This window comes from Pedobacter steynii (genome assembly GCF_900103665.1).
GTDB classification, from domain to species: Bacteria; Bacteroidota; Bacteroidia; order Sphingobacteriales; family Sphingobacteriaceae; genus Pedobacter; species Pedobacter steynii.
Window position 1 is genome coordinate 403,699 of record NZ_FNGY01000007.1, and the last position, 57,671, is coordinate 461,369.

The 57,671-nt window shown below is 43.1% G+C and carries 43 protein-coding genes and 1 riboswitch (2 of these 44 only partly in view); of the genes, 26 read left to right on the forward strand and 17 right to left on the reverse strand.

Annotated features, from left to right (window positions below; translation table 11 throughout):
- Positions 1-134: the start of a TonB-dependent receptor gene (locus BLQ87_RS20870; RefSeq protein ID WP_074610595.1), read on the reverse strand. Its footprint begins 2,218 nt before the window's first position; 134 of the gene's 2,352 nt are visible here — the first part of the coding sequence; its start codon is at positions 132-134; its stop codon lies off the left edge, out of view.
- Positions 135-315: 181 nt separating this feature from the next.
- On the opposite strand from BLQ87_RS20870, the gene BLQ87_RS20875 reads away from it, so the two are divergent.
- Entirely contained in the window at positions 316-714 is a 399-nt protein-coding gene (locus BLQ87_RS20875; RefSeq protein ID WP_074610597.1) for a YtxH domain-containing protein, read from the forward strand.
- 134 nt (positions 715-848) lie between these two features.
- Here the strand turns inward: BLQ87_RS20875 and BLQ87_RS20880 are convergent, their stop codons facing one another.
- Positions 849-2,003 (reverse strand): MFS transporter, encoded by a 1,155-nt coding sequence (locus BLQ87_RS20880; RefSeq protein WP_074610598.1) that lies wholly within the window; start codon positions 2,001-2,003, stop codon positions 849-851.
- 312 nt (positions 2,004-2,315) lie between these two features.
- On the opposite strand from BLQ87_RS20880, the gene BLQ87_RS20885 reads away from it, so the two are divergent.
- The 16 genes from BLQ87_RS20885 (at position 2,316) to BLQ87_RS20960 (ending at position 23,274) form a co-directional block, all read left to right on the forward strand.
- A complete protein-coding gene (locus BLQ87_RS20885) occupies positions 2,316-5,459 on the forward strand; it encodes a SusC/RagA family TonB-linked outer membrane protein (protein ID WP_083361979.1) in 3,144 nt (1,047 codons plus the stop codon).
- 10 nt (positions 5,460-5,469) lie between these two features.
- Complete coding sequence (locus BLQ87_RS20890) at positions 5,470-6,909, forward strand: RagB/SusD family nutrient uptake outer membrane protein (protein ID WP_074610600.1); 1,440 nt, start codon at positions 5,470-5,472, stop codon at positions 6,907-6,909.
- Between the two features lie 314 nt (positions 6,910-7,223).
- Positions 7,224-9,893 (forward strand): TonB-dependent receptor, encoded by a 2,670-nt coding sequence (locus BLQ87_RS20895; protein ID WP_074610602.1) that lies wholly within the window; start codon positions 7,224-7,226, stop codon positions 9,891-9,893.
- Positions 9,894-9,903: 10 nt separating this feature from the next.
- Entirely contained in the window at positions 9,904-11,235 is a 1,332-nt protein-coding gene (locus BLQ87_RS20900; protein ID WP_083361980.1) for a DUF4876 domain-containing protein, read from the forward strand.
- Positions 11,236-11,237: 2 nt separating this feature from the next.
- Positions 11,238-12,767 carry a DUF6850 family outer membrane beta-barrel protein gene (locus tag BLQ87_RS20905; protein ID WP_074610606.1) on the forward strand — a complete coding sequence of 510 codons (1,530 nt, stop codon included), beginning with the start codon at positions 11,238-11,240 and terminating at the stop codon, positions 12,765-12,767.
- Positions 12,768-12,770: 3 nt separating this feature from the next.
- Positions 12,771-13,910, forward strand: coding sequence for a cytochrome-c peroxidase (locus BLQ87_RS20910; protein ID WP_074610607.1), 1,140 nt, complete (start codon positions 12,771-12,773; stop codon positions 13,908-13,910).
- Between the two features lie 77 nt (positions 13,911-13,987).
- Complete coding sequence (locus BLQ87_RS20915; protein WP_074610609.1) at positions 13,988-14,650, forward strand: hypothetical protein; 663 nt, start codon at positions 13,988-13,990, stop codon at positions 14,648-14,650.
- A gap of 469 nt (positions 14,651-15,119) precedes the next feature.
- Positions 15,120-15,950, forward strand: a complete 831-nt coding sequence (locus tag BLQ87_RS20920) for a hypothetical protein (protein ID WP_074610611.1) — start codon at positions 15,120-15,122, stop codon at positions 15,948-15,950.
- 114 nt (positions 15,951-16,064) lie between these two features.
- Positions 16,065-16,152: riboswitch (TPP riboswitch) on the forward strand.
- Positions 16,153-16,214: 62 nt separating this feature from the next.
- On the forward strand, positions 16,215-16,418 hold the full coding sequence (thiS, locus tag BLQ87_RS20925) for a sulfur carrier protein ThiS (protein WP_074610613.1): 204 nt from the start codon (positions 16,215-16,217) through the stop codon (positions 16,416-16,418).
- Positions 16,419-16,477: 59 nt separating this feature from the next.
- Positions 16,478-18,361 (forward strand): phosphomethylpyrimidine synthase ThiC, encoded by a 1,884-nt coding sequence (gene thiC, locus BLQ87_RS20930; protein WP_074610615.1) that lies wholly within the window; start codon positions 16,478-16,480, stop codon positions 18,359-18,361.
- Positions 18,362-18,964 (forward strand): thiamine phosphate synthase, encoded by a 603-nt coding sequence (locus BLQ87_RS20935; protein WP_074610617.1) that lies wholly within the window; start codon positions 18,362-18,364, stop codon positions 18,962-18,964.
- Positions 18,940-19,695 (forward strand): hydroxymethylpyrimidine/phosphomethylpyrimidine kinase, encoded by a 756-nt coding sequence (locus BLQ87_RS20940; RefSeq protein WP_074610619.1) that lies wholly within the window; start codon positions 18,940-18,942, stop codon positions 19,693-19,695. The genes BLQ87_RS20935 and BLQ87_RS20940 overlap by 25 nt, the downstream gene beginning before the upstream one ends.
- Positions 19,692-20,345, forward strand: coding sequence for a thiamine phosphate synthase (locus tag BLQ87_RS20945; protein WP_074610621.1), 654 nt, complete (start codon positions 19,692-19,694; stop codon positions 20,343-20,345). The genes BLQ87_RS20940 and BLQ87_RS20945 overlap by 4 nt, the downstream gene beginning before the upstream one ends.
- Before the next feature lie 5 nt (positions 20,346-20,350).
- The gene (locus BLQ87_RS20950) at positions 20,351-21,121 is read left to right on the forward strand and encodes a thiazole synthase (protein WP_074610623.1); all 771 of its coding nucleotides are present in this window, start codon (positions 20,351-20,353) and stop codon (positions 21,119-21,121) included.
- Positions 21,111-22,223 carry a 2-iminoacetate synthase ThiH gene (thiH, locus tag BLQ87_RS20955; protein WP_074610624.1) on the forward strand — a complete coding sequence of 371 codons (1,113 nt, stop codon included), beginning with the start codon at positions 21,111-21,113 and terminating at the stop codon, positions 22,221-22,223. The genes BLQ87_RS20950 and thiH overlap by 11 nt, the downstream gene beginning before the upstream one ends.
- A 4-nt stretch (positions 22,224-22,227) precedes the next feature.
- Complete coding sequence (locus tag BLQ87_RS20960) at positions 22,228-23,274, forward strand: HesA/MoeB/ThiF family protein (protein WP_074610626.1); 1,047 nt, start codon at positions 22,228-22,230, stop codon at positions 23,272-23,274.
- 22 nt (positions 23,275-23,296) lie between these two features.
- Here BLQ87_RS20960 and BLQ87_RS20965 read toward each other — a convergent pair whose 3' ends face one another.
- Both BLQ87_RS20965 and BLQ87_RS20970 read right to left on the reverse strand, forming a co-directional pair.
- Positions 23,297-24,388 (reverse strand): hypothetical protein, encoded by a 1,092-nt coding sequence (locus tag BLQ87_RS20965; protein WP_074610628.1) that lies wholly within the window; start codon positions 24,386-24,388, stop codon positions 23,297-23,299.
- Positions 24,382-25,014, reverse strand: coding sequence for an ABC transporter ATP-binding protein (locus BLQ87_RS20970; RefSeq protein WP_172664920.1), 633 nt, complete (start codon positions 25,012-25,014; stop codon positions 24,382-24,384). Before BLQ87_RS20970 ends, BLQ87_RS20965 begins: the two co-directional genes overlap by 7 nt.
- Positions 25,015-25,098: 84 nt before the next feature.
- Between BLQ87_RS20970 and BLQ87_RS20975 the strand changes: the two genes are divergently transcribed.
- Positions 25,099-25,944 (forward strand): CvfB family protein, encoded by an 846-nt coding sequence (locus tag BLQ87_RS20975; protein WP_074610630.1) that lies wholly within the window; start codon positions 25,099-25,101, stop codon positions 25,942-25,944.
- A gap of 76 nt (positions 25,945-26,020) precedes the next feature.
- Here BLQ87_RS20975 and BLQ87_RS20980 read toward each other — a convergent pair whose 3' ends face one another.
- The 13 genes from BLQ87_RS20980 to BLQ87_RS21040 form a co-directional block, all read right to left on the reverse strand.
- The gene (locus BLQ87_RS20980) at positions 26,021-27,244 is read right to left on the reverse strand and encodes a PepSY-associated TM helix domain-containing protein (RefSeq protein ID WP_074610632.1); all 1,224 of its coding nucleotides are present in this window, start codon (positions 27,242-27,244) and stop codon (positions 26,021-26,023) included.
- The gene (locus BLQ87_RS20985) at positions 27,244-29,643 is read right to left on the reverse strand and encodes a TonB-dependent receptor (RefSeq protein WP_074610633.1); all 2,400 of its coding nucleotides are present in this window, start codon (positions 29,641-29,643) and stop codon (positions 27,244-27,246) included. Before BLQ87_RS20985 ends, BLQ87_RS20980 begins: the two co-directional genes overlap by 1 nt.
- A gap of 144 nt (positions 29,644-29,787) precedes the next feature.
- Positions 29,788-31,854, reverse strand: a complete 2,067-nt coding sequence (locus tag BLQ87_RS20990) for a glucosidase family protein (protein WP_143010510.1) — start codon at positions 31,852-31,854, stop codon at positions 29,788-29,790.
- A gap of 184 nt (positions 31,855-32,038) precedes the next feature.
- Complete coding sequence (locus tag BLQ87_RS20995; protein WP_074610635.1) at positions 32,039-33,217, reverse strand: glycoside hydrolase family 27 protein; 1,179 nt, start codon at positions 33,215-33,217, stop codon at positions 32,039-32,041.
- A 202-nt stretch (positions 33,218-33,419) separates the two neighbouring features.
- Positions 33,420-34,436 (reverse strand): GntR family transcriptional regulator, encoded by a 1,017-nt coding sequence (locus BLQ87_RS21000; protein WP_074610637.1) that lies wholly within the window; start codon positions 34,434-34,436, stop codon positions 33,420-33,422.
- Between the two features lie 134 nt (positions 34,437-34,570).
- Complete coding sequence (locus BLQ87_RS21005; protein ID WP_074610862.1) at positions 34,571-36,196, reverse strand: RagB/SusD family nutrient uptake outer membrane protein; 1,626 nt, start codon at positions 36,194-36,196, stop codon at positions 34,571-34,573.
- A 23-nt stretch (positions 36,197-36,219) separates the two neighbouring features.
- On the reverse strand, positions 36,220-39,288 hold the full coding sequence (locus BLQ87_RS21010) for a SusC/RagA family TonB-linked outer membrane protein (RefSeq protein WP_074610639.1): 3,069 nt from the start codon (positions 39,286-39,288) through the stop codon (positions 36,220-36,222).
- 375 nt (positions 39,289-39,663) lie between these two features.
- Complete coding sequence (locus BLQ87_RS21015; protein WP_074610641.1) at positions 39,664-40,332, reverse strand: superoxide dismutase; 669 nt, start codon at positions 40,330-40,332, stop codon at positions 39,664-39,666.
- A 72-nt stretch (positions 40,333-40,404) separates the two neighbouring features.
- Positions 40,405-43,017, reverse strand: coding sequence for a BamA/TamA family outer membrane protein (locus BLQ87_RS21020; protein ID WP_074610643.1), 2,613 nt, complete (start codon positions 43,015-43,017; stop codon positions 40,405-40,407).
- An 8-nt stretch (positions 43,018-43,025) separates the two neighbouring features.
- On the reverse strand, positions 43,026-45,386 hold the full coding sequence (locus BLQ87_RS21025; RefSeq protein ID WP_074610644.1) for a GAF domain-containing protein: 2,361 nt from the start codon (positions 45,384-45,386) through the stop codon (positions 43,026-43,028).
- Positions 45,387-45,411: 25 nt separating this feature from the next.
- Positions 45,412-46,290, reverse strand: a complete 879-nt coding sequence (locus tag BLQ87_RS21030; RefSeq protein ID WP_074610646.1) for an SdiA-regulated domain-containing protein — start codon at positions 46,288-46,290, stop codon at positions 45,412-45,414.
- Positions 46,291-46,302: 12 nt separating this feature from the next.
- Positions 46,303-48,303 carry a polyphosphate kinase 1 gene (gene ppk1, locus BLQ87_RS21035; protein ID WP_074610648.1) on the reverse strand — a complete coding sequence of 667 codons (2,001 nt, stop codon included), beginning with the start codon at positions 48,301-48,303 and terminating at the stop codon, positions 46,303-46,305.
- A gap of 1 nt (position 48,304) precedes the next feature.
- Entirely contained in the window at positions 48,305-49,516 is a 1,212-nt protein-coding gene (locus tag BLQ87_RS21040; protein ID WP_074610650.1) for a Pycsar system effector family protein, read from the reverse strand.
- A gap of 348 nt (positions 49,517-49,864) precedes the next feature.
- Between BLQ87_RS21040 and BLQ87_RS21045 the strand changes: the two genes are divergently transcribed.
- The 8 genes from BLQ87_RS21045 to BLQ87_RS21075 form a co-directional block, all read left to right on the forward strand.
- A complete protein-coding gene (locus tag BLQ87_RS21045) occupies positions 49,865-52,264 on the forward strand; it encodes a heavy metal translocating P-type ATPase (RefSeq protein ID WP_074610652.1) in 2,400 nt (799 codons plus the stop codon).
- The gene (gene ccoS, locus BLQ87_RS21050) at positions 52,261-52,446 is read left to right on the forward strand and encodes a cbb3-type cytochrome oxidase assembly protein CcoS (protein ID WP_074610653.1); all 186 of its coding nucleotides are present in this window, start codon (positions 52,261-52,263) and stop codon (positions 52,444-52,446) included. Before BLQ87_RS21045 ends, ccoS begins: the two co-directional genes overlap by 4 nt.
- Before the next feature lie 77 nt (positions 52,447-52,523).
- The gene (ccoN, locus tag BLQ87_RS21055) at positions 52,524-54,635 is read left to right on the forward strand and encodes a cytochrome-c oxidase, cbb3-type subunit I (protein ID WP_074610655.1); all 2,112 of its coding nucleotides are present in this window, start codon (positions 52,524-52,526) and stop codon (positions 54,633-54,635) included.
- An 18-nt stretch (positions 54,636-54,653) separates the two neighbouring features.
- Positions 54,654-54,818 carry a hypothetical protein gene (locus tag BLQ87_RS33855; protein ID WP_172664919.1) on the forward strand — a complete coding sequence of 55 codons (165 nt, stop codon included), beginning with the start codon at positions 54,654-54,656 and terminating at the stop codon, positions 54,816-54,818.
- On the forward strand, positions 54,818-55,612 hold the full coding sequence (locus BLQ87_RS21060; protein ID WP_074610657.1) for a cbb3-type cytochrome c oxidase N-terminal domain-containing protein: 795 nt from the start codon (positions 54,818-54,820) through the stop codon (positions 55,610-55,612). The genes BLQ87_RS33855 and BLQ87_RS21060 overlap by 1 nt, the downstream gene beginning before the upstream one ends.
- 1 nt (position 55,613) lies before the next feature.
- Positions 55,614-57,014 (forward strand): cytochrome c oxidase accessory protein CcoG, encoded by a 1,401-nt coding sequence (ccoG, locus tag BLQ87_RS21065; protein WP_074610658.1) that lies wholly within the window; start codon positions 55,614-55,616, stop codon positions 57,012-57,014.
- A gap of 4 nt (positions 57,015-57,018) precedes the next feature.
- Positions 57,019-57,450: a FixH family protein gene (locus BLQ87_RS21070; RefSeq protein WP_074610660.1), complete on the forward strand. Its 432-nt coding sequence runs from the start codon at positions 57,019-57,021 to the stop codon at positions 57,448-57,450.
- Positions 57,447-57,671: the 5' portion of a sulfite exporter TauE/SafE family protein gene (locus BLQ87_RS21075; protein ID WP_074610661.1), read on the forward strand. 462 nt of this gene lie beyond the right edge of the window; 225 of the gene's 687 nt are visible here — the first part of the coding sequence; the start codon lies at positions 57,447-57,449; its stop codon lies beyond the right edge, outside the window. The genes BLQ87_RS21070 and BLQ87_RS21075 overlap by 4 nt, the downstream gene beginning before the upstream one ends.

Consider the following 57,671-nt stretch of genomic DNA (forward strand, 5'->3'; position numbering starts at 1 on the left):
GAAAAAGGTAGGTTTTGATTTAATGAATCGGTTACTGTTCCTGTAATTGTTCCTTTGCCAGACTGGGCAAATAGATTCCAGGGTAAAAAGAACACAGAGAGCGCTGCAAATAAAAGTAAAGGTTTAAGCTTCATGTATGGAGGTTTTGAGCGGCAAAGATAGATTAATTTAGATTAATTACAAATAGAACAACACCTTGCTTTCTATCCTGTTCTTTGAGCTAATTCATTTTTTTTCAAACACTTTGAAAAATCAGGTGTTGCTATACCAAAGGGTAACATCCCCGTTATATGTGATCTACAAAAACATAATCCTATGAAATACAATAATTTTCGAAAAGCAATCTCTTCTTTAACGACTCAGAAATCAGATTCAACATTGCCTGTAGTGGCGCTTCTGACCGGACTCGCAGTAGGTGCTGTTATTGGTGTGCTGTTTGCGCCTGAAAGAGGAACTGATATCAGGACCAGGATTTCGGATAAGGCAAAAGGCCTCTCCGATACGGCGAAAGATAAATTGCAAACGGTAAAAAATAAACTCCGGACAAATGGCCAGGAATTATCTGACCTGAAAGAAGAAGTGGTTGATAAAGTAAAGTCTAAAGCGAAAGCAGCAGAAGACCTGAAAGACGAAGTGCTGGATGAGGCTAAGTCCAAAGCTAAAGACCTTGCGGCTGATGTGAAATCAGCAGCCAATGAAGTGAAAAACAGCTAATACCAATTATAAAAAATACCGTTTGGATTAGACACATCAAAAAGATAGGCATCAAATCCAAACGGTATTTTAATTCTGCATGCAGTTTATCGTCAATTCTCCCTACGAAGCCAGTCCATGGATTAATGCCTGCGCTAATCTTTCACCTGATCTGCCAGCTTTTGGTGGTTAAAAAACAACCTCGTGATCGGGATCAGCAACAATCCGCATAATGCAAAAATGATAAAAGAAACCCTCAGATTAAAAGCATGTGCGAGGTAACCGATCAATGGCGGGCCCAATAGCATCCCTGTAATAGAATAGGTAGCAATAATAGAGATCGCCATTCCCGGAGAATACTTTTTTGAGGCTCCTGCCAGTGCGTAAGACATAGGAATGATGGAAGCAGTACCAAAACCTACCAATGAAAAACCAGCCATGGCCGTCCAGAAGGTGGGGAAAATAATGGCGAGGCTAATTCCGGAGATGATAAATGCTGCGCTCATGATATAGGTTTTCGGCATCCCAAATCTGCCAATAATAAAGTCTGACAGAAACCTGGAAGCCGCCATAAAAGTCATAAAGACCAGGTAGCCATACGTAAAGATTTCTACTTTGATAATTTCCTGAAAATAGATTCCACTCCAGTCGAACATCCCTCCTTCGCAAATTGCACATAGAAAAACGACAATTCCAAGATAAAAAATATAGGGATCAGGTTTACTCAGAATCAGCTTGTTTCCTGTTTTTGAACGATCACCGCCAAGTAAAAACTGATAAGAATACACCGTTACCAATAGCATAATGGCCGCTACAATAGCAAAATGAAGATGAATAGATACATTTAAGCTTAACAATAAGGTAGAGAGCAAAATCCCCGCGATTCCGCCAATACTCCAATATCCATGAAAAGAACCAATGATCTTCTTTTCAAATTGCTTCTGCAGGGTTAATGCCTGCGTGTTTACGGAAATGTTAAATATCCGCGTGGTAAAAGCAAACAGGACGACGGCCACAACAAGGCTATAGACATTTTGTGCAAAGCCAATTAATGCCAGAGAAAAAGCATTCAACGCATATCCGCCAGCCAATGGCACTCTACTGTTAAACCTGGAAATCAACCATCCTGAAATGGGAAGGCCCAGCAACGACCCCACCGGCAGTGCCAGTAAGATACTCCCCAGCTCCGCCTCATTAAAGTCGAACGTCGTCTTTATCGTCGGAATTCTCGATGCCCAGGTAGCAAAGCTAAAACCTGAAATAAAAAAGAACAGACTTAAAAAGAAACGATGTTTTTGCTTGGAAATCATTGGGGTTATTTTTATCCTGCAAATTTAGCAATTCATTTCGGTCCCTCCCTTCAATCAGCCATAGAATATAGATTTCATTCGTTAAACACCGATCACGATGTAATCGTTTGGAGATAAATCGCTCCAGAATCCTAAAATCAAAATATATCTAAACAGAGAATCAATAACCTAATAAACTGGCTATCAGTTCAATTTACTCAAAAAATGGTTATTTATACCCGGAAACTGGCATTCTTACCTGAATAATATGCTTATGTATTAAAAAAGTAAAATTATTTTTATATTGCAATATTATTAACTAACCTTATTTTTATGAAAAAAATCTTACTAAGCTTGTTTGTTTTCATGCTAATCGCAGGAACTACGGTTGCACAAAACCGGACAATCACAGGTACAGTTACAGACCAATCAGATGGCAGACCACTGCCAGGAGTCAGCGTACGCGCTAAAGGAGCGGTGGGCGGATCTCAAACCAGTTCAGATGGAAAATACTCCTTAAGTGTTCCTCAGGGAGCCACTTCATTAGAGTTTTCTTACATAGGATACACCACTCAATCAAAGCCCATTTCTACTGGAAATGTAATTAATGTAGTACTTCAGGCCAATGCGACAGAACTCGGAGAAGTCATCGTTATTGCCTACGGTACGGCTACCAAGGAGTCTTTTACCGGTTCCGTGGGTGTAGTAAAAGCAGCAGACCTTAAAGACAGACCGGTAACGTCTGTAGATAAAGCCCTTCAGGGTACAGTTCCGGGACTAGTTGTTAAAAGTTCATCAGGACAGCCAGGATCTGTATCCCAAATCAGGCTGAGAGGGGTTGGTTCGATCAACTCTTCTGCTGAACCTTTATATGTTATTGATGGTGTTCCGATTACTGTTGGTGGTGACATTAGTATGTTAAGTGCTTCCAGCAATCAATCAACAAACATTTTATCGACCTTAAACTCGGAAGACATAGAGTCTATCTCGGTATTAAAAGATGCTGCTTCGGCAGCCCTATACGGCTCGAAAGCTGCAAACGGGGTACTTATCATCACTACAAAAAAAGGAAAAGCAGGTAAAACAAAAATCCAGGCAGGTGCTACCTTTGGTTATTCTGATCTTGCTGTAAAACAGCATGAATTATTAAATGCCTCGGAATATTTTGGTATTTACTGGGATGCCAATTACAAAAAAAATATTGATGCCGGACAGGCTCCTGCCCTGGCTACTACAAATGCCAATAAACAAACCATTAGTATCCTTGGCGCCAATCCCTACAATACACCAACTCCCTATTCAGCACAAGGTACTTTAAGCAACGGTGCTGCACTTCTTTATGATACCGACTGGAGAAAGGCAGTATTACGTACTGGTAAAAACAAAGATTACAATGTAAGCGCAAGCGGAGGATCAGAAACTACTAAATTCTACATATCCGGAGGATATTTTGATCAGGAAGGTATTGCTTTAGCTTCTTCATTCAAACGTTATTCTGCTAAACTGAATGTAGAAAATAAAGCTACTGATTTCCTAACCTTAGGAATGTATAGTACGCTTTCTTATACTGATCAGCAAGCACCTTCCGGAGGCACTAACGGGTCAAGCTTACTAGGCTTCACCAATAACGTATCAAATGTTTATTCTCTATATGCAAGAAATGCCGATGGATCAATTAAATATGATGTAAAAGGAGAGCCGGTTTATGCTTTCGATAACAAAATATTTAAAGATTATAACCCGGTTTTTTTAAGTAAAAATGATAAATTTTCTACCCAAACAGCCAGAGTCCTGACATCTGCATTTGCAGAAATCTCTTTCCTGAAGGATTTTAAATTCAAATCAATCTTTACGGTAGATTACGTTACCAACCGAGAGCTTTTATTTTACAACATGGAGCACGGCGACGGTGTTGCTGTTGGAGGAAGGGCATCCCGTTTCTCTGCCAGAAACCTTGGATTAAACATTACCAATACCCTGACTTACAATAAAAAAATCGGAGAACATGCATTTGATGTCCTTTTAGGTCAGGAAGCATCAAAAACGAATTATGACTTAATGAATGCTGCAGGAACAGGCTTTCCTTTTCCAGGAGTTTATGAGTTAAGATCTTCTTCTAAAGCAGCCACAGCTGATTCTTACCAAACAGACATCGCGCGCCCAGGTTATTTCTCCAGGGTTAACTATGCTTATAACAACAAATATTTTCTATCTGCCAGTGTTAGAAGAGATGCATCATCAGTTTTTGGAACAGAGTCCAAATGGGGTACTTTCTGGTCAGTTGGCGGTGCATGGAGATTGAAGCAGGAATCCTTCTTACAGGATGTAACCTGGTTGACTGAGTTAAAGTTAAGAGCTAACTATGGAACAGGTGGTAATGACAGGTTCATTTCTACAAATAATGAACTGTCTAATTATGCTGCTCTGGATTTATTTGAACTTGGATTCAACTATAATGGCCAGGGTGGAACTTCATACAGTCAGCTTGGAAATCCATTCCTGAGATGGGAGAAAAATGCCAATACCGATTTCGCCTTGGAGTTTCGCTTATTCAATCGCTTAAATGGAGAAGTTGTTTACTATAAAAGAGCTTCAGATGGACTTTTATTCGCCCAGCCATTATCCATGGTAACCGGATTTAAATCTGTCAATACCAATCTTGCCTCGATGAACAATCGTGGTATAGAGGTGAACCTTAACGCCGATGCGATCACCAGTGAGGATTTCAGCTGGAATGTTGGTTTAAACTTCGCAAGAAACACCAATAAAATCACCAAATTAAGTCAGCCTACAGTGATCAGCGGATCAAAAAGATTCAAAGTCGGAGGAGACCTTTACCGCTATTTCATTCAGGAGTATGCAGGTGTTGATCCTGCAACCGGAAGCGCACAGTGGTATAAAGATCAAACTGACGCAAATGGAGTAACCACCAAAGTGAAGACAAGTGTCTACACTGAAGCGACCAATTATGAACAAGGATCGGCTTTTCCAAAACTAACCGGAGGATTCAACAACAGATTTACCTATAAAGGTTTTGACCTTGGATTTATGGTTTATTTCAGCATTGGAGGAAAAATTATGGACAACAATTACCAAGCCTTATCAAGGGATGGTGCAAGCCCTGGAAGTCAGTTATCCAGAGATGCACTAAATGCCTGGAAAAATGTCGGAGACATCACCAATACACCAAAATTTGTCATATCCAACACCTCAAACAGTGCACAACGATCAACCCGCTATTTATTTGATGCTACTTATGCAAGGTTAAAAACAGTTTCTCTTGGCTACTCATTACCTAAAAACCTGGTGAGTAAGACTGGAATACTTCAAAATGCAAGAGTATATATTATGGGAGAAAACGTTTTGACCTGGGCAAAACACAAAGGAGTTGATCCAGAGTTTGATTTTGACGGAGTTGCCGGAAACGAAATTCCAAATGTAAAAACATTCTCTTTTGGTCTTAATATTGGATTTTAGTCTTACAAAAATGAAAAACAGATATATAACAATTTACATGTTCGGATTGCTGTTTGCTTCCGCTACATTATTTAACGGGTGTAAGAAAAGTGACCTGAGCCCTGCTCCAACCACAGCTATTGATGCAAATGATGCATTCACCAGTCCTGGAAAAGTTGATGCCGCGATGGTAGGTTTATACAACCTGTTTTCTTCCGGCAGATACATGAATGCCATGCTTTTACAGGCAGATGTTAAAGGAGAAGACATCTATATCAGACAATCAGGTAACTACAACAGATTTGATCAGGCTTATCGTTTCCTCGAAATCCCGACCAACACCCAGCAATTGTTCTGGGAAGCAGGCTATCAGCTGATCGCAAACTGTAATCTTGCCATTTCAAAGATTCCTGTGGCACCGCTAACCGATTCAGATAAAAAGAAATATCTTGCAGAAGCAAGGGCAATGAGAGCGGCTACTTATTTTAACCTGGTGAGATGCTATGGAAAACCATACTCATTGGACCCAGCTGCACTTGGCGTTCCCAAGTCAGATGTCCCCCTAAATCCAACTTCAGAATTACTTGCCAGAGCTACAGTTAAAGAGATTTATGACTTTATCCTTGAAGATCTGAATTATGCGGCAGAAAACCTGCCTGCTTCCCTTAATAAAATATCAAGACTTACTTTACCAGCAGTTCAAGGTCTTTTATCCAGGGTATATTTAAGCATGGGTAACAAATGGGCAGAAGCCAGTAACTTCGCTAAACTGGCAAGAACAGGTCACCCTCTAGATGAAAAATCCAACTTACTGAATGGTTTCTATAAAGCCTCTGGAGAATGGATCTGGGACCTGGAGTATACAGCAGATAACAATCCGGGATTTGTTGGTGCAGCTTCATTTCATGAGCCTTATGACGTTGGATACAGTACTTTCAGAGCTGATATTGATTTTCATGCGCTATTTGGTGCTAATGACATTCGTAAACAACAGTTTTTAATCTCCGATGCAGGCTATGGAGATCCCCTGCTTCGTGATTATGAGGTCGAAGATGCCGGCGGTTTCCTAATGAATAAGTTTTATTTTAAAGATGGATTTGATGGTTCTGTAGTATTAATGCGTTCTGCTGAAATGTTTTTAAATGAAGCGGAAGCAGAAGCGGAACTAGGAAACTGGGGGCCTGCTCAAACCGCTTTATTTGAAGTGCAAAAACGCGCCGTTACGGGAGCAGTTCAGTCGGTAAATACCGGTGATGCATTAAAAACTGAAATCCAGATAGAAAGAAGAAAAGAATTGTATGGTGAAGGCTTCAGAATCTTTGACATCCTTAGAAGAAAAGAGACTTTAAAAAGAACCAGTAGTTCTCATTGGTTTAAAGTAACTATGGCTCCTGGTGATAACAAATTCTTAATGCCTATTCCACAGGATGAAATTGATGCCAATTCAAAAATCGTACAAAATCCAAGATAAGGATTTAATAAGCGGCTAAATGTCGCAATCATCAATACACTTAACCGGCAATTTTCAAATTGAAAATTGCCGGTTTTTTGTTTTATAAAAACAGATTTTGTTCCCCCCTTTCTCTCTGAACATTTAAAGTCAGGGCCCCTACATCTCTAAATAACATCCCCGTTTATCTCATTTTCATTACAAACCTGATTATTAACTAGAATTATTCTAAATAACTTGCGTAACCAGTGTAAAATCTACACTTTTGCAGCTGGGATTAGAATCAGTCTAAATTGAAATCACTTTACAAACACCTACCAATCATAGCATTATGCATGCTAAGCCTGCATAGCTATGCGCAAAAAACATCGATAAACATACATGGTTCGGTTAGAGATGAACAGAACAAACCTTTGGATTTTGTAACCGTTAAGCTAAAGGAAGCGGATCGGGTTACCTATACCGACCAGGAGGGAAAATTTAATTTCAACCTCAACCCCGGCGATTTAAAAACACTCACTCTTACCATAGCAATGGTAGGAAAAGCAGGTAAAGACACTTCAATTGTGCTCGCCAATTTCCCAAGGGAGCTTAATATTGTTCTCAAAAACTTAACGCTAAAACTAGAAGAAGTTCAGATCAGCGAAGAAAGAAAAATCCTTTCTTCCAATTCTTCCATCCTATTCGGAAGACAGGCTATAGAACAGATCCAGGCCTTTAGTCTGGCAGACATCCTCAACAACCTGCCTGGTAAAACAATTACCCCTCCCAATCTTCAGAATCCACTGAATATCACTTTAAGGGGACAAGCTTCGGGCCTGCATAACCTGAACAACGCAATGGGTGTCGCCATTATCCTGGATGACATCCAGCAATCGAATAACGCCAACATGCAAAACCTAAATGTTGGAAAATATGGAATGCTGGGTTCAGGAATTAGCAGCAAAAATTACGGCGGCTTTGATGTCTCTTTTTCCGGCATAGACATCCGTGAAATTCCGGCCGATAATATTGAAAGTATTGAAGTCATATCCGGGATTGCCCCCGCAAAATACGGAGACTTAACTGATGGGGCAGTAATCATCAACCGTAAAGCAGGGAGAACAAACTTTCAGCTAACCTCCAGAATCAATGCTTCCACGACGAACTTTTCCTTATCAAAAGGTTTTCAGTTACCTGGAAAATCTGGTGCCTTAAACCTATCTCTTAACTACTTACTCAGCGAACAGGATCCCAGTGATCCCTTAAAATCTTATAAAAGAGTCAGTACCGGTTTAATGTGGAGTACAAGGTTGTCAAAAATGATCAAAAATACACTTTCAATTGATTACAATACCCGCCTTGATAATGTTAAAAAAGACCCTGATTTAGGACAGGAATACATGACTTACGCGAAAACAAGGAATTTGTCGATATCTAACAGAACCTCCATCCAAATTAATGGAGCCATCGTCAAATCTTTAGACTTCAGTGCTGGTTACAGTTCTGCCTTTCAGGAAAGCTATGATCAGGAATATCTAAATCGTGGGCCAAGGCCAATGGCAGACAAAGACACCATCGGCCTATATGAAGGATACTTTATTCCCGGAAATTATGTTGCTGTGGATCATGTGAAAGGTAACCCTAAAAACCTCAATGGCAATATCAGCTTAAATAATGAATTTACAACCGGCAACCTCATTCACCGGGTAAGTTTGGGAGCGAATGTTTATTATTCGGCAAACAACGGTGAAGGCATCATTATAGACCCCCGAACTCCCCGCTGGGCAAACCAATCCTACCAAAACGAAAGACCATATGACTATGAGTCCCTTCCTTCTGTATTCAATTATAGCCTTTATTTACAGGACGGCTTTAAGTTCGACTTTCTAAAGAGACAAATGAATGTAAATGCAGGACTCCGTTACGACATACAAAACAATATTGGAACCCTGCAACCAAGGCTAAACCTGAACTATGAGCTTGCCAAAAACTTCGGCATCAATGCGGCATTCGGCCTCTCTACTAAATCACCAGGTCTTTCCATCAGATACCCTGCCCCGGTTTATTTCGATCTTCCGGTACACACCTCTTTTACAGGATTCGATATTGAAAGTCTGTTCCTCGTTTATACGGATAAGATCGTTCCGGATAACAGCAAAGTAAAACCTGCCAGATCCAGTCAGCTTGAATTTGGATTAACCTATAAAGACAGCTTTATCAACAGCTCCCTTATCTCTTATTACAAACAAAACAAAGATGGTTTTAGCAACAGGAACAATTACAGAACCTATACAACCGACGAATACACCTACGTTTACAACCAGGGACAGCGTCCCGGCTACTTCCCAAATGGGAAGCAAAAAGACTGGATTGCCAATTATTACAGTTCTGCCAACGACCTCAGCAGCAACAATTTTGGAATTGAATGGATCATCAGCACTAAAAAGATCGCCGCAATCCAAACCAGTTTCAACCTCAGTAATTCTTTCGGCTATTCGAGTTCCAAATTAAACTCAGAATACATCCTAAAACCAGATCAGCAATATACAACGGACAGTTACAAAGGTTGGTTTGGCGTCTATAAAGGAAAAGAAACGGACGACTATACGGTCACCAGCAAACTGTCAACAACCACACACATTCCAAAATTAGGTTTCGTGGTAAACCTGCGGGCAGATATTTTCTGGCAGAAATACGAGAGAATATTGAACGATACCTACCTTCCGATCGCCTGGCTGGACAAAAACATGGTAAGGCACGAAATTCCGGTCTTCGACCCAAACAATACAGACTATAACCATCTGGCACTAAGCTCTAAAGCAAACGCCGCAGTAAAACAGCCGTTCGTTTATGCCAATCTAAGTATGTCTGTCGCCAAAGAAATAGGCAAGTACATCAGAATGTCCTTAAGTGCCAATAATGTGCTCAATATAAGAAACAGATATTACAACCCAAATACAAATAAGGTGGTCAACTATACTTACCCGGTAAGCATAGGCGCAGAACTTTCTATTAAATTTTAAAATCAATAAAATGAACAAAAAACGACTACTATCTACACTTTTCTTATCCATAGCGATGCTCACGGCATGCAAGAAAGACAATCCTGAAGCAGAAGCAATTTCTGTATCCTTCCAGGTAAAGTTTGATGAGCAAGCTGCCGCATTAGGATTATCTCCTGCAAATACGGAGGTAACGATTACCAATCAAACCAATGGTCTTTCCAATAAAGCAAAAACCGATGCGAGTGGAAATGTTAAATTCGAAAGTATTACTCCCGGTAACTATACTGTCGTATCCAGTTTAACCATCAGCGCCGCAGATTATAGCACCGCATCAGGCTCCCTTACCCAGGAAGATGTGGTATTTAATGCCAACCTGAACCAGTTCCTCAATAAAACTACAGGCAGCTTAGAGCTGATCCTAAAGACCGGCCGGCTTGGCGACTGGTTGTTAAAACAAATTTATTACGGCGGCTCGCACACCTTAAACGGTGCAGTGTTCAGGGATCAGTTTCTGGAAATCTATAACAACTCGAACGCGGTAATGTATGCAGACAGCCTGTACATCGGACTGGTAGTTGGCGTTCAGAACACCAATTCCGACGTCAGCAGATCCTGGTTTTTACCTTCAGGCCAATTCAACTGGACAGATGCTTTAAATATGAATAACGCGAAAGCCAATACAGATTATGTATACCTGACCACTGCATTAAGAATCCCGGGAAATGGAAAACAATATCCTGTACAACCCGGAGCCAGTTTCATTGTTGCACAAAATGCCATAAACCATAAGGTCCCTTATACCGACAATACCGGAAAAGCAATTAGCGTAAAAAATCCGGAGCTAACAATAGATTTAAGCAAGGCTGATTTTGAAGCCTATTATGGCGACCTGCCCGGCATCAGCCGTCTTGCTTCTGACATTGACAACCCCTTGGTTCCGAATTTAGATGTAGTGTATCGCGTTTCAGACAGAGATTTAATATTGGACAATAATGGAAGAGAAGCGATTGTGTTGTTTAAAACAACCGCTAACCTCAACAGCTTTCCTAAATTCCCAACGCCGGACGTAAAAACGATCACCAACACCACCTCACAATACATTCAGATGCCAACATCAATCCTGACCGATGGGGTAGAGATTGCTTATACTTTAGAAACCAAACGCGTTCCACACAGACTTCCGGCAACCATCGACGCAGGTTTCACTTTTACCATCGGCGGACCATACTCCTCTCAATCTGTAATCAGAAAAACGAGTAAAACTGTAAACGGCAGAAGAATCCTTAAAGATTCAAACAACTCTTCATTGGATTTTGAATCACTAACCATGGCCGACCCAAGCAAAACGGCTTTTAAATAATAATGAAAGTACAATTACTAGTTATACTATCCTTACTGTCGGCCGACTTATTTTCTCAGGAGAATAAGTCGGCGGATAGTGTGTTTTTCTATGATCAGCGCCAGCGACACCTGGAATTCAGCAAGCAAAACGCAACCCTCCTGCTAAAAAACACGGAAAATCAAATTGGAAAAGTTTCATTGATCTACGACTATGCCTCTGGAAACCTGAGAAATTCACAGATGCCTTTAAGTAGTTCCAACATTCAGTTCAGCTCGGACGGGATCAGAAAACTAGGCAGGTTAAAATTGTATGGAGATTTCACCTATTCCAGAATCAAAGACCATGGATTGGGGAACTCATTAAGAGGAGAAGAGATCGATGATCAGCCTTTCTATTACCTTGCTGAAAAAGAAAGCGATGTCCAGCGACAAAAGTACCATGCCAAAGGAATCATCAGCTACGAACTAATCAGGGATAAAATCTACCTTTCCTCCGGGTTCAACTATGTCTATTACCTTGCAGACCGATCGATTGATCCAAGAATGTCACTGAAATGGTTCGATTTTATCGTCAAACCTGAATTGACCTGGGTAAACAAACATTTCCATCTCGGACTAAGCGGACTATGGGGTTATGGAACAGAAAATACGACCATCAAATATAAAAACAAAGACTATTCCAACGGGAGCGCTTACCCTGACCGCATTACTTATCTCAACTACGGATATGGCTACACGAGGAAGGCATTCGATAATTTTTCACGCAGAAAACAGTATAAAGGATTCGGGATGCATCTGGCAACAACACTTGATTCCTGGAATACTTTGCTAAACCTGGACTATAAAGTATCTGAGGATGCCAATGGAAAATCTTTAGATGCGTCCCTAAAAGACGAAATTTTTAGTACTTACCAAAGCGATCAGCTGGAAGGACAGCTCTTGCTAACCAAACAAAAAGGTCATCGGATTCAACAAATTGAAGCAGCTTACAGTACCCTCATTGGTGAAGATTATTTCAATGCCCTTGCGGCGAAGAATTATACCGCCAAAAACCGAATGACCTATTTGTCCTATTCCAATTTGAAAACCAAAGGAAATCATTCCTTTGAATGGGGAGTCCATACCCGTTATTTATCTGCTTACAAAAAAGATGCGATCACCAGCCATTTATTCGAATACAGCTATGTACAACCAGGATTAAAAGCCGGATACTATCAGGCGAATCCCGGAAAATACAGGTTCTCTGCAATAGTTTCCCCATCTCTGGTCCTTCCTTTACAAACAACTTCCAATGTTGCAACCACTCAGGTAACGGAATTTACAACCACTGTCACTTATCCTGACTACGCCTTCCGGAAAATCACTTCAGGAAGGGTTGACCTTAAACTGCAATATGTAAGTCAAACATTCAGTAAGGATTTCAGAACCGGAGTCACCTTAAATGCTGGTATTAGCAAGGCACTGGACAAACCGAACATCGAATATCCCAGCAAATTTTTACCCGGAGATCAGCGTTTTTTTATGAATCTTTCCTTAAACCTTTATTTTTAGCTCATGAAGAAGGTCTTTTTTATCCTTAGCGGACTATTGTGTATTTTGTTATTTCTTTCCTTCAGGTCGTACGAATTTCTTCCTGATGATGAAATTCCAATAGACTCCCTGCGTAAGGTCTATTCTAAATCTCCGGATCAATGGCCAAAACCGAATGTAGATTCGGGAGTAAACTTTGTAGAACTGGGCGTACTCCCCCCTTCCCCGCTGGAAGGACAAAAAGGAAAACTGAAAGGCATCATTGCATTGGGGAAAACATTGTTCTTTGATCCACGCCTTTCCGGCTCCAATCAGATTTCCTGCTCCAGCTGTCACGCATCAGACTTAAACTGGACGGATGGCCGTGAGGTCGCGATTGGTCATGATCATGCCTCAGGGAAGCGGAATACGCCTACACTGGAAAATATATGGTCTTTCAAGAGGCTTTTCTGGGATGGCCGTTCGGAAGGACTGGAAGATCAGGCTGCAAATCCAATTACCAATCCAATAGAGATGCACCAGGATTTAAAAAAGCTACCCTCAAAATTGAAGCAGATTAAAGGTTATCAGCCCTTGTTTAGCGCCGCTTTTGGCGACAAAAAAGTAACGGAGGAGCGGATTCTTTCTGCCCTTGCCACTTATCAGAGAACAATCGTTAGCAGAAAATCAGATTTTGATTATTTTCTGGAAGGGAATAAAAAGCGAATGTCTGATCAGCAAATACTCGGCCTGCATTTGTTCCGCACAAAAGCACGTTGCGTCAATTGCCATAACGGACCTCTATTTACAGACGGTGAATTTCACAATGTAGGACTTACCTATTACGGTCGCAAGTATGAAGACCTTGGCTTGTACAATATCAGCAAAAAACCGGAGGATGTAGGAAAGTTCAGAACTCCTGGACTACGCAATGTGATGCGCACAGGCCCATGGTTTCACAATGGGCTGTTCGACAATATGGATGGCGTCATGAACATGTATAATGCAGGCATGCCACATCAAAAGCGCAGACCTGGGCAGGAAAATGATCCGTTGTATCCTAAAAATGATAAACTACTCCGTGGTTTGATGATGAGCAAAATGGAAAGAGATGCCGTTATTTCTTTTATGGAAGCCATTTCAGGAGCATCATGGAAAGAACGGTCACCGGAATTGCCCAAATAAGCGGCGCAATCCATAAATGATTTGCATAATTATAGCAGGAGATGTTATGTTTGTGGAAGGAAAAATAAAACCATCCGATGAAACACATATTTATCTGCCTGCTATTTTTTTGTTTAAAAGGATATGGACAGGAGCTTAAAGACTTCCGCCCACCTGCCGGTTTCAAACAAGTGGTGAAAGCAGAAGGAGATCTGGACAGGGATGGCATCAATGAATTCGTTTACATCTATAACACTACCCGCAAAAGCGGAGAAGATGGCTTCTACAGAGTCCTGTACATCTGTAAAAATCAAAACGGAAAGATCAAACTCTGGAAGGAGAATCACTCTGTGATCTGGGAATATCAACGCTATGGCCGCATCTTTGCAGAAGTTCCGGACCTGAACATGACCATCAAAAACAACACCCTGATCATCACTCAAACCTTCAATTCCAACTCGAGACACTCCCATAAATACAAAAACATCTTTCGCTATCAAAATGGAGACTTTTACCTGATCGGCTCCACTTACAATGATTTCGATACCTGCGACTGGGACTTTCAGTACGACATTAATTTCTCTACCAGAAAGGTAGATATCGCTTATACTTACGGAACCTGCGAGGACGACAAGACGCCGCCTGAAGACAAATACCTGAATTTCAGCTACCCATTTAAACAAATGCTAAAAATGGATGCCTTTACTCCCGGAAATACAGAAGTGAAAATCCCGGGAAATAAAAACTTCTTCTATTACTAAGCTGAATGCTAAATCGGTTCGGCATCTACACAGCAGTTTCCTTACCTAAACGAAAAGAAATAAGAAGCTTTGGGATCAAACTAAATCTATCCCTGGGAAGCCATAACAGCGAGCAGCATCGTCAGACCCAAGTCAAAAAAAAGCTAATTTAATTAATCAAAAGAATACTACCCCCAACAATTAGCACATTCATTTACTTAAAAAATCGCATCAGCTCACAAAAAAAAATCCTTCCGGAACCTCCCCTTTCCTATTCTAGAAAACACAGATAACTGTCCGTATTTAGGTCGGGATTGCCTCCTACTGAGTCCACAATTGGTCCACAGTGAGTCCAGACTGAGTCCACGTTTTTTCGAGAAAAGCTGGACTCAACATGTAGTTGCTATGGAGTAGTCCTGGATTCAGCCATAACTCAACTTGGACTACACCTTAATTATGATTAACTTCCACTTAAATTAATATAAACAACATGGCAACATTCAAAGGTAAATTTCTTATTGGTTCAATAGGAAACCTCACATTCAAAAAAAACAGAAAAGGTCAGGTCCTCCAGAGAAAACCTGGAAAGGGCAGCGTAAAGCAGACTACCGCTACAAAAAAGGCAGCACTTGTATTTGGCAAAGCGAGCCAATTCGCCTACTGTATCCGGAACGGATTTCGTCAGCTAACCGAAAGCAATTATGATGGTCAAATGATCAACCGTCTCAACAAAGAGAACTTCGCGATCCTCAAGCAATGCTATCAATCCGAGACAGAAAGTTACGAATTTAAATCAGATAGCTTCAAAAGGCTAAATCACTTTGATTTCAACAGTAGCTCTCCGTTAAAGGATAGCTTATGGGTCGTACCTTCCGTTCAGCTACAGCGTCAGGAGCTCCTGATTCGACTTCCCGAATTTGAAATTCCTGATGACTTCAAATTTCCAGCCTACAGCGACAGCTGTGACCTGAAACTACGCATCCATCTCCTTTCGATCAAAATGAGCGCACAGCAACACATCATTCTGGATACGCTGCAAATCTCCTATGACCAGAAAGTGGTCCCTGCCCGGGAATGGAAACTGGAAATCCCGGATGGCTGCATCTGCCTAACGGGCATGGCACTACATTACTACCGCAGTCAGGACAATCTGACGATTCAGATTAACCGTAAAGAATTTAATCCCGCTGTGATCTTAAATGCAACAGTCAGCAAAGGAGAGTTTAATTTACCGCTGAACCCCGACTGGCAGGATTCCGGACTTTCATTTCAACCGGAGATTAAAGAGGAAGATATCCTGGATGATCCTCCAAACCAGTAAATAAACCCAGCATAAGTTCATGATCGCTTCGTCATGAAGGAAAACCTGAAAATTTCCTGAAAAAGACCTCAAAGCCCAACGTTTCTTTTTTTCAAAAAAATAATCTAGTTTTACAAAAAACTTTAGGGGTGCCTTGCGCTGAGAAATACCCTTTGAACCTGATGCAGTTAGTACTGCCGAAGGGAAAAGTAGAAGCAACTTATGTTGCCGTCTTTTCATGCCTGTAAAAAGGTCATGCCTATAGTTTTTCCAATTTCTTAAAATATGGAAATAACTGTAAATCAAAAAAACTACCAGCTTAACGACACTTGTTCCGTAGAACAAATGCTAACAGAAGTCTTAAACATTCCTGTTCAGGGAATTGCTGTAGCCATCAACCAAACCATTATCCCAAAAACCGACTGGCCCGGACGGGAACTCCAATCCGGCGACCGCATCACGGTCATCAAAGCCACCCAGGGCGGATAAACTCATCGAAACATACCAATCCAACAAATAAATCTTCAGTAACCAAGAAATCATAAATTATGAAACACGAAAAGACGCCAGACGAACAAGTCATCAGCCGAACTCCTTTTCCGGCATCCAAAAAGATTTTTGTAAAAGGCCAGCTCCATGATATCCAGGTGGCAATGCGTGAAATAACATTGAGTGACACCAAAATCCACAATGGATTCGGCGCCACAGAACCCAACCCACCGGTAACGATTTACGATACCAGCGGCCCTTACACGGATCCGAATGCAGATATCGACGTGAAACGTGGCCTGCCAAAACTAAGGGCAAGCTGGATCACCGACAGGAAAGATGTGGAACAACTGGATCACATTTCTTCAGATTATGGTCAGGAGCGCCTGGCAGACCCCAAACTGAACGAACTCCGGTTCGCTTACGTCAACAAACCCTACAAAGCGACCCCGGGCAGCAATGTTTCTCAGATGCATTATGCTAAAAAAGGAATCATCACTGCCGAAATGGAATACATCGCCATCAGGGAAAATCAAAGAATTGATCTTTTGAATGAACAACTGGGCGCACAATATGGCGTAATGGCACATCAACATCAGGGACATAGCTTTGGTGCGAATACACCAAAAGGATACATCACTCCGGAATTTGTCAGAGCGGAAGTGGCATCGGGAAGGGCAGTCATCCCTTGCAACATCAACCACCCGGAACTGGAACCAATGATCATCGGGCGGAACTTCCTGGTAAAAATCAATGCCAACATCGGAAACTCTGCAGTCACCTCTTCGATCGAAGAAGAAGTAGAAAAAGCAGTATGGGCCTGCAGATGGGGCGCAGATACGATCATGGATTTATCGACAGGTAAGAATATTCATGAAACGAGAGAATGGATCATCCGTAACTCCCCTGTTCCGATTGGGACGGTTCCGATTTACCAGGCTTTGGAAAAAGTAAACGGCAAGGCCGAAGATTTAACATGGGAATTGTTCAGGGACACCCTGATCGAGCAGGCAGAGCAAGGAGTGGATTATTTCACCATCCATGCAGGTGTACGCCTTCGTTACATCCCTATGACCGCAAAAAGGGTAACGGGCATTGTATCCCGCGGCGGATCCATCATGGCAAAATGGTGCCTTGCACATCATAAAGAAAGTTTCCTGTATACTCATTTTGAAGAAATCTGTGAAATCATGAAAGCTTATGATGTGGCTTTCTCTCTTGGCGACGGCTTAAGACCGGGTTGTATCGCAGATGCAAATGACGAAGCACAGTTCGCAGAACTGGAAACCCTTGGTGAGCTGACCAAGATTGCCTGGAAACACGACATTCAAACGATCATCGAAGGTCCGGGACACGTGCCGATGCACCTGATCAAGGAAAATATGGAGAAGCAGCTGGAACATTGTTCTGAAGCGCCGTTTTATACCTTAGGCCCGCTAACTACGGATATCGCCCCTGGCTACGACCACATCACCTCTGCAATTGGCGCGGCGATGATCGGATGGTTCGGAACTGCGATGTTGTGCTATGTAACACCTAAGGAACACCTCGGACTGCCAAACAAGAAAGATGTGAAGGATGGCGTGATCACTTACAAGATCGCTGCGCATGCTGCCGATCTTGCCAAAGGACATCCGGGTGCACAGTACCGCGACAATGCTTTGAGCAAGGCGAGGTTTGAGTTCAGGTGGGAAGATCAGTTTAACCTTTCCCTGGATCCGGATACGGCAAAAGAGTTCCATGATGAAACCCTTCCTGCAGATGGTGCCAAGATCGCGCACTTCTGCTCGATGTGCGGACCGAACTTCTGTTCGATGAAAATCACACAGGATGTGAGGGACTATGCAGCCAAACAAGGAGTAGATGAAGCGGATGCTTTGAGCAAAGGCATGGCCGAGAAATCTAAAGAATTCACAGAGAAGGGTAGCGAAATTTATTTGTAATTGGAACTGATCGTCATTTCTAAACCCAGCTTTTTTGAAGGAGAAGCGAACCTCATTAACGAACTTTTTGAGTCGGGGATGGAGCGCTTTCACCTGCGGAAAGAGGGGGCAGAAAAACACGAATATGAACAACTGCTAGGCAACATTCATCCGCAATATCTGGAGCGTGTTGCCCTGCACCAGTTCCATGAACTTGCTGCTGATTTCGGAATCGGAAGACTGCATTTTCCGGAGGCACAAAGGAAGAGCGGCCAACACCTGCTCCTCCCGCCTTCAGAAGCGACTATCTTAAGCACTTCTATACATAAAACTGATCAGCTAGCTGATTTAGAAAATTTTAAATACACTTTTTACGGTCCGGTATTTCAGAGCATCTCCAAAAAAGACTACCCTTCGGTGGTTCCGAATGGCTTTAAGCTGAGGAATTCAACCAGAGTTAAAGTCATCGCCCTTGGCGGAATCACGACCGAAAAAATTGACCTGGTCAGACAGATGGGTTTTGATGGCGCCGCTATTTTGGGCAGCCTTTGGAACCAACCGGAACTGGCCGTAAATCATTTCAAAAAGAGCTTAGAAAAATGTCAGACCACAGACCCTATGTAATCAGCATTGCCGGCTTCGACCCCAGTGCCGGAGCAGGAGTCCTCTCCGACCTGAAGTGCTTTGAAGCACATCGGGTTTACGGATTTGGAATTTGCGCTGCCCTGACGGTTCAGACGGATTCGGATTTTTTAAAGAACGACTGGCTCAGTGCTACACAGATCATCGACCAGTTCGATCCGCTTTTGAAAAAATTCCCGGTTCCGGTAGCTAAAATCGGATTGATCCGGGATCTGGACACACTGGAAGAAGTCTGCATTCGTTTGAAGCAGCTCAACCCGGAGATTAAAATTGTCGTAGACCCGATTTTAAAGGCCAGTGCGGGATATAAATTCCATGAGTGGAATAGAGAGGCCGAAAAATTTAAAAACGTCTTAAAACAGCTCTATTTGATTACACCTAATTTTCAGGAAATGAAAAGTCTTGGCGAAGGTCAGGAGGTCCATTCTGTATGCGAAGAATGGTCGGAGCAGGTTGCCGTGCTTTTGAAGGGTGGCCACAATGCGGATGCACCGGGCACAGATTTTCTCTATACCGGAAAACAATGCCTGGAGCTGAAGCCGGCACAAACGGAGATCTTTCAGAAACATGGTTCGGGATGCGTCCTTTCTGCCGCCATCACCGCCCGGCTTGCCCTGGGAAATTCCCTCGCCGAAGCCTGCCTTCAGGCCAAGCAATACACCTATATTTTTCTTAACAGTAACACCAGCCTTTTGGGCTACCATTCCTCATGATAGACAGACTACATTATATCTCCCAATCCAGCTCAGAACTCAGCCATCTGGAGGCTATAGAACAGGTTCTGAACGCCGGCGGAAAATGGATCCAGCTTCGCGTAAAAGACCAGACAGAACCTGAGGTTTTAAACCTGGCTAAAGCCGCAAATGAACTCTGCAAAAAATTTGCAGCCCGCTTAGTTATCAACGATTTTCCGGACGTCTCAAAGGCCGTTTTTGCCCATGGATTACATTTAGGATTAAATGATATGAACATCATAAAGGCCAGATTAATAACAGGTAATAAAATTATGATAGGCGGAACTGCAAACACTTTTGCAGACATCCAAAAAAGAGTCGCAGAAGGGGCTGATTACATCGGTTTAGGCCCCTATCGTTTCACGGATACCAAGCAAAATTTAAGCCCGATTCTTGGACTGAAGGGTTATGCAGAAATCATGGAACAGGTCAAAAAGTCAGGTATTCATTTACCGATAATTGCCATCGGCGGAATCACTCCGGAAGACCTTCCTGAGCTCCTGAAAACAGGGCTCTACGGGGTTGCAGTTTCGGGCGCACTAACCGGCAAATCAGATGCCCGGGAACGGATAAAAAGCATGTATGCTGAACTCGAAAAACACCCGGTCTACCACACCCTAAATCCTTAAAGAAAATGTTAAAAATAGCAGACAAAATATTCAGCTCACGCCTGTTTACCGGCACCGGAAAGTTCAGTTCTCCGGAAGCTATGGAAGCAGCATTACTCGCCTCCGGCTCGGAACTGGTGACGGTTGCCCTGAAGCGTGTAGACCTAAACGATGCAGCGGATGACCTTTTAAAACACCTCAAACACTCCCACCTGAACCTTTTACCCAATACATCTGGTGTTAGAAATGCAAAAGAAGCGGTCTTTGCTGCCCAAATGGCCAGGGAGGCATTGGAAACCAACTGGATCAAACTGGAAATCCATCCTGACCCGAAATACCTGATGCCAGATCCCATAGAAACGCTTAAAGCAACGGAAGAACTGGCAAAGTTAGGCTTCATCATCCTGCCTTATATTCATGCAGACCCGGTTTTGTGTAAACGACTGGAAGACGCAGGAACGGCAGCAGTGATGCCGCTCGGCTCTCCTATAGGCAGCAACAAAGGACTGAAAACCATAGACTTCCTGGAGATCATCATCAGCCAAAGCAATGTCCCGGTGATCATTGATGCCGGAATCGGCTCGCCTTCTGATGCGGCAAAAGCGATGGAAATCGGCGCAGATGCGGTATTGGTAAACACTGCGATTGCGGTATCCGGAAACCCTACAAAAATGGCAGAGGCCTTCAAAATCGCTGTTGAGGCGGGCAGAATGGCTTACGAGGCGAGATTAGGTGCTATTTATTCACATGCTGTTGCCAGCAGCCCTTTAACTGCATTTCTTGACGATGAGCTTTAACGAAATTTTTGAAACCTATAGCTGGGAGGAGACCAGCAGGAGTATTTATGGCAAAACAGGCGCAGATGTAGAACAGGCGTTAATGGCGACAAAAAGGACTTTGGAGGACTTTAAATCGCTGATCTCCCCTGCGGCGGCTCCTTACCTGGAAAGAATGGCACAGCTGAGTCAGCAGCTCACCTTAAAACGGTTCGGGAACACCATTCAGATGTATGTGCCTTTATACCTCTCCAACGAATGCAACAACATCTGCACGTATTGCGGTTTCAGCTACGACAACAAAGTGAAACGCAAGACCTTATCTCCGATGGAAATCATGGCAGAAGTTGCGGTAATCAAAGAAATGGGCTATGACCATGTGCTCCTCGTGACGGGTGAGGCGAATCAAAGCGTCCATACCGACTATTTCAAAAAGGTGCTGGAGCTGATCAGGCCACATTTTGCGCACATCTCTATGGAGGTGCAGCCTCTTGACCTTGCCGATTATCAGGAACTGACCCCTTATGGTTTAAATACGGTATTGGTTTACCAGGAAACCTATCATGAGGAAGATTATAAGAAACACCATCCTAAGGGTAAAAAATCAAACTTTCAGTACCGTCTGGATACGCCGGACCGCCTCGGGCAGGCCGGCATCCACAAAATGGGACTCGGTGTACTGATCGGCCTGGAAGACTGGCGAACAGATTCGTTTTTTACGGCCCTGCACCTGAACTACCTGGAAAAGAAATACTGGCAAAGCAAGTACAGCATTTCCTTTCCCAGACTCCGGCCATTTAGCGGCGGACTGGAACCTAAAGTGGTGATGAACGACCGGGAACTGGTGCAACTCATCTGTGCGTACCGCCTGTTTAACGAAGAAATAGAATTGTCGATCTCGACGAGGGAATCCATCGCTTTCCGGAATAACATCATTAAGATGGGCATTACTTCGATCAGTGCAGGCTCAAAAACCAATCCTGGAGGTTATGCTGTAGAGCCGCAATCCCTGGAACAGTTTGAGATTTCAGACGAAAGAACCGCTCCGGAAATCGCAGCAATGATTCATCAGCAAGGATATGAAGCAGTATGGAAGGACTGGGACATGAACTTAACGAAGTAAAAACATGAACAATCAGGAACTTAAACGATACGATCGTCAGATTATATTGGAAGAAATGGGCATTGAGGGGCAGGAAAAGCTAAGAAAAGCCTCAATACTGGTCATTGGTGCCGGCGGACTCGGCTGCCCCCTCCTCTCCTACCTTACGGGAGCAGGAATAGGAAAAATTGGGGTGATTGATGGCGATGTAGTGGAGGAAAGTAACCTGCACAGACAGGTGCTTTACCAGTATAGTGACCTGGGAAAGAACAAGGCCCAGGCCGCCGCAACACAGCTAAACCTGCGCAATCCGCTGGTAGAAATACAGGCCTATCCCCATCATCTGAACGCCAAAAATGCCATAGAAATCATTTTGGGTTACGACATGGTGGTCGATGGATCTGATAACTTCCCTACGCGTTACCTGGTCAACGATTGCTGCGTTGCGCTGAAGAAAACCCTGGTTTTTGGTTCTATATTTCAGTTTGAGGGACAGGTCTCTGTATTTAATCATCAGGGAGGACCGGATTACCGCTCTTGTTATCCTGAAGCTCCGGCAGCAGACGAGGTGCCAAATTGTGGTGAAAGTGGTGTTCTTGGCCCTCTACCGGGTATGGTCGGAAGCATCATGGCCAACGAGGTCATAAAAATTGTTTGTGGGTTTGGCGTACCGCTCTCCGGAAAACTACTTATATTGAATGCTTTAAATTATGACATGCAGATTTTTAACATTCAACCGGAAAATCCGGAACAAGAAAATGCAAGCCCGGTAAAAACCAAGGCAGCTGCCTATCAGGAAATCGGCATCAGGGAACTGGAGGAATGGAAAGAAAAGGCAGAACCGTTCCTGCTGATCGACGTGCGGGAAGCTTACGAATTCGAAGAACACAACATCGGAGGAACAAACATTTCTCTTTATGATCTGAAGGATAAAATAGACAGCATCCCCTTCCATAGCAAGCTTGTTTTATGCTGTACTTCAGGAGCAAAAAGTAGAATGGCCGTCAAAATAATCAGCAAAAAAAGGGAAGAGGAATTATTTATAATCAGCTTATTATCTCAAAATACCTAAACTTTACATTCAACAACAGGCTTTAAATTTCCCGCAGGTCTTTTTTGTCGTAAAAGAAAGAAAAGTACAAGAGATAACCCAGTAAAATCAGCAGGCTATAAAGCAGGTAGTAATGTGCCAGGACGATAAACATGCTGACAAAAAAGAAGCCGAGTAGCCATTTCAGGTATTGGTCCTGGTCGAGTTTTACCTGATACAACATCAATTGCAATCCCATTAAACCGGATAAACCAAACAGCAGGCCATAGCCAATATGCAGGGGTTGATATCCTGTTCTGTGTATATAGAAAATGATCTCGGGAACAAAGAGCAACAGGAGCACAAAGATGCGTTGCCCCATCCTGGAGCTTAATGTGATGGGCAGGCTTCGGACAAAAGAAAGGCGGTCGACCTCGTTTTTTAAGAGCGCATGAATGAGCATACTGTGGGCAAGTACTGCTGCCAAAATCCCGATCAGCGCTACACGAATATCTCCGGACACATCGGCGAATACCCACATTACGGCATTAAAAAGGGCGAAGGATAAGACTTTACTCCCAACCAGCATCAAGGTTTGCTCTTTCAGCAGGTAATAAAAAGGCCATGTCCAGTAAGGCTTATTCCATCGGGGGAGGGAGGTTTTTAAATAAACCTCAGCTGGAACATGGCTATAATTGATGATCCGGAACATGTATCCGGATACGGCAAACAATAAGGTCAAAATACAAAGGAGAACCGCACAAACACTGATATAATAAGCATAAACCATGCCTATATAGATCAGGGGAAAGGCGTATAACAGGATTGGCAGAAATAATACGGCATACAGCTTCAGCCATAGTTTAAACTGGGTTTTCCGTGTTGCGGTCGCCAGGAGGAATACAAAACGATAACTTTCCAGTTTCAGTTGTTTCTTTACGAAAAACAGGCATTTCAGGAGATATAAGGCCCAGCAGCTAAAGACCAGAAAAAGAATAAGCGGCGAAGAATAAATCAGTAACATCAGGGTTTTATGATAGCTGATGAGCTGTGAAGCCTCCACAATTCCAAACAAAAGGTAGAAAGCAAACAGGAATAAGCCGCCATGTGAGGCGTAAAACGCTTTACTTAAAGTCTTTAGGAATAACTTTAACATGCTTCTATTTTCCTGTCCTTAATTTGAAATGTCGCTTTAAGTGTTAACTGACCAGCTTCCAGCTCCTGATGGGAAGAGAGCAGGAAGCTACTCCCCTTCTCCCGGTACTTGTTGATCAGTCTATAAAGGACCTGAGCGGAATCTGCATCTATGGTAATCAAGGGCTCATCGAGGATATACAACTGAATATCACCTGTAAAAGCACAAATAAGAGAGAGTTTTTTGAGCATCCCACTGGAATATCCCCCGATCTTATTGTTCATAAAGGCGGTCATCCCGAACTGCTCAATGATGTCCTCAGCCGCCAGGCGATCTGCTTTTCTTACCGCAATATGGTAGTTTAACAGTTCGTTTCCGGTAATAAATGAGGGATATTGAGGCTCAGCTTCGGCATAACTGATCATTGCCCGATAAGCAACAGGTTCTTTTTTCAGGCTGATTTGATTTAAACTGAGCTCCCCTTTGAATGACGTTTGTCCGGAGATCACCCTGAAAAGTGTGGTTTTTCCGGTCCCATTTCCCCCTTTAATCCAGTAAATACCTGAATCCAGGCGCCATTTCTCAAAAGAAAGGATGGTATGATCTCCGTATTTCTTCTCTATATTCTCTAAATCTAAGCTGATCACCCGGTATATTTTTACATTTAGATACACAGCGCATCGATATGTTACTGATGATATCGCTACCTTTGCAAAAATGCCTGCAAGAACATGATAGAAATAGGAAGATATAACGATCTCAGAATTATAAATAAAACCGAAAACGGCCTCATACTTACCGAAGGCGAAAAAGAAGTGCTGCTCCCATATGTAGATGTGCCTAAAAACATCGAAATTGGAGAGAATATCAATGTTTTCGTTTATATGCACAAAGATGGCAGACTAATGGGGACGACAAAAAGACCTCTTGCCTGTGTAGGAGATTTTGCCTACCTGACGGTTGTTGATGATGGAGAAGATGGTGCATTTATGGATCTGGGCCTGGACAAAGACATCTATGTTCCTCAGCGTGAGCAAAAACGCCCGATGTTTAAAGGGGAAAGCCACGTGGTTTATGTATACCTTGATGAAAGTAACGACCGTATGGTTGCTTCTTCCCGTTTAACGAATTACGTTGAAGATCAAGACATTGACCTTGAAGAAGGTGATGAGGTGAGTTTACTGATCGTGGATCGTTCTGACTTAGGTTACAATGCCATTGTAGACAATAAATACATTGGCTTGCTATATACAAATGAGCTCTTTGACCAATTAAATCCGGGAGAATTCAGAAAAGGATGGATCAAAAAGATCCGTGTAGAAGGAAAAATCGATTTGAGCCTTCAGCCAATGGGTTATGGCCATATCCTGGAAAACAAAGATGCCATACTCGACGAATTAAAAGAATGTGGTGGTGTGATCGCTCTTGGCGATAAAAGCCGGCCAGATGAGATATACGAACGCTTTAAGATCAGCAAAAGTGCCTTTAAAAAGGTAATTGGCGGATTATATAAAGACAGACTGATCACGATCTCTGATTATGAAATCAAACTTTTCGTAGATAACGAAGCAGATTAATGGCGCATAAGACCTTGCTTAAGGTCCTTGTCATTAAAAAGCCGGAAGCAGATAAAACTGCTTCCGGCTTTTTATTTTAGTGTACAAGCTCCTTTTCTTCCTGTTTTTCCTTTGTTACAGGAGGGTCGGCTATTTTCTTTGATCCCGTTAATGGCACCTTTGCGGTCTTTTTCTTCTTTTTAAACTTCCTGTTGTACCAAATTATACATCCGGTGACCGGTAAACTGGCAGAGATTAAACTGGCCAGAAAGGCAAGAATCTTTGTGGGAATACCCAATATCACACCAATGTGCAGGTCATAGTTCATCCGCCTGAGCTTGTCTGCAGCACTGGCATCGTCATATCTTCCTGAAAATGGAGAACCATCTGTAATGGGCTTTAGGCTCAGCTGGTCAAAGTTATAACGGTTGGTTTTATACAATGTTCCCGCCTTCAGGTAAACTACAAAACCAATGGCATCTGATGGTTTTTCGGGTAATGAAACCAGGATATTTTCCGTCTGATCTGAGGCGACAATCCTGCTGTAAAGGCGATCTACATCTGTTGGTTTAAAAGTTCCTGTTGCGGTAGTGTCCGAAAGTGCCCGCTTAAACTCCTTCATAGATTTACCTCCGGAGCTGAGCCAATACAGAGATTTACTATACCATTTATAACTGTAAACGAGTCCGGTCAGGGATATCATTAACAAGAAAAGAAAGGTATAAAAGCCGAGTACATTGTGCAGGTCGTAATTTTTCCGCTTAAAACTGGCATTCCACTTAATTTTAAAGCTTTTATCACGAATAGATTTGATCCATTTCTTTGGCCACCATAAGATGATACCAGAGCTCAGTAAAAGGACAAAAATCAGCACTGCAGCACCTACAATAGGCCTTCCAATAGGATAAGGAAGCCACAAAGCGCGGTGTCCGTTTAAAATAAAACGGAAGAAATCGGGATTGCTTTTCCTGTTTTTCTTTTCCGTATGAATCAGTTCCCCGGTGTATGGGTTCATAAAAACCACCACACTAATCCCCTTTTTCCGGTTAAAATTGCTGACGGTAACCGCTTCATCTTTTTGTCCGTAACGAATAGAATTGGGCTTTAGGCCCCCCATTTGCGCGGTAGCCAGACCGGTCAGCTGTGTAGGAAGCAGGAAAGCTTCCTGTTGAGGTTTTACATATTGCCAGGGCTCATATAAGCTTCTGATCTCTTTTTCAAATACATAAATACAACCGGTAATGCTGACTATGAACACAATAAGGCCCGAACCAAGTCCGAGCCATAAGTGTAAGAATGCATTGATTTTCTTAAAATTCATTATTTAAATTTATAGGTAGCCGTGATCCTTGCATTTCTTGGCATATCATAAATCCAGGTATAGTATCCTGCCGGAGTTGCAGCTGCAGTTCCCTGAGTAAACAACTTACGGTCAAGCAGGTTATTGACAACAGCAGAAATATTGAACTTTCCTTTTGAATAAGAAAGACCAGCATCAAAACGGATGTAATCGGGAAGATTTGACTTCGTAAATCCACTTCCGGCAACACGTTTTGCTTGGTACTGATAACCACCGGACAATCCGAAACCATTCAACAATGCACCCTGTTTTTTAAAGCTGTAAGACAACCATCCATTGGAAATATGCTTCGCCGCATTGGCTACATAAGTTCCTTTAAGGTTCTTGATCACCGACTCGTCTTTAGTTACTTTAGGATCGGTGTAGGCATAATTTAAAGTCACGTTTAAACCTTCAACTACCTCTCCCACTACATCAAACTCCAAACCTTTAGACTGGATTTGACCCAGCTGTACTCTCCAGTTCTGCGGATCGTTCGGATATCTTGGATCCTGCGTTAACACATTCTCCTTAACGATTCTGAACGCGGTAACGGAGGTATTCCATTTTCCATCAAACCAATCTTTTTTGATTCCGATCTCCATATTGTTTCCTCTGACCGGCTTAAATACATTTCCTTCTTTATCAGCACCTGATTGAGGAAGAAAACTTTGATCGTACAGGGTGTAAACAGACATGTCTTTAGTGATAGAATAACTCAAACCAACTCTTGGGGAAAACACATTATCAGAGATCTGTAAGGCATTTGTTTTTCCAACAGTAACCGCATGGGTAAATCTGCCTGCAAGTGTCAGGCGTAACTTTTCTTCTAAAAAGCGAAGCTCATCCTGAAGATAAACTCCGGTATAAGTCAGGTTGGTTGCATATACATTAGATCCTGAACGGACCTGTATGCTCCTTGACCTGTCAAGCACCGGGATATTTGCCGCAGGTATTCCATAAACAGGGTTGTAAATATTAAATGGCGCATTCCCCGCCAGTTGAAGATCAGCCGTTCCGGAGCTGGAAAAATCACCCCAGGTCTTCAGGTTACCCATATCCAGTCCTGCTAAAATCCGGTGTACCACCTGTCCGGTTTTCAATTCTCCGAGCAGGCTAAGCTGTGCATTCTTATTAATGGCCAGTTCATCACCGATATTGTAATATCTTCTCATGTTTCCTGCATCATCCAAAGAAGAAAGCCAGACAGATCCGCCCTTCAATCCGTAATTCAGATAACCCAGCTGTGCATTGAAAGTCCAGTCTTTGTTTAATTTATGATTTAGGTAAAGGGTAATGTTATGGTCATTTAGCTTTTGGGGATCCAATGCCGGGTCGCCCAGGAAAAAACTTGGCGGAACATCTCCAAATCCCTTTTTAGAAAAACCGTAGTTTCCCAACGCCTGTGCTTCTACATGCTGATGGGTGTATTCCGCCGTAAATTTAGTATTGCTGTCGATCTGGTAACTGATCACAGGTGCAATCACATATTTATCATTGTAATTGTATTTATTAAAACTACCTTTTGTCTGTGCTGCAGCATTCAGGCGGAACAACAATTTACCATCTGAACTGAGCTTCGTATCCAGATCTACCGCAGCACGGGCAAGGTTATAACCGCCTGCACCGACACTCACGGCACTATTGTTCTGACCGGTAGGCTTCTTGGTGACGATATTGTATATTCCTCCGGGTTCGCCCATAGCCATCATAAAACTAGCCGGGCCTTTCACAAATTCAATACGGTCTATTGTGGCGATATCATCTGCGAGGGGCCCCCATGGGGTCTTCATATTCATACCATTACGAAAAGCGGGAATGCTGGTACCACGCATAAAAATGTTAGCATATTGCGCATCCCAATGCCCTACCCTTAGCGCACCGCTGACATTCCTCGTCACACCGTCTACGATGTCAAAAGCCACCTGATCAGCCATGAGCTGGTTGGTCACTACGCGGATATTTTGTGGCAATTCCAGCAATGGCGTTTGTAAACGCAATGAAGAAGAGACTTTATCTACTTTAAATTTCTTTTTATGACCTGATATCTGAACATCATCCAGCTGAGACGAATTCTCTTTCAGGGAAAAATCGACAATAACGGTTGACTTGCCGGTTACTTTGATTTGTTTTTCTTTTGTAAGGAGCCCAACTCCTGAAACAACTATGGTATGTGCTCCCACAGGAACTTTTCGGATGTGGTATTCACCATCTTCGTTAGTGATCACACCAAGTGAGGTACCGGCCAGTTTCACGGAGATATTGCTGGCTACATTTCCATCCGCCGTAGTGATCCGTCCTTTAATACTGCCGGTTTGCTGCGCAAATACACCGGAGCTGAGTAAGAGAAAAAATAAAAGATTCAGTAAATATTTTTGCATACACTAAACTTATTAAGATTAATTATAAATAAAACGCAAAGAAAGCTAAATGTCCCTTAGCTTCCTAATAATATTTTAAAAAACCTTTTAGCGTATTGCTTTTGTCCCGAAGCTCAGCGCAGCAGGACAAAAGCAATAGTGTACCTAGACTTTAATGAGCTTTGTACTTCCGTTTTTAAGGAGGTATTGTTTGACTTTCCCCTCTTTTTTGATATTGATCCGCATATAGTTCCTGCCGACTCTGGAGATCTCGATATCGAAAGTACTTCCAAAAGAGTGAATATTGCGCAAAGCCATCTTATCCCAGCCTTCCGGCAATCTTGGGGTACAATTAAACCGATCAAAACCTACAGGACGAATCCCGAACAAACCTTCGGTAAAAACCCGGCAATACAGACCGCTTTCTGCGGATAAATGTCGTTGTCCGCCTTCCGGAAAGGCTTCTACAGGGTATGGAACGTGTTCACCGAGCAAGCGCCTTCTGGAATAATACCTGAGGTAAGCCATGGCTTGTTCCGTTTCTCCGGCAGAGAGAATCCCCCTTAAGGCGTATAAAGTGGCCCGGTCCCAAAAGGTTTTATCTCCGGACTGGGTCAAGAGGCCGTCCTGGGTAAATAAACGGGAGGAGAACAATGCCTTGATGGTGCCTTCTTTCCGGTCTTCAATCCCGACAGTAAGCGGCATACAGATCCAGGAACGAAGCACCTCATTGCCTTTATAATACCTGTAGGTATTGAATCCTTCCACATTGGCAGAAAAATACCGACTTATCGCAAGCCTCAGTGCTGCCGCCTGTTTCCGGTAAGTCTGTTCCATTTTTGCACCTTTATTGAGCAAAGGAGCAAGTTCCGCAGCCGAGATTAAAGCATCATAATATAAACAGCTGGTTGATAGGTTGGCGTCTCCGGCAGGAAATCTTCCTTCCAGCTCATCGCTTTTAGATGCCACTACCCCATCTTTATTCAGCTTTCGTCTGGAATATTCCAGGCACCATTCAATTAAAGGCCACAATACACGTGCGGAGTCGATGTTTCCGTTCGCAAGGGCATATCTGGAAGCTCCGTATGCAATCATTGCCTGATCACCACGATCGCCTGCCCCGTTCCAAAAACCATCTCCTTCTGCGATGATGGAGCTTGGAATGGGCTTGTATTCAGGGTTCATATAGGCGGCAAACATGCGGTACGAATTCATAGCCGATTTATTCCCCAGGTCATCACCTAAAAATGCAAAAAAGGGATTTACATACTCTGCCTGGTCATTTGCCCAGATAGCGGCGTAATAAGAAAGACCGCCGGGACCGTGCATCAGGCCCCCTTTAGTGTTAAAGATACTCTCTGTCGCCCTGAGCTTAGCAAAGGCAAAAGCAGTATTTAAAATGGGTTCCGGAGTGATCAGCTGTAATTTTTGGGAGATTTCTCCGATGCGGGTCTTTCTGTTTGATTCTTCCGCAAGCATATCAACATCAACTGCTGCTACTGCATTGGCAGCGGCCTGATAAGTGATGGAAAAGCTGATGGAATCGCCAGGTTTAACCAGTTGTTTTCCACTTGTAGCGGAGCGGAGGATAAGGTGGTGTGGCTTCAGGTAACTTCTGGAAGTATCGATCAGAATGTCCCGAAACTGATGGTCCATTGAAATCCGGACCGGCTTAACACCTTGATTTACAAAGACGAGCTGTTCTACGGCCATCGCTTCTGCGATCGAAGGAAATAATGTTCTTTTCAAGGTAACAAGCCCTTTTTCGCCCACTTTACTGTAAACCTCCATCCTTCCATCGAGACGGATTCCCGTCAGGACATTTGGAAAAACTTTAAGTTGATGGCCGTTAAAGAGTTCCTCTTTCATCGGTTTTCCATCTACAAAAATCTGTGGAAGTTCCTCGTCCCTGATCGTCTGCATCAGACTGGAATGGGTATCGTTGGGCTTCATTCTAAAGGTTGGAAATACCACAGTACGCTTCAAATGAAGCCTTTTTTCTGTATCTACTTCGTATTGCAGCCATAAAGAAACTTTCTGTCCGCTCATTTCAATATGATCAGTATGGGGCAAACGGTCTATAATCTTCCAAAAGATGCTGCCATCCTTCCCGATCTTCCAGCGGTCTGCCTGAACAGGCAGGTTCAATTGTTGGGCAAAAACCAGGTTTCGGATGGTCATCAGGACCAATAGGACTAGACAGATCCTCAACAGCTTCAATTTAATTTTCATTGGAGTATAATTTGATTTTTATCGGTTATGAAGCGATCATAAGCATATTCATTGCTTTTTGTAAGCGGTATGCTTATGACGGTTTCATCAGCATATGTCTTTTAAAGGTTATGAAGCGATCATCAGCATTCCTGTTTGATATGCAGTACGCTGATGATCGTTTCCTCATTTCAATGTGTTAAAATCAAGACTGCTTCTTTATCAGTCTGAACATCAGCGCGTCATGTGCAGCGATTTTACCCTTGATATTTTCCTGTGTACTGCCTATATTTTTGTGTTTCCAAAGATCCCTGACCTGATAGGATCCGTCAATTTTAAACTTTCTGATCGTTGCTTTGAGGTCCTGATTGAGCTGAATTTCTTTATCTCCACGGTTGATAAAACAAAAGGCATAATCGCCTTCTGCCAATGGTTTAAACCAGATTTCAAGGTCTCCATACTTCATCCATCTGATGGCGGAGATCCCGAGTTTATCCTGATCAACGGCGATAACTTCTTTATTGGTCAACATTTTCAGGGTTTCGTCCGACATCGTTCTAATGTCGTTCCCGGCGATCAATGGGGCAGAAAACATGGCCCACATGCTAAAATGAAGCCTTTCCTCGTTTTGTGTAAGCACACCATTCCCTACTTCCAGCATATCCGGATCATTCCAATGACCGGGTCCGGAAAAATCGCTGATATCTGTATGAAGGTCAATGATTTGTAATACTCCCAAGCCTCCCCAGTTATTTTTACAGTCGAAACAATTGATGATATCTTCGGTTGTTCTCCAAAGGTGCCCAATATTTTTAGCCCATTCCCAGGGCTTATTTGTCCCCCATTCACAAATGCTTAAGACCATTGGCCGCCCGGCTTTATAAATGGCGTCTCTCATTAAGGTATAAGAGGCCTCTGCGCTCTGTTTGCCATGGTTACACCAATCATATTTCAGGAAATCTGCACCCCATTTCGCATAGGTTCTTGCGTCCTGAAATTCATAACCTCTGCTTCCGGGTCTCCCCTGACAGGTAGCGGTTCCGGCATCTGAATAAATACCGAATTTCAGTCCTTTAGAGTGGATATAATCGCCAAGACTCTTCATTCCTGAAGGAAAACGTTCGGGATCTGCGAGGATATTGCCAGCACTATCCCGGCCGATTTGCCAGCAGTCGTCCACCACAATATACTCGTAACCTGCGGCTTTCATCCCATTACTGGCCATTGCATCGGCCACTTCTCTTATGATCTGTTCGTTGATTTTACATTCGAACTTATTCCAGCTGTTCCAACCCATTGGTGGTGTGTTTGCCAGGTTCTCAAATTTCTGAGCATGCAGGACTAAACCTGTAAAGCTCAGTATCAAAAATAATATTTTTTTCATCAGAATATATATATTTAGCGGTTATAAAGGAACCATAATCTTGATATTCATCTCGTTGCGCGATCTGTAAGCTCATGATGGTTTCATTGGTATGTAGTTTCGTTTAATGGTTAGGAAGCGATCATAAACCCATTTTTTACGCATAACATTGCCTGTGCAATAGCCTGCGCCATTACTGGTCGTTAACTGAAAAATGAAATTGTTAAAGAGATTTCCGCCTCTTGAGTACAGTAGGAATTACCTCTTGGATCCTTTCCTGACCAATGACAAATTGTGCAGCTTTCTGCGCCATCAGGTTAAAATCCGTGGAGTAAGTCGTAATGCCACCACAAATGATTTCCTTAATGGGATCATCATCCTGAGATAAAATACCGACTTCCTTACCTAGGGTAATGCCTTGATTTTCACAATCTTTAAGCATCATCCACAACTGCCTGTCGTTACAAATAAAATAGACTTTCCCCTGCTCAACTGAACCTGGCAGATATTCCTTTTTCACCTGATATTTGATGTCATAATCCTTCACAAACCTTTTAAAGGCCTTCATGATTTCAATCGGCAGGTCTGAATTGGGCCTGGAAAAGAAGACCATTTCATCAAATTTTCTGATCGTATCCAGCAATTCGACAAACACCTGGTAACTGGATTCCTCAAATTCCTGACTGAGGTAGGAAAAATCCCCCTGCATGGACTCAAAACGGTCAATCATCAGCATTTTTTGAAGTGGAAGCAGCTTTAAGATCTTTGCTGTTTTGGGATGAGGCATCGGCGTTACGACATAGATTCCATATTTTCCGCTGATGTTATTGATGATGCTTTCAAAAGTATCAATATTCTGGTGATGAAAAAAGACGTCGATATGAACGTTTGGCACGAGAAGGTCTCTAAAGGCATTGTAAAAAGTCTCCTGAATGGAATCAAAGGCGTATAAGACCAAAGCAACCTTTAAAGGCTGACCGGTATCTACATTAGAGATATAATAGCCCATTCCTCTTTTAGATTCTATAATTCCACGCTCAATCAGCTCCTTATAGCCTTTCACAATGGTTTCCCGGGCAAATCCGGTTTCCCTGATCATGACATTTACAGAAGGAAGCTGATCTCCTTTCACGAGGATCTTGCTGTCAATTGAGTTAATAAAGCCCTGAACCAATTGCTCGTGTTTAGAATAACCCGGAATTACTTCCAATTCTTGTATTTTCTCAAAAACATTCCTCATATATCTTTTCTAATTGCCGGCCTGATGTAGGTCTGGAAAACAAATTTAACATTCCAATTATTAAAAACCGTACAGCATTTGTACACTGTACGGTTTTTCTTCAGTATATCTATTTTTTTAGGTGATGAACCTTCCTATTGATAGCCAGGATTCTGGGTTAGCAATTTATTTTTTTGTGTTTCATATTTAGGAATAGGAAACAAATAATGGGCTTCCAGGAATTTACGTGGCTGCAAATCAAAGTAAGCGTAACTAAAGGAACCATTCTGGTTTTTAGTAATGTTCACTCCCCTAATTGCCTTATTCTCTGTAATTGCTGCAATTTTCCACCTGCGTACATCATAAAAACGGTGTCCTTCAAAGCACAATTCAATTTCCCGTTCGTGTCTGATGGCATCCCGAAGCGCGGTAGATCCGGCAGTAACAGGAGGCATATTTACGGAAGGTCTGCTGCGAACAAGGTTCAGATAGTTCCTTGCTTCCGGTTCATTTCCAAGTTCGTACTGTGCTTCTGCATAGTTCAAATAGACTTCTGCCAAGCGAAAGATGACCCAATTTTGTGTGCTGCCCGTTGCATCCATATCATGTGATTCATCGGCATATTTACGCCAGTTGTATCCCGTCAGACTGGCATTCCAATCTTCTACAGGACTTTGCGGACTGTCCAGTCCACCTTTAAAGTATTCGGCATTCCGTCCTCTGAAAGGCGTTCCATTGTAAAGAATCGTCGCATTGAAACGTGGATCTCTGTTTAAATAAGGATTAGCAGGATCATATCCTGATGCCGGATCACTGATCATCTTTCCGTTTTTCATTTCAAAATCATCCACGAGGTTCTGGGAAGGTGCATATACAGACCATCCATGGTATCCATTTGGCGCAATCATGACATCAAGCGAAGACTCCCAATCCGTGCCATTCATGCCGTAAGACATGATGATTTCGCGGTTAAACTTCTCTAAAAACAGTTGTTTATAGTCTGATCCGGTGTATAGGCCAAAGCCGGGTGCATCCAGCATGGCTTTGGTGGCATCAGCTGCTGCCTGCCATTTCGCCCGGTCGTTAGATGGGTTGTTCAAGGCACTTGCGGCGTACAATAAAGCTCTGGATTTCAAGGCTAAAACTGCTCCTTTTGTTGCACGGCCAAGGTCTTTGCCACTGTAACTGTCTGGCAACATGGGAATCGCTTCATCGAGTTCCTTTACGACAAAAGCCAAACATTCGGCGTAAGTATTTCTTGCCGCCAGGAAATCCGTATCGGAAAGGTTATAGACTTTAGTGATCAGTGGCACACCACCATAGCGGGAAATGAGGTTAAAGTAACACCAGGCCCTGATAAACTTCATTTCGCCGGTCATCCTTTTTTTGATTCCCTCATCCCCTTTCACTGCTCCTATCTTTTCGAAAAAGGAGTTACAATCCCGGATAAATCCATAATCCGGAGTCCAGCTGTCCATAGAAAGGTTATCCGGACTTATTTCGCCTTTATTCCATAAAAAGACACTTTCATAGTTAAATTTAGAATATCCTTCATCGGATGCGGCGGATAACCCCGGGCCGTTTGCGGCAGCTCCCCAGTTGTAAAAATGGGGTAAAGCGCGGTATTTGGAGTTGATAAAGGTCTGTACCAGGTTCAGATCTGTCCAGACATCCAGCTCGGAATAGGAATCCAGGGGCTTTCTATCCAGAAAATCCTTTTTACAGGAATTCAGGTTCGTTAAAAGCAATAAGCCCAAAAAGCATATAGATATAGTTTTCATCTTCATTATTGTTTCATTTAGGATTAAAGAGAGATATTGATTCCGGCGCTCACAATTCTGGTTTGCGGGTAATAACTGCCGGTTACTGCATTGAGTTCAGGGTCATAGTCCTTAATTTTACTCAATACGAACAGGTTACTGCCATTCAGAAAAACGCGCAGGTGCTGCAGACTTAATCTGGAAGTCAGCGCTTTAGGAAAAGTATAAGAGACCTCTACATTTTTAAGTCTTAGAAATGCCGCATTGCGTAACCAGAAGTCAGAATAACGATTATTTATCGCGTCATTACGGTCAAATGAGGCTGGGTATTTTCCTCCGGGATTATTGACACTCCAACGGTCTTCAAACAACCAAACCGGAGGTGTGATGGCATTGCCTTGTTGCGGTAAAATCAACTGACGGGCTTTCCCCTGACCCTGGAAAAGGACATCCAATCCAATTCCTTTGTATTGAAATCCGGCTGTAAAGGCGAATACGCTGCTGGGCGTTGGACTTTCAAAGATGCGAATCCTGTCGTCGGAAGTGATCTTTTGATCTCCGTTGGTATCCTTATAGCGAATATCTCCGGGCTTTGTGTTTGCCAAATGCACAGAATTGTCGATCTCTGCCTGTGTTTTGTAGATTCCATCCGCCTGATATACCAGCCAGGAATCCATGGAATGTCCCTGGATTTTTTGCCATTCGGGTACATTGGCGGCCTCATCCATAAACACGACTTTGTTTTTCGTAAAGGTATAATTTCCGCCAAGCTGATAAGATAAGTCCTTATTGATGGCATGTCTGTACATCAGTTCCAGCTCAAATCCCCTGTTGTCTACTTTTCCAATATTTTCTACCGGCAATTTACCTGTCAGCCCTGTACTTGAAGGAACGGAGGCATTCCGCGCAATGAGGATGCGGTTACGTTTAGAAATAAAATAGTCTGCATTGAAGTTCAAATCGCCATTAAAGAAAGAAGATTCTATCCCAACATTCGTATTATTGGCCACCTCCCAGGTCACTCCCGGATTGGGTGCCACTCCTGCTGATAAGCCTTGCTGTTTCTCCGCATCCGGCCCAAAGTAAAAGCCTCCATCCAGGTTATACTGTTGTAAATTCTGATAAGGAGCGATTTTATCGTTCCCAAGTTTACCCCATGAAGCCTTCAGTTTCAGCTGGTTTACAAAGCTGACATTCTGTTTAAAGAAATCTTCTTCAGAGATCCTCCATCCCAGGGAAAGTCCCGGAAAAGTACCCCATTGTTTGCCTTTAGGGAAGTTAAAGGAGCCATCATGACGTAAAATAACCTCTGCCATATAGCGCTCCTTATAGCTGTAGGTGAAACGGCCAAAGAAATTCCTGCGGGCAGATTGCGAAGCTACACTGCCATTATTTTTGTCTTTATCTCCACCTATAAATATCTGGTCAATCTTGCTGCTTAGGTAACCTGTACGGTAGGCACTGATTCCTTCATCATAGTTTTCGCTTTGTTCATAGGCAACGAAAGCCGTTACCTGATGTCTGCCAAAGCTCCTATCATACCCCAGCTTCAGGTTATAAGTCGACAGTTGATAATTTCTAAAATCTTCATTCAGGTTGATCGGCCCTTCCGTATCCCTCAGGTTCACATATTCCTGCGTGTTTTTATTATAACGGAAGGCATCCCAGTTGTCGTACAACCGTTTACCCTGGCGAAAGCGGAAATCAAAAGCCGCGAGTCCTGAAAGGTATAAACCCTGAGTAATATATGGCAATTTCAGGTTAAAAGAGGCATCGGAAAGCAGGGAATAATCCTTTGTTTTGTTATAACCAGTCGCTCCGGAAGCCATCAAAACCGGGTTACGTCCACCGGCAAGCCCGGGTCCGGGAAGGCCATTTGGATAATAGGCCGGTAAAGTCGGATACGCAGAAAGTACCTCTGCAAAAATTGTCCCGCTGCTATAATTAGAATAACGCCTGTCCTCGATTCTTCCTGAAACATTCAGCGACACTTTCAAATCATCACTAATCTGAGAGCTGATATTGGAACGCAGGTTGTATTGTTTGTATTTCGTAGCAGATTTATGAAAGATCCCATCCTGATTTAAGTACTCTCCGGAAATAAAATGGTCAATCTTTTCGCTTCCACCACTCAAACTGATGGCATGGCGCGACTGTGGAGAAAAATCCTTCAGCACCGCATCGTACCAATCTGTATTGGGAAAATTCAATGGGTCAGTTCCATCTTTATACTTCTGTACATCTGCATCGGAATACTGATGCGGTTGCTTGAGGCGGTCATTCACCTCATTGATATAAGTCGCATACTGTCCGGCATCCACCAGTTTCGGCAATTGTGTAGGTTGGGTAAAGCCATAACTCCCGGTATAAGCAATCGTTGGCTTCCCGATTTTCCCTCTTTTGGTCGTGATCAGGATCACACCATTGGCTGCCTGGGCACCATAAATCGCCGCAGAAGCATCCTTCAGAACAGTAATGCTTTCTACATCTTCAGGATTGATCCTTTCAAATGCCCCTCTGTTGGCTACTCCATCAATCACGATCAGCGGACTATTGTCGTTCAACGTCCCCTTACCCCGAATCAGCAAAGTAGAAAAATCATTCCCCGGTTCTCCCGAACGGTTAGAGGCGATCACCCCTGGAATACGTCCTGCAATGGCATTGCTTAAATTCGCCGCCGGATTTTGTCTCAAAACATCCCCCTTCAAGGTAGCCACAGAACCGGTTACCGTTACCTTTTTCTGTACACCATAGCCCACTACAACGATCTCCTCCAATACTTTTTGATCCACCTGGAGCTGGACATTGACTTTTGAACCTCCATTTACAACAACCTCCCTGGTCGTATACCCCGTAAATGAAAATACCAGCACCCCTTTCCCGGAAACATTGATGCTGTAATTTCCTGATCCATCAGAAGAAACAGCAGTCCCTGTTCCTTTAACTGTAACTGAAACTCCTGGCAGGCCCCCACCTGTTTCGTCCGTTACTTTCCCTGTTACCCGCTCTGTTGTCTTCAGCACAGACTGGGCATGAACGAAATTGCTCATCCCCACCTGTCCTCCAGATACAGCGCATAGCATTAATACTTTAAGGGTCATTTTTAATTTCATACGCATTTTGATTAGTTGGTTTGGTTTATATTCTGGTTGATATTGTGGTTAAACTTACAGTACAGTACTATTCTATACTGTTCTAGTTTAACACAAACATATAAACATTTTTACACTTCCCAAATTTTATTTCAGGAAGCCCCAATAACCTTGTAATCAGCGCATAAAAAAAGCCGTATCTAAATGATACAGCTCTAAATATTTTCGCTTAAAATGTTAAAAATTTATACACGTGCTCCATACACACCCTGCCCTATACGTTCTCCCATATACGCCCTCCAGGTTTGGCGCAAGAAAAAGTATGCGTTCTGTGAGCAGGCCTGGAAATACCTGCCCTTTTTCAGGGCATGGATTTCAGTCTGCGAACAGATATGCTTACTTTTTCACTTCATTAAACCTTCTCTCCACTTCAGCCCAGTTCACGACAGTCCACCATGCACTAATATAATCCGGGCGTTTATTCTGATATTTCAAATAATAAGCATGTTCCCAAACATCCAGTGCAAGAATTGGCTTCCCTTTCTCCGCCACTACATCCATCAAAGGATTGTCCTGATTCCCTGTAGTTGTAATTTTCAATTTTCCATTCTGAACAATCAGCCATGCCCATCCTGAGCCAAATCTTTTTGCTGCAGAATCTGCGAAAGCGGCTTTAAACTTATCCATAGTACCAAAAGCACCATTAATTTCTTTCAAAAACGTCGGAGAAACAGCTTTCGGCTTAGGCGTCATGACCAGCCAAAACAGGCTATGATTAAAATGTCCACCTGCATTGTTTCTAATTACAGCAGGATACTTAGAAACCTGCGCAAGCAGGTCTGCAAGCGATTTTCCTTCAGCGGAAGCTCCTTTCAAAGCCGCATTCAGGTTATTGACATAAGCAGCATGGTGTTTACCATGATGAATTTCCATCGTTTGTTTATCGATAGCAGGTTCCAATGCATTGGTAGCATATGGAAGTGTCGGCAATTTAAATTGCGCGCTCAGCACCTGTGTGCTCAGCAACAATACAGTAATGGGCAAAAAGCTTTTTAATAGTTTCATTTGATGATATAATTTGTAATAATAGAACGTTTGCGGACTTACTTTGTTTCCCTCCCCTTCACAAAAGGCAGGTTAAAAGTTAAAACCTACTGAGAAATAAGGCATTGTTGCTTCTTTAGAGACCCCTATTGTTCCCTGAATCAGGATCTGATCTCCCGGCATGATGTATAGGCCACCACCATAGCCATGGTGCCATCTGCCACTGGATTCTCCGGGTTGCCAAACTCGGCCTACATCGTTAAAACCGATCATTCCTACGGTTCCGGGAACCAGGTAAGAAGTGAAATTGAATAGTTTTAGTCTCAGGTCCAGGTTATGATATGCGCCTGTACGTCCGGTAAACCTCCTGCTATTGAATCCACGAAGGCTGTTTACGCCTCCCAGCTGAATGTGTTGAAAGAATGCAGGATCGCCTACTGTTGTTCCCGCACCAATCCTGTTCGCAATCACCAATCCGGATTTCCCGGGATTCAGGTAAAAGCGAAACTCCGAGGTCACGATGCCATAGCGTTGGTCCTCACCTGTTACCCGTTGCTGGGCGGAAAGTGTCGTTTTCCAGAAAACTCCTTTTTTAGGAATCGCGATATTATCGCGGGTATCGTAGGACCATCCTGCCGTTAATCCGGCATAGAAGCGATTAGAAAAGACATCCTGTCCTGGGTTGGCCAGGTCATAATCAAAGAGAAAACGCTCATCATTCTCCTTACGATTACTTGCATAATAAGACAGCAGCAATCCTCCTTCTACGCTCCAGAATTTATCGAGGTCTCTTTTAAGTTTAATATTGGCATTTAAATAATTATAACGGTTCCTATAATAAGAAATCCCATCTTCTTTATCGTTCTCCTCCTCATGATGATCCTCCTCATCTTTCACATAGTCCGTATTATTCCCTAAACCAAAGAAGTTACTTAAATTATTAGGGCCCAGCATATTGACCGTTACTTTAAGGTCATTGTTACCGATTGCTTTCTTAAAATCACCTGCATAATCCAGGATAAAAGACTTCCTACCCGTAGAATAATGGGCCCAAATCTCTTGTTTCGAGGCATAAGGTTCTTTTCTAAACCCTTGTTTCTCCATGATGTATCCTAATCCGATCTGTACCCCCTGATCAATATTATAATTCAGGTCAAACAAGATCCCGGATCTGTCGTACAGAAATCCGGTTTTATTAAACTGGTTTACAGCGGTATCTTTTGCCAGTCTGAGCTTCGCAAATCCCTGTTCCGGAAGCTGGTTTATTTCATCTTTACGGTCATAAATAAAAAGGCCTGATTTATTGCTTACATTCTCTGCTACCTTAAACTGATCTTCCTCATCTCCACCGATCATTCTTACTTTTATCGGGGAATTGGTCTTACCATGCACATCAAAAACATCCTTTCCACCTAGTCCGAACAACCTGATTTCCTTAGTCACCATTGGATCGAAGGTACGGTCAAAGAACAGACGGCCTTTAGTGCCATCCTTTTTAATGTTGTAAACATGCAGCCTGACCATGCCGTCTTCCTGATGTTTCACATCAAAATATTCGGTCTTGTCTGATCCCGGAACATCTACGTTGATGGATAAGAAGCGGTAATATTTCAGCGCCAGGGTTTCCAACTGGTCTCTCCTGGAAGTAAAATTGCCAATCAGCTCGGCTCCACATTGTTTAAATATCGGCTCCGGCATTTCCCTGAAAGATTTAGCGATCAGCTCATCCGTCATTTTAGACTGCACCAGCTTCACTTGCGCTATCCAATCCTGTTCCGTCAGTTCATTTAAAAAGAAGCGGTCAAAATACCGTTCGTTAAAGTTCCAATGCTCCACGTCCCTGATCGTTGGGGAGTAAGGTTGTAAATGTGATTTCAGCCATTGATGGGTCAATACCCATGGGAACACCCCTGAAGTTTTATAAAATACTTTATCGCGGTCTCTTGGCACGGGACTATAGGTTGTTCCATCGACGGTTTTGTCTACGGACCAGCGCCAGTTGTCTTCGTGCCTGTCCCAGTCGCCCAATAAGAAATCCAGTAAACGGGCCCTAAGGGTCATTTTCTGATCGGCATGGGTATCATTATCTTTTAAAATCTTCTTTTGTGCTTTTTCTGTATTGTCGGTTTTCTCTTCAAAAGGAGATCTTTCTTCAAACACATATGCCGCATTGGCGAAATCTTTCCGGTATTCGCCCAGTCCGGGATCATCCCCTACATATACGATTTCCGGCTTTGCATGGGCCAGGTCGAGTGCTCCGGCCAGTGTTGGCACGATCAGGGAGGCAAAAGGATGGTTGGTAGAGACCTGATCCTGAGTAATGTCTTTTGCAATGGTCGCCCTTAGGTTTTCCGGCAGACTTCTATCGGCATATTTCTGAACGGTTCTCAAGACCCATTCTTTCCCGGAAGCATCCTTTAGACGCAGGGACCTGGTTTGCATCCCACCACCAAGCTTGGTAATCGTGAGCCCTCCTTTTTCTTTCTGAAGGTCCATGATGCGGAGCTTTACCGGTGTTGCCCATATTTTACGGTAGCTTTCTCCCAGCCAGAAGCGGTGAAAGCCACTTACTTTATCATATTCAGGTGCGATAGCCACTGTAATTGAGTCCGCTTTACCTGCATTTTGTGCAATGCCAGGCGAAGCAATGGCTACAAGAGCCAGGTTTACTAATAATGCCGCTTGCAGCTCTTTTTTAAAACGCATGGTCGATGTTAATGTTTAAGCGTTACCCCTATTCTAAGGGCCTTTAATCCTTCTACTCCTTGTAATTCTTCAATATCAAGATACTCAAGATCGTCATTTAAAAGACCAATATCCTGAAGAGTTTTAATATATCCTACATATTCATGCGCTTCCCAACTGTTAAAATACACAATTGCAATCTTTCCGGGCTGGGTAATCCGCTCCATCGTATCTTTAATATGTGCTTTATCGATCCGTTTCTTGACCATCTGGTAGCGGATATTATAACTTCCTTCCACATCAAAACGCTGTTCATCGATCCTGAAGCTGATGTCTATCAATTTTTCATAGACAAAAATCAGCTGTGTCGTTTCCAGTGGCAGAGAGAAATAAGGCGCCAGACTAAAGGTCGTCTGTGCCACTTCTGCCAGGACTTTCAATTGTTTCAGGCGGAATTCATGGAGGATATCCTCCGAAAACTCTTTATCCGGCGCAATTGAAGGACCCAGGTAAATGTCAAACTCTACCCCATCCGTTCTGAATTTCTCAAAATAGCAAGGGTAAATGCGTTGAACTTCCCTGTTAAACTCATCCAGATGCCTGGTTACTGCCAGGTTGATCATCTGAAGGCTTTTTTCATACCTATCTCTGTGTTCGTAGCTCTTTCCATCAATCGCGGTAAGCTTAAAATACTCGTCCACGGTTTCTGTCAGCTCCGGATAGGTTTCCATTAAATGAGTCAGTGCATATGGAATCTGGCGTTGCAGGTAGTCTTCTGTCTTCAGGATCTCGCGGTCAGAAAGGTCTTCAAACTGCTCTTTATTCCAGATTTGGTATTGCTGAGGAATGTCTTCATCCGGCAGCTGACAAACCTTTTCTCTCACTGTATCCAATGTTTTTTCTAATATCTCGAAATGGACATACAGGTCTTTTCTAATCGCCATATTACGGAGCACACTGGAATTCCTGATGTCTACCGCTCCATAAAAGGGATGTACACCTTTAAAGAAAACAGGTTCAACAGGCAGGTTTCTAGCTTTCCCTCCGGATTGAAGGTAATGGTATGCTGCCTGATGGAAACGCCATTCTACGGAAGGTTGCAAGGCCGTAAATTTATCCGTTACAATTTCGGAGATCTCCTGATTGAAATCGGTGATGATGTCCTGATACAATTGTGCCAATAATGGAAAGGCAAGGTCAATTTTCGTCAGGGTACTTCCGTTAAACTTGGTCGGATCTTCGGTATACAATTCCAGGCATCCCACCAGCTTTGCATTGTAATACAAAGGAAAGAGCCCGTAGGATTTGATTCCTTTTGCCCAAAGGAGGCGGAGCATCGGATATTTCTCCTGATCTTCTTCGGTAATTTCCGGAAAGATCATCGTCCTTGGATTGCTCAGGTACTCTTCGATCAGGTTCAGTTCATCTTCATGTTTCCAACCATCTTCTTCAGCCAGTTTAATCAGCGTGCTGTAAAAACCTGATTTTTCATTTACCAGGAGCTTATTGTTCAGCTTAGTATAAGGCAGCATTCCAAACTCCAGCTTTTCCGTACCCACGAGGGTCTTTAAGGCAGTAGCAATTTCTTTGCTGTGGTTTACATCCTTAGACTCATGGTGTTCAATGATGATGTTCTTGATCGATTCCAGGACATATTCACCGGTCACATCCACCATGGTTACAATGGAAATCCCTTCTATCGTAAATATTTCCGGTGGAATTAACTTGGTTAAGATGTCTATGGTATTTGTTTCATCCTGAATATAATCTTTCACAATATTCAGGTCATATACCGGCATTTCCACATTCGCGGTAATCTCCAGAAATCTGGTATCTATAATTAAACGGTAATACTTAGGCAGTTTTGTTTCCGGATCGATGATTGATTTAACGGTAAACTCGTTTGCCGTGAGCGAGAAATTATAAAAGCGGCGGAGCACCAGGTTATAAAATGCAGACAAGAGACTTTTTTCCATTTCCAGCTTTGAAGGCAGACTTAAATCTGCTTTCAACGTACAGGTAGATGGCTCCATCAATATGTTATAAAAGGCATTCGTTCCGTAATGAAAACAGGGCATCAGTGGGGTACTGATGGCCCATAAATGCTCTTTTTCTTCATTTATAATCGGCGATAATGCGGTATAGATCAATTCAAAAAGCACGTTATACCGATGGACATTTTCCTTTGGTATTGGTTCAAGCAATTCAGGGAATTGCTTGAACTGCTCCAGAATGTATTTATAAAAGTTGATTTTTGCAGTTTTATCCGTGTTTGCCATGTTCTCCACATAGGCAATAAATGGCCTCAGCGACAGCTTTATATCTGCGCCAACCGGTCTGTCCCCCGATCCAACAATACTATTATTTAAATCCAGCGTGATCGCTTGCATCTGTTGTATTATTTATTTTTCCGTACTATTTACCCGGGGCAGTATACTTAAACTTAAGGATGTTGCCATTGGTCAGCTCATCTCCCTCATTTGAAATATACAGGTTCAGGTCTTTGTCGAAGGCGATACCCTCCGGCTGGTTGTAGAGCGAAGAGCTCAGGCGGTGTACTGCTTTCACTTTCCAGTTTTCATCTGCAATCAACAACAATTTATTGGCGGATGCGAGAATGTACCATTCTTTGGTTTTCGGGTTTTTGGTCAGTGCAGAAGGGCTTAAACTTGCTTTAAGCTTAGAATTCATCGTTTTAATCTGCTCCAGGTCAATACTGAAAGTGCTTTCCGGAATCAGGCTATCGATTTCTGCTTTATAATTAAGTACGTAACCCGTTGCGGTTTTCTTCTTTTTGTCTACCGGGCATGATTTACACAATATATATACCTTACTGCTTTCTTCATCCGCATACAAGCTTTCATACTCTCCTTTTGGGATCAATCCTTTGCTGTGTTTCACCTGTTCCGCTTCTTCTTTAACGGCTTCTGCAAAGGGAAAAGAGAAAATATGTCCGTTACTTTTTAGCACGAAGATCTTTTCTTTGATGATCGCAATGTCTTCATAATCGCCTTTTGCTGCAAAACGCACATTCTTTTGGTCTTTGATGTCCCATTTCTGACGGAACACTTTTCCATCTTCATCCTGAATGGAATAAACCGTATCCGGTTGTCCTTTATAAAAAGTGATGCCGGAGATTTCGAGCAGGCTTTCGGGCATGTTGAACTTATCAGGCTTCTCCAGGTCATAGCCTGCAGGGCTGCTGAATTTAGAGGCTATAGGTTTACAGGCATAAAAAATCAGTAAGGCCAGCACCGGAAGAATATAGAATAGTTTAGTATAGACTTTTTTCATAAAATACGTTCGTTAATTCACATTGAACTTTTGTAACAACTGATAAATGGCTTCCTGAGAACGCAATGGTTTTGGGCCATTAAGTGCCTCATTCTGCATGGTAACACTGATGTTTACCGCCTGCACATTATCTTGAAGCTGCAAGGTAATAATTTCCGTAATCAGACGTTTCAAATCAGCGTCATATAACGGAAAACACACCTCAATCCGGCTATAAATATTTCTATTCATCCAGTCGGCGGAGCCCATATAGACGTTGTTTTCTCCTTTATTGTGGAAGATAAAGATCCTTCCATGTTCCAGATAACGGTCAACAATCCTTCTTACGGTAATGTTTTCACTCAGTCCGGCTTGTCCGGGGATGAGGCAACAGATGCCGCGGATGATGAGCTGAATCTTTACCCCTGCCTGCGATGCTTCATAGAGTTTAGTGATGAGCACCTGCTCTTCCAGGTTATTCATTTTGATGATCATGCTGGCAGGCAATCCTTGTTGTGCATGGTCAATTTCTCTTTGAATCAGGTCCAGAAAGGTTTTCTGCAGGTTAAATTGTGCCACCAGCAGGTGTTCAAATGAGATCTGGTCTTCATCAGCAGGGGTTTTCTTCTTCTTGCTTAAAAAACCAAATAAAGATTCCAGTTCCAGCAGCATCGGCTGATGTGCGGTCAGTAAAATATGATCGGTATAGAATTTCGCAGTACTTTCGTTTAAATTACCCGTTGCCAGTAATCCAAGGTATTGGGTTTCCCCTTCAATATTGCGTTTTACCAGGCCTACTTTGGCATGTACTTTCAGGTCCAGGTTGCTATAAACAATCCTTACCCCCGCCGCTTTCATCTGTTTGGCCCATTTGATGTTGTTGGCTTCATCAAAACGCGCTTTCAGCTCTACCAGTACCACGACTTTCTTTCCGTTTTTTGCGGCAGTCATCAGTGCGTTGACGATTCTTGAATTGCTGGCCACCCGGTAAAGGGTCACATAGATCTCCTCCACGGACACGTCATTTGAAGCTTCATTGAAAAAGCGGAGTACTGCATCGTAATTCTGGTAAGGCACATTAATTAAAATGTCTTTCCGGAGGATATGGTTAAAAAGCGTGTCTTTTTCAGCGATCCGCTCTGCCACCGCAGCAGGCCATTTCGGGTATCCGAACTGTTTGCCATCCAATGGAAAGTTATTCAGGTCTTTTAAATTATGGTAGGTTCCGCCTTCCACCACTGCTGCTTTATGCAGTTTCAGGGCATGGATAACGCGGTATATGTTTCTCAATGGAATTCCAGGTTCATAAAGAAAGCGGGTAGCAAAACCAAAATCACGGGTCTCGAGTTGTTTTTCCAGTGCAATGGTAATGTCTTCGGCATACTCCTGCCCTATTTTTAACGCGGCATTCCTGGTGATCTTCAGGTTAAAGGCGCCATGAATCACATCATTAGGAAACAAATACGTCAGGTGATGCTTGATGATGTCTTCCAGAAATACCACATACTGTTCTTCTCCGGCAGGAATGGCATACAGGCGTTGCAGTACTTCTGAAGGAATACTGATCAGCTCCATGCGTTCGTTATGACCTTCCTGATCTCTTAAAATGATGACCTGGTACAGTTTATTGTTTTCGGCAAAGAAATCCTTCAGGTCCCGGTCAATACAAACCGAGTGGATATAGGCGAGAACTTCATTAAAGAAGATATCTGAAACCTGGGCAGAAATCTCCGCAGGAATAGGTTTATTATATAACCAATGAATATTCTGCGCTTCCAGTTCGGGCAGAATCTGTTTAACCATGATCTCGCCGAACTTTTGCTGCTGCTGGTTGATCTTCTGTTTCGCCAGCTCAAAGTCCCACATCAGGACCGGCATTCTCACTCTGTAAAACTCATCCAGATTGGAAGAATAGATAGAAAGGAATTTAATGCGTTCCAGAATGGGGACTGTCGCTTTGGAGGCTTCCATCAGTACACGCTCATTAAAACTTAGCCAGCTTAAATCCCGGTTAAAAAATGCAGCAGACTCCATATTATAAGGTAACCAGGAAGGAAGCCAGGATAAAGGCCACTACAGAGATGACAATTCCAAACATAAATACGTTGTAGGCGATCCTTAAAAGACGGTATTTACGGCCAAGGACTACCCCCTGGGAGTAAAGATCTTTGATCAGACTTCCGTAAAGGAAATCACGGTCTTCCATCATTTTTATCATTCCTCCTTCATAGTCGGGAAGGCTCATGCGGTAAAAGTTACCGAAGAACAAAAGATTTACCTTTTTATTATTGATGTCTTCAGGCGTAAAAACACCTTCAGGGATGGAAGGACGTGTTGCCAGGATGGAAAACACCATGGTCACCACGCAAATCACGAGTAATATCAGGGTAGGAATGATCAGGTGCGGGTTATCTTCCAGTTTTCTTAACAGAATACTCAGGATGACCGATAAAATAATGGAGTTGGTAGAAATCATGATGTGCGCCTTATTATCAGCCATATCACTCAGACGCTGGTGGTTGGTAGAAGTGATCCTGAACATGGTTTCAATTCCCCTTTCCGGCCGGTCGCTCTTTTTCTTTTTATCCTTTTTCAAATCTACAGATTCCGCGGGTTCAGCGGCCACAGCAACAAGTGCTGTTTCCTGCTGTGCGACAACTGCTTTATGCTCCAATTCGGCCAGGTTCTCTGCTTTTTTCGCATTCAGCAGGTTCTGACAATAGGCGGTATGGTAATGGTGTGACTTAAAAAGAGCGATGGTTTTCAATCTCCATTCGTCTTTATCGAGTGCCCTGTCGCAGAAAGCTTCCGCTTCCTTGCGCATCAGTTTGTTTCTTTCTTTAAAGCTGTTGCTGCCTAAATGATAGAGGTCTGCATCGCAAACGATCTGCTCCAACAGTCCTTCAGGGCTCTGGGGCATTTTGGTAGCCAGGATACAGTTGTTCACCTTATCGATCACTTCCGGGCTGACGTCTTTCTCTTTTAGGAATTCTGTAGCGAGGCCTGCCCCACTTGCTTCGTGCTGCTGACAATCGAAGAAATAGCCGAGGTCATGAAACCAGCTGGCAGCGGTAACGATGAAAAAATCTTCATCTGAAAGTTGGTAATGATTGGCGATTTTCACCGCATTCTCTACCACTTGTTCGGTATGGCTTAGGTTATGATATATAAGTCTGACATCGTTTTTGGCATGGAATACGTTGGCAACGTGCGATCTCAACTGGTCTAATATTTCCCTATAATTCATCTGGTATGCTATTGTTTTTCTTAGTAAATATTGCTTTTCATGATTTAAGAAACCATTATAAGCCTTTTTTATCCTCTTTTGTATTTGCGGGCAGATACTGTTTCTTAGTAAATCACGCGCGCTTACGTGTTGGTTGATGATATAAATATGGGGGTTTTAATTTTCATATTTAAAATTACTTTAAAAGATGTCATAACTTCTATTTTTCATCAGGAGTCATTATTGTTTGTAAGCGGTATGCGTACGATGGTTTCAATATGGTCTCTGACCGGTATCAACTGAAAAAGTGATACTCGTCATATTTATCTGAACCCGGAAGCCGGAACTTTGGAGATATCGAATTTCCTTATGTTAGCACAGAAAACCATAGCCCAGGAAACCCAATGTTACCATTGTGGTGACGACCTCCCAAAAAGCCCTTACACATTGGACGACAAGCCTTTTTGTTGTCTGGGATGCCAGGGCGTTTATCAGCTTTTATCAAGTCATGACCTTGGGAATTATTACGCTTACAACGATGTCCCCGGACAAACACAGAAGAATGGAGCACAACATTTTGAGTACCTGGATGAAGCAGACATTGCGGCCAATCTGCTGGATTATAGTGATGAAAAAATCAGTGTCATTACCTTATATATCCCTGCCATCCATTGCAGCTCCTGTATCTGGCTATTGGAACACCTCCATAAAATAAAGCCGACTATTCTTCAATCCAGAATTGATTTCCTGAAAAAGCAGGTAGTAGTCACCTATAAGAATAAGGAATTGTCCTTGCGACAACTCGTAGAAACCTTATCCGCCATTGGCTATGAGCCCCTGATCAGCTTACAGGATGTGGTAAAAAAGCAGAAATCTGACCATTCTGAAAGGAACCTGATCACTAAAATTGCGGTTGCGGGTTTCTGCTTTGGCAATGTCATGCTGCTCAGCTTCCCCGATTATTTCGGAATTACAAACCTGGATCAGGAGTTCAAATCCTTCTTCGGATGGATGAACCTCGCTTTTTCCATTCCTGTGGTATTTTATAGTGGAAGAGATTACTTTATTTCGGCCTGGAACAATTTAAAAAACGGCATTTTAAACCTTGATTTCCCACTTGCTTTAGGGATTACGGTCATGTTTATCCGCTCTATTGTAGAAATCATCGGTAACACTGGAGCCGGTTTTGTAGATACGCTCTGCGGACTGGTATTCTTCCTGCTCGTTGGGAAATGGATGCAGCAACATACTTACCACCACCTTTCCTTTGAAAGGGATTACCGTTCTTATTTCCCGGTTGCTGTAACGCTGATAGAAAAAGGCGGAGAAAGACCCATTCCATTGAATGAGCTAAAGGTTGCCGACCGCATTCTGATCCGCAGCAATGAGATCATTCCGGCAGATGCCATCTTATTAAAAGGAGATGCGGAAATGGATTTCAGCTTTGTAACCGGCGAATCCCTGCCGGTAAAAAAGGTTTTGGGAGAAGTGGTTTATGCTGGCGGCCGACAACTTTCCGGCGCCCTGGAACTGGAAGTCGTAAAGCCTGTTTCTCAAAGTTACCTCACCCAACTGTGGAACAATGAAGCCTTTTTTGGAGAGAAAAACCGCATCAGAACCTTTAGCGACCGGGCGAGTAAATATTTCAGCATCGTATTGTTGAGTATTGCCCTCGGCGCTGCTGCCTTCTGGATGTTTAAAGGAGATACCGGAAAAGCAGTGGCTTCCTTTACTGCGGTTCTGATCATTGCCTGCCCCTGTGCATTGGCTTTAAGCTCTCCATTTACGCTTGCTGCTGTGCTGAGCATTTTTGACAAGAATAAATTCTACCTGAAAAATACGGCTGTAATCGAAGAACTGGCTCGTATCAATACCTATGTATTTGATAAAACAGGAACCATCACCAATCCCGATGTGAGTGGATTTACCTTTGAAGGCAGTATTACTGAAGAGGAGAAACAGCTGATCAATGATCTGGCCAGAAACTCCGGACATCCCCTGAGCAGGGAGCTGGTAAAATGGCTGAACAGGCCTGCAAAATATACCGTTGGAAAGTATATGGAAAAAGTCGGCCGCGGGATTACGGGAACAGTCAACGGCAATACCTTAAAACTGGGAAGCGCTTCTTTTCTGGGTTTGGAGGTCAAACAACCGGCGAAAGGTGCAGTCGTACATATTATTATTAATGAGCAATACCGGGGTTTCTTTTGCTCCGAACAGCAGTGGAGGTCAGGATTTAAAGAGCTGATCTTTAAGCTTGGTAAAGCCGCAGACCTTCACCTCCTTTCGGGTGATCAGGACCAGGACAAACAGACCCTGATTCCCTTTTTCCCCCGCGCACAACAGATGCATTTTAAACAAAGTCCGCAAAATAAACTGGATTATATCGTTCAGCTTCAATCCTCCGGCAGGAAAGTGTTAATGTTTGGGGACGGCCTGAATGATGCCGGGGCTTTAAAGCAAAGCGATCTTGGTGTTGCGGTAACCGACAACATCAATAACTTCTCTCCGGGTTGTGATGCCATTCTGGACGGAGCGAGCTTCTATAAGATCCCGCAATTTATTCAACAGGCAAAAGATGCGGTAAAAGTGATTCACATGAGCTTTGCCATTTCCCTGACCTATAATGCCCTGGGGCTCTACTTTGCCGTTCAGGGGATGCTTTCTCCACTTATTGCAGCGGTGTTAATGCCGGTTAGTACCGTTACCATCATTCTATTCACCAGCATTGCAGCCAGGCTGTACGCGAAGAAAAATCAATTGCTATGAACATCATTTACTTTCTGATTGGCTGCAGCATCCTGCTTGCACTGATCTTTCTGCTGGCCTTTTTCTGGGCAAGCCGAACGGGGCAGAACGATGATACCTATACCCCTTCGGTTCGAATTCTGTTCGATGATGAGGTCCAGCCTGTAAAGGAGGAACTAAAAAGTGACGAAGATCACACTTAGTGGAAATCCCTGTCATTCTATAGTCACACACACCGCCCTAATTTTACAAACAATAAACAACCACTCATTATTTTAACATGACTGATAAATTTTACTACGACAACAAGATCGTCAGGAACTTCGCAGTTGCCACCATCGTCTGGGGCATCATCGGAATGACGGTCGGATTGCTCATCGCTATGCAGCTCTTCAAGCCTGCATTAAACATGGGCTCCCAGTACACGACTTTCGGCCGGATCAGGCCATTACACACCAATGCGGTGATCTTTGCTTTTGTGGGTAACGCCATATTTATGGGTGTTTATTACTCCCTGCAGCGACTGCTTAAAGCGAGGATGTTCAGTGATGTACTCAGTAAAATACACTTCTGGGGATGGCAGCTGATCATTGTCTCGGCGGTGATTACCCTTCCTTTAGGATTCAGTTCCTCCCATGAATACGCAGAATTGGAATGGCCGATAGATATCGCCATTACTTTGATTTGGGTTGTCTTTGGGGTCAATATGTTTGGTACGATTATCAAAAGAAGAGAGAAACATATGTATGTGGCCATCTGGTTCTATATTGCCACATTTGTAACCGTTGCGGTATTGCATATCGTGAACTCTTTCCAGCTTCCGGTATCTGCTTTTAAAAGCTATTATTTATTTGCAGGGGTTCAGGATGCACTGGTACAATGGTGGTATGGTCACAATGCAGTGGCGTTCTTCCTGACCACACCTTACCTGGGAATGATGTATTATTTCCTTCCAAAAATGGCACAGCGTCCGGTATACTCTTATAAACTGAGTATCCTTCACTTCTGGTCATTAATCTTTATCTATATCTGGGCTGGCCCACACCATTTATTATATACGTCTTTACCAAGCTGGGCCCAATCGCTGGGTGTTGCTTTCTCGATCATGCTGATTGCACCAAGCTGGGGCGGTATGATCAACGGACTATTGACCCTTCGCGGTGCATGGGACAAGGTAAGAGAAGATTCGAGACTTAAATTTATGGTAGTCGGCATTACCGCTTATGGTATGGCTACGTTTGAAGGCCCAATGCTTGCCTTAAAACAGATCAATGCGATTGCTCACTATACCGACTGGATAGTAGCACACGTACACGTAGGTGCTTTAGGCTGGAATGGTTTCTTAACCTTCGGAATTTTATACTGGTTGATTCCCCGCATTTACAGAACAGAATTATACTCTAAAAAACTGGTGTCCTTCCACTTCTGGATCGGAACACTGGGAATTATATTTTATGCAGTGCCTTTGTATTTCGCAGGTTTCACACAGGGATTGATGTGGAAAGAGTTCAATGCGGATGGAATGCTTAAGTATCCAAACTTCCTGGAAACAGTGATACAAATCCTTCCAATGTATGTCTTGAGAGCGATCGGTGGTGCTTTATACCTTGCCGGAGTAATCGTGATGACTTACAACCTGATCAGAACAGTTCGTTTGGGGAAACTGGTGGCCAATGAGCCTGCTGAAGCGATGCCACTGGCGAAAGATTATGTTCCTCAGGGATCTGAGAAAAAATTACACCGCGTACTGGAACGTAAACCAATGGTATTCATGGTGCTTTCCTTAGTGGTGATCCTGATTGGTGGAATGATCGAAATGATGCCCACTTTCACGATCAAATCCAATATCCCTACGATTGCCAGCGTGCAGCCTTATTCTCCTTTGGAGCTACAGGGACGTGATTTATACATCCGTGAAGGTTGTGTGAGCTGTCACTCTCAAATGATCCGTCCTTTCCGTTCAGAAACAGAAAGATATGGAGAATACAGTAAAGCGGGAGAGTTTGTATACGACCATCCACATTTATGGGGTTCTAAAAGAACCGGACCTGATTTACAGCGTGAGGGTGGTAAATATGGCAATGTATGGCATTACAACCACATGCTTGACCCACAGACAATGTCGCCTGGAAGTATCATGCCTCCTTACGAATGGCTGATTACCCAGAAACTCGACACGACAACTACCATCAGCAAGATCAATGCGATGCGCAGTTTAGGTGTTCCTTATGAGGAAGGTTATGAGCATAAGGCCAACAGAGACCTGGACAAACAGGCAAAAGCCATTGCTGCAGACCTTCAGAAGAACAACATCAAAGTGAAAAGTGATAAAGAAATCGTTGCACTGATTGCCTATCTGCAACGTTTGGGAACAGATATTAAAGCGAAGTAAAATCTAAACTACAACACCATGTTTAAGCAATTTTTAAATCAAGTAGATGGAAGCCAGGTGTATTTACTTACCTCTCTGGGGATTTTCATGCTCTTTTTCTTACTGGTCGGCATTCTCCTGCTGACCATGAAAAAAGACGAAATAAAATATATGAGTGAATTACCCTTAAAAGACGAGGAATAATGACAGCGCTACTTATCTGGGCCCTGCTATTTGTGGCAGTGCTCATCCTTATCGTTTCCTTACAGGTATTGAAAGTCATCAAAATCTTTGTTAAGGAAAGTATCAGCCCTTCCCCATTTGCCACTGAAGAAGAGAAAGAACAATTCCGGTTACTGGCCGCACAGCGCGAAGCTGAGGAGCAGGCAAAACCATCGATCTGGACCAAACTCATGGGCTTAAAACCTATGGCGGAGGAGAAAGACCTGATGATGGACCATGAATTTGATGGCATCGCAGAATTGGATAACCCTACCCCGGCCTGGTTTAGCGTATTGTTTTACGGAACCATCATTTTTGCCATCGGATATATGTTCAATTACCATGTGTTCAACTGGGGGAAATCACAGGAAGAAGAATATGCGATAGAATTGCAGCAGGCCGCAGACGATCGCCTGGCTTTTCTTCAGAAACCAGGCTCCGCAGGCCCTCAGATCAATGAAAGCAATGTAGCGCAAAGCAATGATAAAGAGGTGATCCAAAAAGGAGCGGCGCTATTTAAGACCGTTTGTACGCCTTGTCATGGGGCAAATGGAGAAGGTGGCGTTGGCCCTAACCTGACCGATGAATTCTGGCTACATGGGGGAGGCGTAAAAGATGTGTTCAAAACGATCAAATATGGTGTTCCTGAGAAAGGAATGGTGGCCTGGGAGAAATCCATGAATGCCAAACAAATCTCAGACATCACCAATTATGTGTTGTCATTAAAAGGAAGTAATCCTGCCGGCGCGAAAGCACCACAGGGCAAAAAAGATTAATATGTCGTCGCAAAGTCCCGGACAATTCAGAGATCAGATCTCCACCCTTACCGATGATGGTAAAAGCCGTAAATGGCTTTATCCTCATGTGATCAAGGGGAAATTATATCAATACCGCTCCATAGTCAGCTATTTTTTCCTGACTTTACTATTTGCTGCCCCGTTTCTAAAGTTAAATGGGGAGCAACTGGTCCTTTTAAATGTGCTGGAACGGAAATTTGTATTCTTTGGTGTCATCTTCTGGCCTCAGGATTTCTACCTCTTTGTATTGGCTTTGCTGATTTTCATAGTATTCATTGTGCTGTTTACCGTTGTCTTTGGACGGGTATTTTGCGGATGGGCATGCCCGCAGACGATCTTTCTGGAAATGATTTTCCGGAAGATAGAGATCTGGATTGAGGGCGACCATAACAAACGTAAAAAGCTGGACGATGGTCCTTTGACCGGACAAAAGGTCTTTAAAAAAGGGTTGAAACATGGAATTTACCTGGCGATTTCTTTTCTGATTGCCAACATCTTCCTCTCCTACCTGATTGGTTCTTCCGTATTGATCAGCATCATGACAGAACCCGTCTCCATGCATTTAAGCGGTTTTATCGCCATCTGCGTATTTACCATCGTATTTTACCTCGTATTTTCCAGAATGCGGGAGCTGGTGTGTACGGTCGTTTGTCCTTACGGACGTCTGCAAGGCGTGTTACTGGACAACCAGAGCATCATCGTTGCCTATGATTACGAACGCGGGGAACCTCGCGGGAAGCGCGTTAAAGAAACAGAAAACCAAATCGGCGACTGTATCGATTGCAAGCTTTGCGTACAGGTTTGCCCTACCGGAATTGACATCAGGAATGGTACTCAGATGGAATGTGTGAACTGTACCGCCTGTATTGATGCCTGCGATATGGTGATGGAGAAAATCAACCGTCCAACACGCCTGATCGGGTTTAAATCTGACGATGAGATCAAGTTCAAACAGGGTTTCCACCTCAACAAAAGGGTGTATGCCTATACGGGTGTATTGTTTGCTTTAATGGCGGTACTGAGCTACCTTTTAATCGTCAGAAGTGATGTCAAAACTACGATTTTACGTGCAGGGGGCACACTTTACCAGATGCGGGAGCAAGAAAAGGAAGTCAGCAATTTATACAATGCAGAGCTGATCAATAAAACGAATAAATCATTGAAGTTTGAGATCATTCCGGATGATCCATCCACGAAAATCCAGTATATACAGAAACAGGATTCTATCGCCTATGGCGGTGTGGCAAAGCTGACTTTCTTTGTGATCATGCCTCAGTCGGCTTTAAAGAAATACAAGTCAGACATCGGTTTCAAACTGGTATCGGATGGAAAGGTCTTAGACAGATTTGAAACTACATTTATAGCACCAATAAACGATTAAGCATATGGAATGGAACTGGGGAACAAAATTAGTGATTGGTATGGGCTCATTTATGACCTTCATTGTGGTACTGGCAGTGATGATGTTTAACAGCAAGCCTGATGCCCTTGTAGATAATGATTATTATGAGAAAGGGCTCAATTACAATGCAGATTACAACCTGAAGGAACAGGTCAAGGCAGACCATGCTGCACCGGAGATCCTTGTTTTACCCGGAGAAATTCTGCTTACGTTTAAAGCTGCTGCAGAGGGAAAAGTAAAAATCGTCCGTCCATCAGATAAACGCATGGACAAGGTGGTTAATTTCAAAACAGATGTGGAATATAGATCAGTCATCCCTTCAAAAGAAATTGCTAAAGGAAGATGGAAACTGATCATTACATGGAATAGTGCAGGTAAATCCTATTTGGATGAGCAGGAGGTCATGGTAAAATGAGTACGGAAAGACTTGCTTTCATGATCGGACTGCTGGGGAGCGTACATTGCATAGGTATGTGCGGTCCCCTTGCCTTCGCTGTGCCCTCCCTGAAACAGGGCTGGGCATTCCTGGTGTTGGACAAGCTGCTCTATCAATTGGGAAGGATTATTTCTTACTGTTTTCTGGGCCTGATGATTGGCCTGATCGGACAACAAATCTGGATGGCCGGTTTTCAACAA

Coding starts and splice junctions, on each gene's coding strand:
- BLQ87_RS20975 (WP_074610630.1), top strand. CDS start 25,099: ATGATAGAAATAGGAAGATATAACGATCTCAGAATTATAAATAAAACC.
- BLQ87_RS21045 (WP_074610652.1), top strand. CDS start 49,865: ATGTTAGCACAGAAAACCATAGCCCAGGAAACCCAATGTTACCATTGT.
- BLQ87_RS21025 (WP_074610644.1), bottom strand. CDS start 45,386: ATGCAAGCGATCACGCTGGATTTAAATAATAGTATTGTTGGATCGGGG.
- BLQ87_RS21005 (WP_074610862.1), bottom strand. CDS start 36,196: ATGAAAACTATATCTATATGCTTTTTGGGCTTATTGCTTTTAACGAAC.
- BLQ87_RS20895 (WP_074610602.1), top strand. CDS start 7,224: ATGCTAAGCCTGCATAGCTATGCGCAAAAAACATCGATAAACATACAT.
- BLQ87_RS20885 (WP_083361979.1), top strand. CDS start 2,316: ATGAAAAAAATCTTACTAAGCTTGTTTGTTTTCATGCTAATCGCAGGA.
- ppk1 (WP_074610648.1), bottom strand. CDS start 48,303: ATGGAGTCTGCTGCATTTTTTAACCGGGATTTAAGCTGGCTAAGTTTT.
- thiH (WP_074610624.1), top strand. CDS start 21,111: ATGAGCTTTAACGAAATTTTTGAAACCTATAGCTGGGAGGAGACCAGC.
- BLQ87_RS20900 (WP_083361980.1), top strand. CDS start 9,904: ATGAACAAAAAACGACTACTATCTACACTTTTCTTATCCATAGCGATG.
- BLQ87_RS20945 (WP_074610621.1), top strand. CDS start 19,692: ATGATAGACAGACTACATTATATCTCCCAATCCAGCTCAGAACTCAGC.
- BLQ87_RS20980 (WP_074610632.1), bottom strand. CDS start 27,244: ATGAATTTTAAGAAAATCAATGCATTCTTACACTTATGGCTCGGACTT.
- BLQ87_RS20950 (WP_074610623.1), top strand. CDS start 20,351: ATGTTAAAAATAGCAGACAAAATATTCAGCTCACGCCTGTTTACCGGC.
- BLQ87_RS20940 (WP_074610619.1), top strand. CDS start 18,940: ATGTCAGACCACAGACCCTATGTAATCAGCATTGCCGGCTTCGACCCC.
- BLQ87_RS21030 (WP_074610646.1), bottom strand. CDS start 46,290: ATGAAAAAAGTCTATACTAAACTATTCTATATTCTTCCGGTGCTGGCC.
- BLQ87_RS20960 (WP_074610626.1), top strand. CDS start 22,228: ATGAACAATCAGGAACTTAAACGATACGATCGTCAGATTATATTGGAA.
- BLQ87_RS20985 (WP_074610633.1), bottom strand. CDS start 29,643: ATGCAAAAATATTTACTGAATCTTTTATTTTTTCTCTTACTCAGCTCC.
- BLQ87_RS20995 (WP_074610635.1), bottom strand. CDS start 33,217: ATGAAAAAAATATTATTTTTGATACTGAGCTTTACAGGTTTAGTCCTG.
- BLQ87_RS21040 (WP_074610650.1), bottom strand. CDS start 49,516: ATGAATTATAGGGAAATATTAGACCAGTTGAGATCGCACGTTGCCAAC.
- BLQ87_RS20915 (WP_074610609.1), top strand. CDS start 13,988: ATGAAACACATATTTATCTGCCTGCTATTTTTTTGTTTAAAAGGATAT.
- ccoS (WP_074610653.1), top strand. CDS start 52,261: ATGAACATCATTTACTTTCTGATTGGCTGCAGCATCCTGCTTGCACTG.
- ccoN (WP_074610655.1), top strand. CDS start 52,524: ATGACTGATAAATTTTACTACGACAACAAGATCGTCAGGAACTTCGCA.
- thiC (WP_074610615.1), top strand. CDS start 16,478: ATGAAACACGAAAAGACGCCAGACGAACAAGTCATCAGCCGAACTCCT.
- BLQ87_RS20880 (WP_074610598.1), bottom strand. CDS start 2,003: ATGATTTCCAAGCAAAAACATCGTTTCTTTTTAAGTCTGTTCTTTTTT.
- BLQ87_RS21070 (WP_074610660.1), top strand. CDS start 57,019: ATGGAATGGAACTGGGGAACAAAATTAGTGATTGGTATGGGCTCATTT.
- BLQ87_RS20890 (WP_074610600.1), top strand. CDS start 5,470: ATGAAAAACAGATATATAACAATTTACATGTTCGGATTGCTGTTTGCT.
- BLQ87_RS20905 (WP_074610606.1), top strand. CDS start 11,238: ATGAAAGTACAATTACTAGTTATACTATCCTTACTGTCGGCCGACTTA.
- BLQ87_RS33855 (WP_172664919.1), top strand. CDS start 54,654: ATGTTTAAGCAATTTTTAAATCAAGTAGATGGAAGCCAGGTGTATTTA.
- BLQ87_RS21020 (WP_074610643.1), bottom strand. CDS start 43,017: ATGCGTTTTAAAAAAGAGCTGCAAGCGGCATTATTAGTAAACCTGGCT.
- BLQ87_RS20990 (WP_143010510.1), bottom strand. CDS start 31,854: ATGAAAATTAAATTGAAGCTGTTGAGGATCTGTCTAGTCCTATTGGTC.
- BLQ87_RS20875 (WP_074610597.1), top strand. CDS start 316: ATGAAATACAATAATTTTCGAAAAGCAATCTCTTCTTTAACGACTCAG.
- BLQ87_RS20965 (WP_074610628.1), bottom strand. CDS start 24,388: ATGTTAAAGTTATTCCTAAAGACTTTAAGTAAAGCGTTTTACGCCTCA.
- ccoG (WP_074610658.1), top strand. CDS start 55,614: ATGTCGTCGCAAAGTCCCGGACAATTCAGAGATCAGATCTCCACCCTT.
- BLQ87_RS21015 (WP_074610641.1), bottom strand. CDS start 40,332: ATGAAACTATTAAAAAGCTTTTTGCCCATTACTGTATTGTTGCTGAGC.
- thiS (WP_074610613.1), top strand. CDS start 16,215: ATGGAAATAACTGTAAATCAAAAAAACTACCAGCTTAACGACACTTGT.
- BLQ87_RS20920 (WP_074610611.1), top strand. CDS start 15,120: ATGGCAACATTCAAAGGTAAATTTCTTATTGGTTCAATAGGAAACCTC.
- BLQ87_RS21060 (WP_074610657.1), top strand. CDS start 54,818: ATGACAGCGCTACTTATCTGGGCCCTGCTATTTGTGGCAGTGCTCATC.
- BLQ87_RS20910 (WP_074610607.1), top strand. CDS start 12,771: ATGAAGAAGGTCTTTTTTATCCTTAGCGGACTATTGTGTATTTTGTTA.
- BLQ87_RS21010 (WP_074610639.1), bottom strand. CDS start 39,288: ATGAAATTAAAAATGACCCTTAAAGTATTAATGCTATGCGCTGTATCT.
- BLQ87_RS21000 (WP_074610637.1), bottom strand. CDS start 34,436: ATGAGGAATGTTTTTGAGAAAATACAAGAATTGGAAGTAATTCCGGGT.